The following is a 56283-nucleotide window of genomic DNA, read 5'->3' as shown; positions in this document are numbered from 1 at the left end:
CGCTCGAGTGCCAGACCCAGGAAGTTTGCGAACGATGACGTCATATAGGCGAACGCCATGTACGCCACGACGGCCCGTTTCCAGCCCTGGATCTGCCGCAACGCTGCGAGTCCGCCGACGTTGGCGACCCGTTCAGTACGGCCCACCCTGACGAACAGCGTCAGCGCAACGAGCAGCAGTATCGAGATCGCTGCCTCGCCCAGCCAGAGCGGCCGCCAGATCGCGTCGCTGCCAGCCACGTTGCGCATCGCCGCAGTTGCCAGGGGAACGCCGATGAATGCTGCGCCCATGGTGCCGGTGAGCACGCCGAGCGCGGCGCCTCGCCGAGCCGCAGGCACTCCCTCGCTGGCGATGACTGGAGCGGTGAGCCAGATACCCCCGCCGCCGAGGCCCGCCAGTGCAGTTCCGATCACCACAGCGAACGGAGACGACGCCGTTCCCACCACGACGAGGCCGATCGTCGACGTGACGATGCCGGCTCGCAGAAGCGTGAACGGTTCGACACGGCCCGCGCTGAACGTGACGATCACCACACCCGTGAAGTAGGCGCCCATGTTCGTCGAGCCGAGCGCGCCGACCAGCGTGTCGCTCAGCCCGAGTTCGGGGGCCATAGCGGGGAGCAGTACCCCGATGGTGGCCCGACCGAAGATGTGCGACACCACCCCGGAGAAGGCCACGAGCACGACGCGGCCCCAGCGCACGCGGTCGAAGTCGACCCCGTCGCTGGCCGCATCAGCAACCGCCGCCGGGTCCAGCGTCGCCACGGCATCGCCCAGTCCTGCCGCGGCGGGCGTGACCCCGAAGGCGTCGGGCAAGCGGCCCATCTGCAGAGTGGCTGGGGTCAGTGCCCCGGCGTGAACCTGATGGGCAGAACCGTCGGACCCCAGATCCCGTTCGAGAGCGGCTTCCACTCGACGTTGCCGGCGAGCTGAAGGTTTGGCATGCGGCGTGCGATGGCCTTGAATGCCTCCTGCAGCTCTGCCCGGGCCAAGAAGGCCCCCAAGCAGTGATGGATGCCGCTGCCGAAGGTCATGTGCGGGATGCCTGAACGGCGCGTGATATCGAAGTCTGTGGGCTCGACGAACTTCTCGCCGTCGTAATTGGCGCCCACAAGGCTCGGGAAGATGAAGGTGTTGGCCGGGAACTCGATGTCGCGGTAGGTGATCGGCTCGCTGGCGTAACGGGCCGTGCCGCGTATCGCGCCGAGATACCGCATGACTTCTTCGACGGCTCCCGGCGCCAACGATGGATCGTCCGCCAGGACTCGGAACTGTTCAGGGTGCTGTGTGAACAGCGCTACCGCGCACGCGAGCTGGTTGCGAGTCGTGTCAGTGCCCGCGAGCAGAAGTGAGTTGGCGAGCGACAACAACTCCTCCGTCGACAGCCGATCGCCTGCTTCGGACACGGCGATGAGGTCGGACAGCAGGTCGTCACGCGGCGCCGCCCGGCGCTCGGCGATGAGCGCCGTCATGTAGGCCTCCATCTCGTCCTGCGCAGCGACGATGGCCGGACCGTCCCGGTGGAGGTTGCCGTTGAAGATGCGGAAGATGTCCGTCGCCAAGCGTCCGAACAGCTTCCAGTCCTCGCGAGGAGCACCCAGCATCTCGCAGATGATCGGAATCGGATACGGCTCGCACACCTCGCTGACGAACTCGGCCTCTCCCCGTGCGCAGATCGGATCGAGCAACTCGTCGATGACCTCGGCCATGAACGGTCGCAGTCGCTCGGCTGATTTCGGTGTGAAGGCGGGTCCGACGAGGCGACGGATCCTGTGGTGTTCGTCACCCTCCATCGCCAAGATGTTTCGACCGGAACGCCGCTTGAAGTCCGGGTTGTCGTAGCCCTGCATCTCCGCGATCAGCCCAATAGCCGAGTACCAACGGTCGTCGCGCAGCATGGCGGTTGCGTCGTCGTAGCGAGTGATGACGTAGCCGAGTGGCGTCCGTGCAATCCAGTTGTGGTCTTCGAGCAGATCCACCAGCAGCCGCCGCTGTTCCTCCCATGTCACCGGATCGAGGTCCAGTTCGGGCATCTCCACATCGGCAACTGGTACGGCCATGGGCGCACCCTAACCAGCCCTGCACTGGCCTCGGCTCGGGCACGCTGGGGGGCGCAGCCGTAACATTCGCACGATGAATGACGCAGGCACACCGGGCAATGGCACATCGGGTAATGGGGAATCAGGCAATGGCACGGTCTCAGCTGAACGACACGGCAGCGTGCTGCTGGTCCAGGCGGACGATGGCAAGGCGAACGCGTTCTCGGTGTCGATGCTGGCGGCGCTGGACGCGCAAATCGATGCAGCCGAGGCCGATGACGGCATCGGTGCGGTGGTCATCGCCGGCAACCAACGGGCTTTCTTTGCGGGGTTCGACCTCAACGTGATCCGCGGCGGCGACCGTGGCGCGATGACCGAGCTGGTGTCAGCAGGTGGCGCAATGGTGCGGCGGGCCTACGGCTCATCGGTACCCGTGGTGGCCGCATGCACCGGCCACGCCGTTGCAGCGGGAGCGTTGCTGCTGCTGGGTTGCGACTATCGCGTCGGCCCCGATGCGCCCGTGCGGATCGGGCTGAACGAAGTGGCAATAGCGCTGACGCTGCCGGACTGGGCCATGGCGATTTCCAAGGAGCGCCTGTCCAAGCGTCACCTGCAGCGCTGTGTGGCGAACGCCCGGCTCTTGGACGGCGTGGGTGCGGCAGAAGCCGGCTTCCTCGACGAGGCGGTGGCACCGGATGCGGTCATCGAGCGGGCGCTCGATGTAGCTGCGGAGCTGGCCGACACGCTCGACCCCCGTGCCTACGCCGGCACGGTGCGGGCACTGCGAGGCGACGTGCTTGCTGAGATGGACGCATCTGTCGAACGAGACCGCGCCTCGGCGGCATGAGAGACCGATGAAGGTCGGCGAATAGGGGCACTGCGATGAAAGCAATCGTCTTCTCGGAGCACGGCGACATCGATGTGCTGTCGTATCGCGACATCGACACGCCCGAGTTGCAACCCGGCGAAGTGCGGATCGCGGTGCGGGCCTGCTCGCTGAACTACCACGACGTATTCACACGCCGGGGAATGCCAGGGATCAGGGTGCCGTTGCCGGGCATCCCGGGCTGTGACGCCGCAGGGCAGGTTGCCGAGCTCGGTCCAGGTGTCGAGGGATGGTCGGTGGGCGACCGGGTGCTCGCAGACCCGGTCCATTGGGATCGCGGGAGCGGCAAGTTCTCCATGATCGGCGACACCCTGTGGGGCGCCTATGCCGAGTACGTCACCGTGAGCGAAAGCCAGCTGATCTCGCTGCCCGACGACGTTTCTTACGAGGATGCTTCGTGCCTGCCGGTCGCGTACGGCACCGCCCACCGGATGATGATCACCCGCGGCGAGGTCGGCCCCGACGACACTGTGCTGATCCTGGGCGCCAGTGGGGGAGTGGGCACCAGCGCGTTGCTGATCTCCAAGTTGCTCGGTGCGAAAGTGATCGCTGCGGCGGGCACCGACGAGAAGTGCCAGCGCCTCGCCGACCTGGGGGCCGACGAGACGATCAATTACTCCGAGGTCGACATTGCCCGCTACTGCCGAGAACAGACCGGCGGCCTGTTCGGCGGGGGCGGCTACGACGTGGTGGTCAATTTCACTGGCGGCGACACCTGGGCCCGTTCGTTGCGATGCGTGCGGCAGGGCGGGCGTGTCCTGACCTGCGGCGCTACCGCTGGCTACAACCCGCCGACTGACCTGCGGTTCATCTGGACCGCCGAGATGGACATCCGAGGTTCCAACGGGTGGAAGCGCGACGACCTCGATGAGCTGCTACGGATGGTGCAGTCGCGCGAGCTTGTACCAGTGATCGATTCCCTGGTGCCACTGCCCGACGGCGTTGCGGCTCACCAGGCCATGGAGGAGCGACGCTTCTTCGGCAAGATCGTCATCACTGCTGACGCGCCGGTCTGAACGTCGCTGCAATGAGCCCCCACGGGACGGCGACGGCTGCCGACGGGGATGGTCGCAAGTACCTGCGTGACAACGCCGCCCGAGTCCTCGGCCTATGAGCGCACCGCCTCCGTCCGACGCCACGTCGAACGCAGCTGCGTACCGAACACTGTTCGTCACGTCGCTCGTTGGCTTCATGGTGGCGCTCGAGATCACCGTCATCGCGCTGGCTCGTGATGAGATCGCTCAAGCATTCCCAGACGCGTCAGCGGCCTCGCTGTCGTGGGTCATCACCGCCTACAACATCGGCGTCGCGTCGGTGCTGCTGCCAGCAGGCTGGATGGCTGATCGATTCGGCCGAAGAAGGATGTTCCTGTGGGGGCTGGCAATCTTCGCCGTCGGATCGCTGCTGTCAGGACTCGCGATTTCCGCTGAGCTGCTGATAGCGGCTCGCGTGCTGCAGTCCCTGGGAGGGGCGCTGCAGTTCCCGTCTGGCCTGGCACTGCTGCTGACGGCGTTTCCGATCGAGCGACGGCAGATGGCCATCGGCGTCTGGGGCGCCATGGGCGGGCTGGCAGCGGCGCTTGGCCCTTCAGTGGGCGCGCTGCTCGTCGACGCCCTGGGCTGGCGGTCGGTGTTCCTCATCAACGTGCCGGTGGCGCTGATGGCAATGCTGCTCGGACCGACCTGGCTGGCCGAGAGCAGAGGCGAAGGGGTGGCGCGGCGTGTCGACCTCGTGGGTGTGCCCCTGGCCTCGATCGGCGTCGGCGCGTTCGTGCTGGCCATCGTTCAGGTATCTGACTGGGGTTGGACCGCTTTCGGGACGCTCGCCTCGTTGACGGTGGGCGCCGTATTGCTGGGCTTGTTCATTGCGCGCTCGCATCGCCACCCAGCGCCGCTGTTCGACCTGGGCTTGTTCCGGCTCCGCAGCTATCTCGTCGGCAATCTCGGCACCGTCGCCTTCGCGACGGCCTTCTTCGCGTGGCTGATCGTGCTTCCCGAGTTCCTTCAGCGCAGCTGGGGCTGGTCGGTGCTGAAGTCGGGATTCGCCATGGCGCCCGGGCCGATGGTGTCCTCAATGCTTGCCCCGATCGCTGGCCGGTTCGCCGATCGGTTCGGGTCGCGCCCGCTCTTGGTCGCAGGCGGGTTGTTGGGCGTGACCGCAGCCGCGATGCACTTGGCGTGGACCGGTACAGAACCCAGCTACGTCACGGGCATGCTGATTCCCGGAGTGGTCGTGGGCTTGTGCGCCGCCTGCGGTTTTGCGCCGCTGGTCGGAGCGGCGATGCGCGACGTGCTCCCCCCTCGATATGCGATGGCTGGCGCAGGCCGCACGACGATCTTCCAACTCTCGGTGGCTCTTGGCGTCGCCGCTGCGATCGGCATTGTCGGCCGACCTGCATCGCCTGACGAGTTCCTCGGCGGGATGCGCTGGGTGTGGCTGTTGGCGCTGGTTCTGTTTGCCACCCAAGCGCTGCTGTTCGCGACGGCGTACCCCCGGCGCGATGGCGCCCCCATCGCCCGGGCACGCGCAAACTGACTGAGCGGGACAGCTACACCGAGTAGGCGAAGTCGCGCAGGGCGGCGGCGGTAGATGCGTACACGTTGGGCATTGCGCCGCGGAAGATGACGTCGCCCGCGTGGCAGGTGCCGTTGATGGTGCGAGCCGTTGCGGTGTTCCCCGCAGCGGTCAGCTTGCGGTAGTACGTCAGTCCCTCATCGCGCAGCGGATCGAGCTCGTTCACGGAAATGACGTGCGGGGGCATGCCCTCCAGCTCCTCGACGCTGACGTGCACTGGCCACGCGAGCGGATTTGTCGCATTCTCGCCGGTGGGGTCGTACACCTTCGCGAGGGCGCCCATGTTCTCGCAGCCCAGGAAGTACTGGTCGTTCTCGTGCAGCGATGGCAGGTCGGCGGGCGGGTTCGCGTACATGCCCGAGATGTACGGGCACTGAGCGAACACGCCGTCGATGATCTCGAGATAGCCGTCGCGCTTGGCCTTGAGTGTCGTGGCCAGCGTCAGGTTCCCGCCGCCAGACTCGCCCGAAACGGTGATCGTGGAAATGCCCAAGTCGCCCTTGTTGGCCGCGACCCACTGCAACGCAGTGCTGCAGTCGTTGAGGCCGGCCGGGAACGGGTGGTTGCCAAGCGCACCGCCGCCGTTGCGGTATTCGACGCCCACGGCCACGAGGCCAATGGAGGCGAGCTCATCCCTCCAGCGACCGAAGTTGGCGTCGGCTGCTGTGAGGATCACCATGCCGCCGCCGTGAATGTGGAAGATGGCCGGCAGCGGCCCTTCGACTCCGGCGGGACGGTGGATGTACAGGCTGATCTCGTTGCCGTCAGGCCCGGTAATGGTGACGTCGTTGCGCTCGATGCCCTCGATCGGCGGCAGGCCTTGGTAGAGCACGTCGAACATCATCTGGAAGCCCGGCTCGGCCTCGTCGCAGTAGGCGTAGAGGTCCTCGATGGGCGTGTCGGCGTTGACCGGCGTCGGTTCGCCGTGGCCGTCGAGGCCGAGCTCCGTCATCACGGCAACCATTCGGCGATCTGCTCGCGGGTCGGTCCCCAGCGTCATGTCTGGGTCGCCGAGCCGTCCCGGTCGATGTACTTGCGTCGCGCCCATGAGCGGTCCCCTCTCTGCCAGGTGGCCCGGTGCACCCCGGGTTGGCGCAGACAGTAGCCCTAGGGCCTGTCGCCACGCGTCGCGTCTAGGCGAGCAATTGCCTGGCTGCTTCTCGGGCCTCATCGAGGCTTGCGACAACGTGCTCGTCAGGGATTTGGCGCAGCACGTTCAGCGATTCGAGCGTGGCGGCAGGCTTGCCGTCGAGGGCCATGACGATGCAGGTCGCATCCGCGGCCTCTGCCGTGTCGATGAGCTGCTCGATCACCAGGGCGGCGCTGTCGTCGATGTAGTCGGTCTCGGAGAAGTCCAAGATCACGACTTCGTGGCCGACGATGTCGTCGCCGATGGTGCGGATGAGCTTGCTCGAGGATGCGACGGTGAAGCTGCCACGCAGCTTCACGATGCCAACACGTGCGGAGTAGGGGCCGATGCCGTGGATGTCAGGCATCTGGTCGTGGAGAAAGATCTGGTCGAGCAGCGGCACCGACACGACGCTGTCGAGCTGCAGCCGTTCCAGTTGGCGGGCGCCGATCATGCCGGCCACGATCAGCCCGACCGCCACCGCTGTGACCAAGTCGACCAAGACAGTGATGCTCAGCGTCGTGAGCATGATCAAGAGGTGCTCTCGCTGGACGCGCCCGACGCGCGCCAGAAACCGCCAGTCGATGATCTGCCAGCCGAGCACGGCGAGCATGCCCGCCAAGGCGGCATGGGGAACGAATTCGAGGTAGCGCGCAAGCCCCAGCACGATTGCCAGCAGCGCCAGAACGCGCACAACCACCGAGACACGCGTCGTTGCCCCGACGCGGATATTCAGCACTGTCGTGACGAACGTCATGTGCCCCGGGAGCCCACCGATGAGCCCGGCCGCGACATTGCCGACTCCGAGGCTCATCAAGCCACGGTTGGCGTCCTGCTGGGTGCGGGTCTGAGCGTCGACGGCGAGCGAGGACAGCAGGCCGCGCACGGTGCTGAGCAAGGCAATAGTCAGTGCCGGTACCAACGAACTTGCCAGGAATTCGAGCGACAAGACCGGCTGCTGGAGCTCGGGCAGGCCTGTGGGGACATCAACGATGGTGGGCACGTCGCCCAGCCAGATGACGCTGAGCAACGTGCCGCAGATGAGGCCTGCAACCGTCGAGGGAACAGCGCGCCGCAGTCTGCGCGGCCACGCAATCGCGATGACGAGCGTGACGACAGCGATCGCCAACGCACTGGCGTTCAGGTCGCCCAGCGCGTCGGGCCACTCCCGGATCGCCGTGAGGGGCTTGGTGATCTTCACCGTTGCGCCCGCGAACGTCTGCACCATCGAGACGACGATCATCACGCCGACGCCGGAAGTGAACCCCGCAATCACCGAGTAGGGCGTGTAGGAGACATAGCTGCCGATGCGAAGAGCACCCATCAGCACCTGGATCAAGCCAGCCAGTATCACGACCGTGAACGCCTCGGCTGCGCTGTCGGCGTGTGTGGCGATGACTGCTGCCATCGCCACCGCCATCACGCTGCTGACGCTCGCGATCTGCGGTCGGGCGCGTTCGAAGATGCCTACGAACAGTCCGACGGCGATCGCTCCATAGATGCCGCTGGCTGGCCCAAGTCCTGACACGACACCGAACGTCGCCGCGGGTGTGATCGAGACAGCCGCGGTTGCCAGACCGCCGCTGACATCACCTCGAAGCGACTGCAGGTCGTAGCGCATTTCGGAGTTGCCCGACCCCTCCCGATCGCCGACCGGAACGACGCTATTCGACGGGGTGGACCCGTTATTCGTCTGCCGCGATGACCACGAGCAGTTCGCCGTTGTCGACCTGATCGCCGACAGCAGCGCGCACCTCGCTCACTTCGCCGTCGGCCGGTGCAGTGATCTGGTGCTCCATCTTCATGGCTTCCATCACCACCAGCACCTGGCCAGCGCTCACCCGATCTCCTTCGGAGACGTTGACCATCAGCACCTTGCCGGGCATCGGCGCGACCAGCCCGCCCTCGACAGCCTCGGCGTGCGGGTCGGGGAATCGAGAGCGCTCCCGCAATGTCGCCGAACCGGTGAGCGGCCCAGTGACGTACCAGTCGTGACCGCGACGGCTGATCTGCCAGGTGCCTCGCATCCCGCCGCCAGACTCATTGAGCGCAGTGACGTCGAGTTCGGCATCGAATTGCTCGGCGGGGGGTGCGTCGGTCACCTCGCCAGCCAAGTCGTCCACGATCGGGTGGATCTGGATCGAGTGGGGCCGTACGACGAACTCGCTGGAGTCCGGCAGGCCCCCCTCGCCGTCCCCGCCGCCGCTGTCCCCGTCGGCCTCGCCGTCGTTCGATTGGGGTTCGCCATCTTCTGGTGGCGCATACGGAGCGTCGACTCGCAGCGGCGCGACGCGCAGCCGATAGCTGCCGTCGCGCTGGCGCCGGTAGGCCACGCTCACATCCACCTCGCCCGCGGCCGGATCGAGAGCCGTGAGCGGCAGCACCTCGTCGGGCATGACGCTGTTGCGATATCCCGACGTCATGAAGCCCAGCGCAGTCGCCAGCTCACGATTTCGGGCCTGCGACACCAGTGCCACGGCCGACGCCGCTGCATGCAAGAACAGGCCGCGGTAGGGCGGCGAGTCGGTGGCAAGTCCCGTTCGGTCGATGAAATCGGTAGTGGTGTCGCCGGCGAGAAACTCGTCGCTGCGCAGCACCGCCGAGAGGAAATCGCGATTGGTGACAACACCGCCCAACCGGGTGCGGTCGAGCGCCGATGCCAGTCCCAGCGCAGCCTCGGTACGCGTCGGCGCCGCCATGACCACCTTGGCGAGCATCGGATCGAACTCTGTCCCGACCACCGAACCCATCTCGATGCCTGAATCGAAGCGCGCCTGCGGCTCGCTTGCCGGCGCCCAGAGCTCGACAGTGCCGGTTGCGGGCAGGAATCCGTTGGCGGGATCCTCCGCGTACAGGCGGGCCTCGACGGCATGGCCTGCGATCGCCAAGTCAGCCTGCGCGTAGCCCAGAGGCTCCCCGGCAGCGATTCGGATCTGCTCACGCACCAGGTCGAGACCGGTGATCTCCTCGGTGACAGGATGCTCGACTTGCAGGCGGGTGTTGACCTCGAGGAACCAGAACTCGGCGTCGTCGCCGCTGCCTTCCAGCAGGAACTCCACGGTCCCAGCCGAGTGGTAGCCAATCGTGTTGACGGCAGCGACCGCAGCAGCACCCATGCGCTCACGCAGCGCCGGTGTCACCGCCGGCGACGGTGCCTCTTCGATGACTTTCTGATGCCGCCGCTGGATCGAGCACTCCCGCTCGAAGCAGTGCACGACGTTCCCGTGTGTGTCACCCAGCACCTGGATCTCGACGTGGCGCGGCGCTGGCAGGTACCGCTCCAGGAAGACCGTGTCGTCGCCGAACGCACCGGCCGCTTCCCGGCGTGCCGCCGCCACAGCATCCGCGAGCGAGCTCGCCGAGTCCACGATGCGCATGCCCTTGCCGCCGCCCCCAGCCGAAGCCTTGACCAGCAGGGGATAGCCGACCTCAGCCGCCGCAGCAGCCAGGTCGTCTGGGGACATGGCTTCGCTCACCGGGACAGACGGCAGCGTCGGGACGTTCGCGGCGACCATTGTCTCCTTGGCGGCCAGCTTGTCGCCCATCGCCGCTATGGCCGCGGGGGGCGGCCCCACCCAGATCAGCCCAGCGTCGATGACAGCCGTGGCGAATTCGGCATTCTCCGACAGGAAGCCGTAGCCCGGATGCACGGCATCGGCGCCGCTGCGCTGGGCGGCAGCGATCACCTTGTCGATGGACAGGTACGACTCTGCTGCGGTCCGCCCGCCAAGCGGCACTGACAGGTCAGCGTCGGTGACAAACGGCGCTTCGGCGTCGCCGTCGGAATACACGGCGACGGTCGAGATGCCCATGGCGCTCGCGGTGCGGAAGACGCGGCGAACGATCTCGCCCCGGTTGGCAACGAGCAGCCGCCGCAGCGGGCGTTGCTGTGTTCGAGTGTTCTCGCTCATCGCACGCCTCCGTTGCACCCGGAAGACCCGTGTTGATGCGGCGTCTTCGGTTGGTGTCGTTGCCTGCTCATCCCAGCCGCCTCTACATCCGGAAGACGCCGAAGCCGTCGGCGCCCTTCACTTCGTTGTTGTGGCACGCCGACAGCGACATCGCCACGACATCGCGGGTGTCGCGCGGGTCGATGACGCCGTCGTCGGTGACTCGCCCGCTGGCGTAGGCGGAGAGGGATTTCAACTCGTGGAAGTGCTCGACCTGCTCGGTGATCTTGCGGTCGGCTTCGGAATCGAACTCGATTCCGCGCCGCATGGCTTGGCCGCGCCGCACGATCGACATGACGCCGGCGATCTGCTTCGGTCCCATGATGGCGATCTTGGCGGTCGGCCACAGGTACGTGAAGCGGGTATTGAACGCCCGACCCGACATGCCGTAGTTCCCTGCCCCGTAGCTGTTGCCGAGGATCACGGTGATGTGCGGCACCATCGAGTTGGACACGGCGTTGATCATCTTCGAGCCGTTCTTGACGATGCCGCCCTGCTCGAAGTCCTTGCCCACCATGTAGCCGGTGATGTTCTGCAGGAACAGCAGCGGGATGTCCTGCTGGTTGCAGAGCTGGATGAACTGGGTGGCCTTCTCGGAGCTGTCGCTGAACAGCGGCCCGTTGTTGCCGATGATGCCGACGGGGAAGCCGTGTACGGAGGCCCAACCGCAGATGAGCGTGGCGCCGTACCGCGACTTGAACTCCTCGAAGCGGGAGCCGTCCGTGATGCGGGCGATGACCTCGCGGCAATCGATCATGGCTTGGAGGTCCCGCGGCATCAGCCCGAGCAGCTCTTCGGGATCGTGGACCGGCGGGTCGGCTGGCATGGTCGGGCCGGGACCCAGCTTGCGCCAGTTGAGGTGCGAGACCACTTCCCGGCAGATACGCAAGGCGTCCGCTTCGTCCTCGGCGAGGTAGTCGGCCAAGCCCGAGATCTCGGCGTGCATCTGCGCTCCGCCCAGCGTCTCGTCGTCGGAGTCCTCGCCGGTCGCCATCTTCACCAGCGGCGGCCCGCCCAAGAAGACCTTGGACTGGTTGCGGATGAAGATGTTGTAGTCACTCATCCCGGGTTGGTAGGCGCCGCCGGCAGTGGAGCTGCCGAATACCACAGAGATCGACGGAATCTTCAGCTTCGACAGCTCGGTCACGTCGTAGAACAGCCGGCCGGATTCCGCGAAGTGACTCTCTTGCTCGCGCATCTGGCGTTCGGGATCGTCGTTGCCTCGCAGATCGCCGCCGGCCGATTCGACGAACTGGATGTACGGCATCCGGTTGTCGCGGGAGATCTCGATCGCTCGCATGATCTTGCGGCCGGCGAACACCGTAATGGCGCCGCCAAGCACCGTCGGATCGTTGCCTTCGATCATGCACTCGACGCCGTTCACGACACCGATGCCCATCACCAGCCCGCCGCCGACTGCGTAGTTAGAGCAGTAACCGGCCAGCGAGCTGATCTCGTAGAACGGCGAGTCACGGTCGACCAGCATCGAGACGCGCTCGCGGACCGGCATCTTGTCCCGGCTGCGCATGCGGGCCATCGCCCGCGGCCCACCACCCGCCGCGGCCTGCTGCTGCAATTCGTCAAGCTCGACGAGCTGTTCGCGCATGTCGTCGCAGTTCTTGGCGAACCACTCAGCAGACGTGTCGATGTGGGATCGCAGTACCGGCATATGACTCCCGCTAGGTGGTTTTGCGTTCGCCGCGCGTCCGGCCCCCGACGCAATCGCAGATGCGAACGTGCGAAGTTTGCTTGACGCAGCCCGCGATTGCCTACCTGTCGCTGTACGGCTGGACCGTCCAGGCGAAGGGTTGCCGCGATTGGCGGTCCCACCACTCGCGCACTTCGGGCCTCCAATCTGGATTCACTCGCCGAGCGACTACAACCACCAATGGCACGACGGCACCGGCATTTCTGAGAGCGTAAGCCGCCGACTGTGATCGGGCACCGGTGGTGAACACGTCGTCGAGAAGCAGAATTCGACGACCTGTCACGGCAGAAGCTGGCTCGAACGCTTGGGCATTGGGTTTCCTGTGCCCGATTTCGCCCGACCCGCGCTTGAGGTGGTGCGCCAGAGGACCGCATGCGTGAGCGCTGAATTCCGCGAGTGCTGTCTCGAGCGGGTGAGGCGGTTCCCGGTCAGATGACGGCACGACGCACACTGAATCCCATCCACCGAAGTGGTCCTCGAGTTGTATTCGGCTATTGCCGAAAAACGTCTCTACGAGCGCCGCGATTTCCTGACTGAGTTGACGACGCAATTCGGCGTCATCGCTGTCCTTGTAGTAGCGGAGCCGGTCTCGCATCGGAGACGGCTTGCAGTACAGGGAAACCGGCACGACTTCGCTTGCCGAGCCGAGTCTGTCGCGGCACACATAGCAGCTTCCGCACACCTGCTCGGCCTCGTAGCGGTGGCCCCGGCACACTGGGCACACGTCGGAGCCGCTAGCCGGAACTGCCACACAATCGTCTTCAAGCGCCTCGGCAAGCGCCGCGAGGACCGGATTCATCTCGTGCTCAAGCGTCAGCCGTGTTTCGCCAGAGCAAGAATTTCTGAGGCTGAGCCGACGAGATGCACTCCGTCGTGCTTCGCCGAGAGGGTCCTTGCCCAGTCGCTCTTGCACAGCAGCGGCCCCCACAAGAGCACGGGCCGGCTGAACGCCAGGGCGAACTCCATTTCGATGCGCGTGCCGCTCGATTCCTCGGCATCAATGATCACGCTGGCGTCGCTGAGCCCTGCGATCACTGCATTACGAGTCGGAAAGCTCGTCTTCGAGGGTTCGAGACCAGGCGGGAATTGCGAGACCACGGCGCCTTGTTGGCTGAGTTGTCCAGCTAGCCCAGCATTCTCGGGCGGGAACACAACATCGATGCCGGTGCCGACGACGGCGACGGACCGTCCGCCTGCTGCAAGTGCTCCAGAGTGCGCGGCAGTGTCAACGCCACGAGCGAGTCCCGAGACAACCGTCGCTCCCGCGCTGGCGAGCGCGGCACCCACCTCACGGGCTGTCGTCGTCGCCTGTTCGCTCGCCGCGCGACTTCCCACAACGGCGAGAGAACGTGCGCCGTCGAGCGCTCCGCGGACGAAGAGCATCGCTGGCGCTTGCCCCGTCTTCAACAGCTGGGCTGGATAGTCGGGAGTATCGCTCAGCAGGATCCTGAGGTCCGGCCAACGATGGACGAGTGATTTGATCTCCGCGCGCCAAGCACGCTGGCGCGTCGGAGAGGGGATCAATTCGAGCGAACTGCGCGATTGATCGGCAGTGATCCAGCCGTCGTCGCATTTCGTCAACTCCGCGTGGGCCAGCAGCAGCGCAGCCTCGTCAAGGAGTAGCTGACTTGTCGGCGAACCGCGTCGCTCAACCGACGCCGCAGCCGCCGCGGCTTCAATCACACTTGACATGTTCTCACGTTGACCCTTCCAAATAGAGCGCCTGCGCGGATAGCCGAGCGGCGGAGTGAGCGCATTCGACGTCTGCGCCGTCACGGAGCTGCAAGAAGAGGTTGCGCGGCACCGGCAACCCACCCAAGCGGTAGCTATTGAAGTCGGCATCGATCCGGGACCACTCGTCGAGCGACGCGCCGCCGAACTTGGCGACGGGTATGACCCCAAGGCCGTGTTCGTTGGCTAGTGCAATTTCTTGACTCACCCCAGGGCCGCCGCCTACGGCGAGAATGGCGCGTACGTTCGCAAACGCAACGGTACGCAGCTCGCCGCCGGTCGAACCTTCGAACACAATGCTGCCGCGTCTCTGACTCGGCTCACTGAGCGGTTCGAGTTTGCTCCGGCGTAGCAGTGTGAACCGCTCCGCCTCATAGTCGCCCTGCGCCTGCAAGTGACTGAGGACTTCATAACCGGCTTGAGCGCCGAACTTGCCTGCGGCGCTCAGACTGATCTCGTGCTCGGCGAGGGACCTGCCAAGCAGGCTTGCAAACGCGGCGAGTGTCTCGTCGAGTTCGATCGAAGGGTAAGTGTCACCGGATTCTTCAGGCTTGGGACCGGCGGGCGAGCCGGAAATGAAGAGGCGAGTCGGTCGGCATCGCACAACGAGTTGCCGCATGAGCGGCTCGATCGCAGCGTGATCGTCGACCACAGCCACCCGAATACCGACTTCTTGGAGGTCACGCAGTCGGTGGCCAAAGAGCGCCGTGCGCTGGTCGGGTCTTCTCATCAGCGCGAAGTGCGGCCTGAGGGCGCGACCTCGCATGCGCCGCACGAGGCGAAAGATCTGTTCGAAATTGGGATCTTCGAAGCTGAATCCCAGAAACAAGAAACTCTTGGTCAAGAAGGTCGCTTGTAGCAGCGACCAGAAGCGCTGGTGCGTGTCGGGGTACCGGACGAATTGGTCACGCGCCAGCACGAGCGGTTGTGCTGGCGTCGATGCGCAGCCGTGCATCTTGTAAATGCGCTTCAACGATGCCGTGGTGTCGTCGATGAAGTCGTCGTCGCTGACCAAACAGCGGACCCCGTCGCCGCATGCCCGCTCGATCAGGCTGTCGAAGTTGGTTGTCCAGATTTCTGGCAATGGCAGAGCAGCAAGGAGTTCGTGGGTTCGACGCGGCGCCGGCTCGCCAATTCTGACGAGTTCACCTCGGCAACGATCTTGTAGCGCATCCTCACCGTGGATGTTGACGTAATACTGGGCGAGAAGCGTGAGATCGACCGCATCGTCGAGTTCGAGACGCTCGCGTACTGGTTCGAGCAAACCCGACCAGTCTGGGAAGCCAGCATCACGTGAGAGGCCCGCTCCTATGAGCAGGGTCGCGGCGTGTCTCTCTACGCACCGTCCAAATTCTGCGATCAACTCGCTGGGCTCCATATCGGTCGGGACGTTACATCGGCAGCTGCCGATGTCTCCCTGGGATTCTGGGGCCGTGCTCGCGACAGGGCGTGCAGGGGACGGCGTGTGCGCACAAGTGAGCGGAGCAGACGGGAATCTTGGCGACCTACCCTCGTCGCCGTGTCTCGCCAGAGCGCCTTCATCGAAGATCGAATTGCGTCATACGCGGCAGCGCACTCGCTGCAGCCGACGGCGGTCCAGCGGGAGCTGATTGCCGAGACGGCAACGCTTGGGCGGGTTGCGGGCATGCAGATCAGCCCGCTGCAGGGGGCGTTCATGAGCGTGCTGACGACGGCGTTGCGCCCCCGGCTCGCTGTCGAGGTGGGCACGTTCACGGGCTACTCAGCACTCTGCGTTGCGAGTGCGCTCGAACCGGGTGCCGAACTCATCTGCTGCGATGTGTCCGAGGAATGGACCTCGGTTGCCCGCCGTTACTGGGAGCGAGCAGGTGTGGCTGATCGCATCGACCTGCGCATCGGGCCGGCGCTGGACACGCTGCGGGGCCTGCCGGCCGAACCCCAGATCGACTTGGCGTTCATTGACGCCGACAAGTCCAGCTACATCGACTACTACAAGGAGATCTTCGGGCGGCTCTCGCCGGGCGGGGTGATTCTCGTGGACAACGTGCTATGGGGCGGAACGGTTGCCAATCCCGCCCGAGACGACGATGGCACCGAAGCCATGCGGGCATTCAACGACCGCGTCGCAGCGGACGACCGGGCGCGCAGCGTGATGCTCCCCATCGGCGACGGCCTGACGATGATCACGCGCCGCCAATAACATCCCCGCCGTGCGTGACTCGGCCGCTTGGCCCATCGAGACCCACATCCTCCACCGTCGCGACGCCGACCGGACCTACCAGTTGTGGGTGGCGCTGCCGATGGGTTACCGGGCAGACGCTTCCCGGCCGTACCCGCTCGTTGTCTGTTGCGACGCGCCATGGACCTTCGGCACCGCAGTGGACACGACCCGGATCCTGTCGATGTCCCGGGAGACGCCCCGCTGCGTGGTCGCGGGCATCGCGCACGACACCACCGACATGCGCGAGATGCTCGACTTGCGGGCAATCGACTACACGGTGACGCCGGCCGAGGCCCCGCCGATGACCGGCATCCGGGCGCCTGCCGCTGAGACGGGTGGGGCCGAACCGTTTCGACAGTGGCTCACCAGCGACGTGATGCCGCTGCTGCGAGACCGGTACCACGTCGGCGAGACCACCTACGTCGGCCACTCGTTCACGGCGCTGTTCGGGCTTCACGTGCTCTTCAACTCTCCGGACATGTTTGCTCGCTACCTGCTTGCGAGCCCGTCGGTGTGGTGGGACTACGAGGTCATGTTCCGCCTCGAAGCCGAGCACGCTGCTGCTGGCGGCGATCCGGATGTCAAGGTGTTCATGTCGATGGGGGAGAACGAGACCGACGAGTACTCGCCCCAAGCCAAGTTCTGGGACCAGTTCTCGGCCCGCGGGTACCGCAACATCGACCTCACCTGGCACGTCTTCCCCGGAGAGAACCACAACACCGTGGTCGGCCCGGCTGTCAGCCGCGGCCTTCGAGCGCTGTACGCCGACTGATCGCTGCTTCGAAGTTCCAGCTCCCGAGCGGCATCCCGAACTGCGGTAACCCGGCGTCGTTCCGCGCCGATTACGGGGGTGGGGCAGAATGGACGCACTGGGGCAACGGGGAGGCCGTGACATGGCCATGACGCAGACACGCAAGGGACTTGGACCGCTGGCATCAAACGGGACAGTGCCGGTGTACGACGCTGATGCGCACATCGCAGAGCCGCCGTCGGTGTGGCAGGAATACGCCGATCCGAAGTTCCGCGACCGGATCATGCAGTGCCGGATCCTGGACGACGGCACCGACGCCGCGTTCGCCGAAGGAAAGAAGCTGCGCAACGGCATCGCGCCGGCGTGCATCCCGCATGCGTACGGCACCAAGGTCACCTGGAACGACATCGTGCCGGGCAGCTACGACCCAGCAGCACGCCTGTCGGTCATGGACGACGAAGGTCTCGACGCGGCGCTCATGTTCCCGTCGCTCATGCTGATCTCAGGCGACATCAACGACGCCGAGGTCGCCGTCGAGAACGCCCGTGCCTACAACCGCTGGATGACCGACTTCGTGTCGGAAGATCCGAACCGTCTCTTTGGCGTGGGCGTGTGCCCGCTGCAGTCCGTAGACGGCGCCGTGGCGGTCATTGAAGAGGTCGCGAACGCCGGTCTGACGGGGATTACGTTCCGCCCGGAGCGCTACGGCGGGCTGGAGCTGTTCTCCCCCGACATGGACCGAGTGTGGTCCGCAGCCGAGCATCACGACCTGACGGTCGCTATTCACGGCAGCTTCGGCTCGGGGATGCCGAGCTTCGCCAAGACCCGCTACGAAAACCAGTTCTACGTCCACATGGTGTGCCATCCGTTCGAGCAGATGGCCTCGGTGATGGAGATGGTGGCCTCGGGCGTCCTCGACGACCATCCCCTGCTGCGGGTCGGCTTCTTCGAGTCGGGCCTGGGCTGGCTGCCGTACTGGCTGGACCGTCTCGATGAGCACAAAGAAGCCATGGGCCACCTGGTGCCACGGTTGAAGCGTGACCCCACCGAGATTTTCTCCGAGCAGTGCTTCGTGACCATGGAGGCCGGCGAGGGCGAGGCCTTCGAGCAGGTCGCGGCGATGGGCCTCGCGCACACCGTCGTATGGGGCTCGGACTACCCGCACTACGACTGCACGTTCCCCGGCGCTCTGGCCGAGCTGAACGAAACATTCGAAGGCTTCGACGACGAAGTGAGCAGCCTGCGCAACGAAGTCGTCTACACCAACGCACGCCGCTTCATGGGCCTCTCGTAGCCCCTTGTCGGACGACCTCACCGCGGAGCTGCCCCCGGTCAAGCCGTGGGAGCAGCGCGCAAATGGCGTGCTGCCACTTGCCGGTGGGTACAGGCGGTACTTCGACACCTTGGCTTGGATTCTGCAGCAGTGCCGCGATGACCGGCTGGATCAAAATGAACTACAGCAGCGCTACATGGCGGCTTACTCGCTGGATGCCTATGTGGCGTTAGTTCAGATCCAGGGGCTGCAGAAGTACGGCCTCTTAGAGAAGACTCCAGACCGCATCGCCCTCACCTCGCCCAGCGCTCGCTGGCTAGAAACGCGGCGCGCGGACTTCGTCGTCGGAACCATGCACGCGAACCTGAGGCTCGTCGGTGAGTTGATTCACGAGGTGCGACTACCGCGAACACGAAAGTCACTACTCAAGACTGCCAACGACAGATACGGCTTCGGATGGCAGAAGGACTCGCAGATCGCGTACCGACTCGGATGGTTGAGGTCCGCTGGCTTCGCACAGCAACAGCCCGGCAATACGTACCAGGCAACATCAGCGGGGCTGGAGTTCTTGGAACGCATCGAGTTGTATCGACCGACGACAGAGTCTGCTCCAGCACTCGGTGATCCGCCGCCCGGGTCCGTAGCCGGGACAACGCACGACGACGCACAAGAAGACGGCGAGTTCGGCGCGAATGGAGCACGAGGCGAGAAACCCACTGCGCTCAACACGAAGTTGCATCGTTCCACCCATGATCTAGGTGCCGAGATTGGTGATCGGCTGGTGTCTCTGTCGTGCGATGGCTCCAAGCACCAGGAATTTGAGTTCGCTGTGCGCGATGCCTTCGCGCACTTGGGATTCAGTGCTGAGCACATGAGCGGCCCTGGGCAAACCGACGTGCTGCTCACGGGGATCCAACCCCCCGAAGCTCGAAGAGCGGATTCCCCGACATCGTGGAGCTACATGGTGGCGGTTGATGCGAAAGCTGCGACGAATGGCAAGCTCGCCGACCTTCAAGTCACATGGCCAGCACTGGCACTGCACCGGGAGAAGCATGCGGCTGCGTTCTCGATGCTTGTCGGACCGAGCCCACGTCCTCGACTCTTGCAGTTCGCGGCTGGAGCCTCGGTGGCCGTTCTGAGTGCCGATCAGCTTGCGGGCTTGTGCCGCGATCACGCTCGAGTGCCATTGCCTGCAGCCGACTACTTCTGGCTGTTTGCAGATGCCGAAGGTGAGCCACGAGGGGGCGCCGTCGATCTCAGCCCCATCGCCGCTGCGCGCGCTCAGGCTGTCGTACGTCGGGACCTGCTCGCGCAAGTTGTCGAGGCCGTCAGTGACATAGCGGCGGACTTTGGCCCAGCGAATCAACAGCTGGTGCGATTCTCGCTTACAACGAAGGCTTCGCTGGGCGGTGATGCGCTCAGCGCCGAGGTTGCGGCGGCATTGGATTTCCTCGGCAGTTCGTGGCTACGAGCGCTAGTGCGTGCCGATCCTGGGACTGCCGATCCTCACTACGTGCCGACGGCGCCTAGACGGGTCGTGGCGGCACGCTTGCGGTGGCTGGCGGACGCCTTTGATGAGCATGAGGGAGACACAAGTCTCCATCCCGGGTCTGGCTCAACTCACTAGGCGGTTTGATCGCAAGCCGTTCGACGGGCTGGTCGGTGATCTCCGCGATGAGTTCGAACACCTTGTCGACGTGCAGGATGGTGAGCCCCGCAAGTTCTGCCAACGCTGCGAGCAAGAGATGCGGGATCGACGGCGCACGATGATGACCAGATCGCGGTCCCGCCGCGGCCGGGGGCGGTTCGCCGGTGCCAGCGTGAAGCACTGTCATACTATGAAAAAGTATGTAATATAATTGTAATGGTCTGATTGGATCGAGAACGTGTGTTTGTGACACCCTCCCAATAGAGTGAACACATGTTCTCTCATGTGGAGCAGGCGCTCGGCCACCTCACCACTGCTCTTGACGGCATCGAGGCCGCGCCCAGCGACCAACTGCGCCGCACCCTGTCGCTGTCCAAGCAGCTGCGCAGCCGCGTCGAGCTGCTCGAAACCAAAGCCGCCGCGCTGGTCGCCCGCCGCGAGAACCACGGCGACGGCGGCGCAGGGCTGCTGAGCGAGCACAGCGGCCTGTCGCGCTCCGACGCTGCGCGCAACGTGCGTACCGGCGCCGAGCTTACCTCGATCCCCGACGCGGACGCGGGTGTCGCGGCGGGCCAGATCAGCCTGGAGAACGCGGCCAGGCTCGCTCGCGCAGCGCGCAAGACCAGCCCTGGCGCAGTGCAACACGACCCTGGGCTGATCGGGCTCGCCAAGACCCTGCCAGCCGACGAGTTCGCCCACGCTGCTCGCCGCTGGGAAGCCCAGCACCAAGACGCCGCCGATCTCGCGGCGCAGCATCGCCGCAACCGACGCAACCGACACGTGCGCTTTTGGAACGGCGACGACGGGTCGGTGCAGATGCGCGGCACCTTCGACGCCGAAACAGGCGCCCGCATCCAGCAGCGGCTGCGCCGACAAGCCGAACAACACCGCCAAGCCGACCGCCGCCGAGCCCAGCACCCCAACCGAATCGCTGGCCGCGACAACAACGACAACGGCAACAGCAGCAAAGGCAGCGGCGGCGGTGCTGCTGGGCCCGCGATAGAGCAGCGCACCACAGACCAGCGCATGGCCGACGCGCTCGACACGCTCCTGGCCGCCGGCGCAGCCGCACAATCCGCCAGCACAACAGCACAATCCGCTGGCACAACAGCACAACAGGGCGTTCGCACACCGCCAGCACAAACCGCTCGGCTCGCTGCTGTGCAGGCGCCGCCGCCTGGAACACCACAAGGCGTTCGCACACCCCCAGCACAGGCCGGACCAGCCGACCAGCGACCCGACACGAACCTCCCGCCGCAGCCAGACCTGCTGAGACCGCCCGACACTGACAGCCCACGACCGGGCCGAAACGGCGATGCCGAAGGGATCGGTCAGTCCGAGCCGACGCTCTCAGCAGTGGTGCCGCCGGCCGTTGGGCGCAAGGCCGCCGCGGAGATCATCGTGCGCGCCGACTTGGCCGCTTTGACTGATCAGCCCGGTGGGTTCGCGGAGATCTGCGGTGTCGGCCCGATCCCGCCTGGCACCCTCGCACGGCTCGCGTGCAACTCCGACGTGTGGGTGGAGATCTTCGGCGACACGCTCACCCCGCTATTCGAGACCGTCGCACGGCGCGCGCCCACCGCAGCGCAACGCCGCGCCTTGGTCGCCCGAGACGGGACCTGCATCGGCTGCGGCGCGCTGCCGCTCGAATGCGAAGCGCACCATGTCATCCCGTGGAAAAGCGGCGGCAAGACACATGTCGACAATCTCGTGCTGGTGTGCTGGTCCTGCCACGACCGCATACACGACCACAACTGGCACGTATTTCTGCGCGACGGCCGCTATCGGCTCATGCCCCCCGACCCTGCACAGCCACCGAACCCCGCCCGCTCATGCAAACCCAAACACCGCGCCCCACACCAGTCAGCACCCGCCAACACCTCACAACTGCTGTCACTGCCCCCAGTCGCACCGCCCGCTGTGACCGCCGCCACACCACACAAACCACCGACCGCCACGACGCCGCACGAGACGCAGCCAGCAGCCTGAACACCGTCCGCAGGGTCCGCCGCCTCGCCGCAGCAGCCGCCCCATACCCACGCCAAAGCGCGAAACGCCCGACAACTCCCGCACCGAACACGCGCTGCCCTGTATTGCATCAGCATCGAGCGCGTCCCCAACACGCGAACTACCTGGCCAATCGATCGACAGACTCTTCGGCGGTGATTCGCTGTGACAGCATGACTGCTACCATGCAGTCATGCAGCAGATCACTTGGCGAGCAGACGATGAGCTCGTCGCTCGGATAAAGATCAGTGCCCAGGATCAGCGCATCTCGATGAACGAGTACCTCACCCGGATAGCGCAGGCGGCAACTGACCCCTCACTCTCATCGAATGCAATCGAGGAGATCAGATCGCGCCTCAGACTCGCTGGCCTTCTCTCTGACTTTGAAGCTCGCGACATTGTGCGACCCGATGACGACGCGGTTGCCGCCGCCCGCCAACGAGCCGGTCAGGGAACACCGCTGTCTGAACTGGTTCGCGCCAATCGGTGACGGCATTCCTCGATTCATCCGCTCTCGTCAAGCGCTACGCCAACGAGCCGGAAAGCGACCTGGTGCAAGCCGTCTCGGAGCCGGTGATCGCCAGCGACCTGGCTGCTGTCGAGGTCCCTGCCGCGTTATGGCGCAAGCATCGCGTCGGTGAAATCTCCGCAACCGACGCTCAGATCTTGTGCCTGCGATTCCTGACTGACATCTCCGCATCCACCCGAGAAAGCGACACCGTTCTCATCGAGGTAGGCGAAGACATCCTTCGCTCAGCAATCGACCTCGTAGCCCGTCACCCGCTTCGTGCCTACGACGCTGTGCAGCTTGCCTCGGCGCTGGCCGCATCTCGCCTCATCGGCAGATGTCCATTCGGTTGCTTTGATGAGCAGCTCACCGATGCCGCCGTGGCCGAAGGTCTCATGCTCCTGTGGTGAGTGCGCACGAAATCGCAATCTCCCACAGGCGCAGCACCGATGATCGCGGGCGGGTGCGGTAGACAATGGCGCCATGGGACAGACGATCGAATTGACAGCTTCTGATGGTGTGACGTTCAGTGCTTACCGGGCTGAGCCTGAGGGCGCGCCGAAGGGCGGCGTCGTGGTGGTGCAGGAGATCTTCGGTGTCAACGGCCACATTCGCGGCGTGGCCGACGGGTATGCAGCGGACGGCTATCTGGCGGTGGCGCCGGCGCTGTTCGACCGGGTGCGCTCGGGAGTCGAGTTGGGCTACAACGCCGAAGGCATCGACGTGGGCCGCAAGATCGCCTTCGACGACCTGACGATGGAACAGGTCATGGCCGATGTTTCGGCCGCAGCGGCTTGCGCCTCCGAAGGCGGCAAGGTCGGCGTCGTCGGGTACTGCTGGGGCGGGACGGTCTGCTACGTGGCAGCGGCCCGTCTGTCCGACCAGATCGCGGCGGCCTCCGGTTACTACGGCGGCCAGATCATTCCGCACCTCGAAGAGCGGCCCGCCGCGCCGCTGCTGCTGCACTTCGGCTCGGAAGATCACGGCATCCCGCTGGAGAACGTGAACGCCATCGCTGAGCGCTGGCCCCACGTCGCCGTTCACATCTATGACGGCGCAGACCACGGCTTCAACTGCGACGCCCGCGCCAGCTTCCACCCTGATGCCGCCGGCACCGCCAAACAGCGCACGCTTGCTCACTTTGCTGAGCACCTGAGCTAACCGAACTGCGCATCGGCGCTTCCGATGATCCAGCGGGCGTGACCGTGCGCCGCGACCAACGCCTGAGAGGATGACGCCGATGCGCGGCGTGGCGCCAGGACTGGCGATTGCAGCAGCGGTGGCGTTGGCCATCTCGGCGTGCAGTGCCGCCGATGTCGAGCGCGCTGAGACCACCCTGCCCCCGCCGGCAATGACGACCACCGCTGTCGTCGTCCCGTCCACGACGGCGGCGCCCCCGCTGACCACGGCACTGCCGGTGCCAACCACGACGGTCGCCGAGCCGGAAGAGTCCACCACGTCGACCACAACGCTGCCAGCGGTCCCCGAAGACGAGTCAACCGCAGTGCCGCCACCCGGCGCCGGCGCAGGCGACAGCTTCTACCCGTGGCTCGGCAACAGCGGCTATGACGTCACCCACTACGACCTCTCGCTCGATGTGGATCCCGTCGCCAACACGATCGACGGCCTGACAACTGTTCACGCCGTAGCGACTGAGGATCTCACGACGATCTACTTCGATCTCTCCGGCCTCGAGGTGAGCACGGTGAAGGTCGACGGCGTCCCAGTCGGCTTCGCCCGCGAGCGGGTCGAGCTGATTGTCCAGCCGACGGAGTCAATCCCCGCCGGCGCAAGCTTCACGGTCGAAGTGGCCTATGCGGGCACACCCGAACGAATCAGAGATCCTGGTGTGCCGTTCGTTCGCATCGGCTGGTTCGGCGTCAACGGCGTGGTCTTCACCTCCAACGAGCCGTCGGGCTCGATGACGTGGTTCCCGTCAAACAATCACCCCACTGACAAAGCGACCTTTACCATCCGCATTACCGTGCCGGAACACCTGACGGCAGCTTCGAACGGGCTTCTCGTTGACGAGATCGTGCTCAACGACCGTCGTACCGCGACCTGGCAGATGGACGATCTGATGGCGCCGTACTTGGCAGCGGTGTATGTCGGCGAATTTGAGCGCCACGCCCAAGCGTCCCGCGATGACCTGCTCATCCGGGATTACATCCCGGGATCGCTGTCCGAGCTTGAGAGGCAAGCGACGCTCGAGGCGCTGTCGATCACACCTGGAGCCATCGAGTACTTCGAGGGGTTGCTCGGCCCCTACCCGTTCGATGCCTACGGCACGATCGTGATGCCGTTCACCCTGGGCTTCGCCATGGAGAACCAGACGCTCTCGCTGCATGGCACCCAGACGCTCGGCTCGCAGATCATCGCCCACGAGTTGGCGCACCAGTGGTTCGGCAATTCGGTGACCGTGGCTGATTGGAGCGACATCTGGCTGCATGAGGGCTTCGCTCACTACCTGAGCTTCCTGTACCTAGCTGAGGTGCAAGGCGAGGATCTGGAGGCTCTCATGGCTCGAGAGCTGGAGACGGCGACGTTTGCGGGAGCAGCACCGCCCGGCGGCATCACGGTGGCGCAGCTGTTCGACTTCAACGCGGTGTATCGGAGGGCGATGCTGACGCTGCATGCCCTGCACCGCCGCGTCGGCGACGACGTGTTCTTCGACATCTTGCGACGCCACTACGAATCGTCAGCTGGGGGCACGACCAACACCGCCGAGTTCTTGGCCGTCGTGGAAGAACTGGCCGGTGCAGGAGCCGTGGAACTGGTCGAGATGTGGCTCTACGACACCGAAGTGCCGTCGACCCTGGGCGACTCCCCGCCCGTCAGCGAGATAACAGAATGACGCCGCGGTCTACCTCTGGGCCGCCCGCGATTGCGCTTCTCTGGGGCATGATGGGCCCTTTATGACATAGTTAGCAAGTTCTTGTCAGCAACTGACAACTATGTCATAACCACTAACCGGGCGGGCCCGGCAGCGTGTAGTAGGTACCTCGCCGCTGACCATGTCGCACCAGCTGGCCGGTAGATACAAGCCGACTCAGAAAGCGCAGAGCTTGTAGGCGGTCCACGGTCAACCGCTCACGCACCGCTGTGTTCGTGAGCGGGCCTTCTTGAGCAAGAGCGAGAACCAACGTGTCGATCTCGTCGTCGGACAGTCGCAATCCTGCCGGCGCGCCGAGTTCGTCGCTGGCGACATACGTCGCGCCGCCGCGCTGGCCGAGCTGAGTCAGCAACCTCGCGTCCCGCAAGCGCTGAAGTGCCTGACGCGCTTGCACGCTGTCGACGCCGAGGATGTCACGCACGACTGAATTGGTGAGCTCAACGCCCCGTGCTGCGTGAACCAGGACCAATCGGTCGGCCCCAGCGAGCGATCCCCGCTGTTCGAGTTCGGCTACCCATGCCCGCTCGAGCGGTGTCACCGCACCGACCGTGCGAAGGGTGACCGATACCGAGTCGCCGTTGTCGAGGAACTCCGGCGGTTCCAGGAGATGTTCGGCCATCTCGTCTTGCATGACGTCCACACCGCGACCGGCGTCCTCGGCCAGTCCATAGCGTCGGAGCGTGTCAATGACGGCCAAATTCCGGGCGGCGTACTGTTCCCGGATATTCGCGACCGTGACTGGCTCCGGCAAACCGCCTGGAGAGGTCACGACCACCCGATCATCGTGAAGCTCGATGCGGACCGCGGTGCCATTCGCTTCATAGGAGCGATGCGCGACTGCGTTCGCGATTGCCTCTCGCAGGACGACTTCGGGCAGGCGTGGCAGATCGTGGCGCAGCGTGCCAATCACGACGTAGTCGATGCCGACTTCATCCAAGACGGCCGAGGTAGCTGCTTCGAGCTGGTCGGCGATCGGTCCCATGATTTCGATGCGTCGATCCGGCTCGGTCGCCTCGCCTCGATAGCGGAAGATCTCGATGTAGGCCTTTCCCAGCACGGCGTGGGGTTCAGGCAGCAGGTGTAACGCCCCGGCGACCGTGAGTCTGGGCTCGGGACCTTCGAGTGCGACCAGACCGTGCTCGATCATCCGCTCCGTTCTGCCGTCGGTGTGCCAACCCCACGCCGAAGCCAACTGGTCAACGAGTTCGGGGGCGGCGCTGCTCAGCGGAATTCCCGTCGGTGTGGTGTCGAAGCGCCCCAGAGAGCGCCGACTGACGAGCCGGATCAGATCTTCGCCGAGCAACGCACGGTTCGAAGCCCCGAAGCGATCGAGGACGCTGCCGTCGGAGAGCTGAGCGAAGCCTTCGGTACGGTTTGCGATCGAAACCACTACGACCGGCTTGTCATCGACTGCGATTTGGCGGACTTCGTAGCGACCCGGGTTGACCACCCCTCCGAACACGTTGTTGTTGAGCTGCGCGCTGCCTTTCGAGGTGAGCACGAAGCCTTTCACCGTGCCGTCGTCGCTAGCGCCGAGCAGAATCACGCCGCCGTCGGTGTTCGAGAACGCCACGATCGCGCGGCGCAACTCCTTGACCGACAGCCCCTCTTTGAATTCGACGTGCTCGCTTTCTGCCGGAAATGCGGCACGAAGATCCTCGGCAGTCATCACCATCGGAACAGGCGCGTCATGACGAGGATGAAAAAGCGGATATGACATACTTATCTCTTGCAGTCAGCTATACGACAAATATGTCATAAGTGTACAATGGTTTGCATGGTTCGTACGGGTGAAGACCAGTCGTGTGCTCGTCCGCTGACGGCTCAGCCGCTCAGCAGAATCACGCCGCGGTCTACTGCTGGGCCGCCTTCGGCGTTCAGCACTTCGAAACGGGCTGCTTCGGCGGCATCTCCGAGGCCGGTCACTGGTGTCAGGTCGTGAATCCGGACCGTGATCGTCGACGGCATGAGCACCATGGCGCGGAAGCGGCAGACGATGCGGCGAACCCGGTTCGGATCCCCGTCGGCAACCGCGTCGACGACGGCCGAGACGCCGAGAGCCAGGGTGGCGGTGCCATGCAGGATGATGCCGGGCAGCCCGGCCTTGCGCGCGACGGCGGCGTCGGTGTGGATCGGATTCCAGATGCGAGCGCACTCCGTGTAGGCATGTGCCGCTCCGTGAGCCACGGGCGTCGGAAGCTCAATGAGAGGCTCGGCTGGCAGATCGCTGAAATCCGGCTCTGCGGGCGCGTCAGGGTCGGGGCGATCGGGGCCGACGGTTTCGACGCCGAGGTAGATGCCGCCCTGATACGTCGTTGCGATCGGGTCGCCGTTGGCGTCGACGGTGTCGAGCCGCATCGTCTGAAACGTGCCCGGCTTGCGTTGCTCCATGCCGGAGTAGGTGAGGCTGGTCGTCAGCCGGTCGCCCGGTCGCACCAGGCGGTGCACGGTCAAGTCGTGCGTGGCATGCACCGAGCGCCGGATCTCGTCGAGGCTGATGCCCCAGCGGGCCGAAACGTCACGGCCTGCCACGATGGCCGGCCACTCGGGACACACCGCGAACATCGGGTGCGCCACGACGCCGTCGTCAGAAAGCGTGTCGAAATAGCAATCGTGGGTGTCGTCCAGCGACGCTGAGTAGGCCATCGTCCAGCGGGCGTCCACATCATGGGTGACCGGCCCGATCACCTCGCCCACCATGTCTGTCGGTACTGGCATGCTGTCAAACCCCCGCTGTTCGCGGGCACGAGCGTAGTGATGCCGCGAGGCCCCGCCGACTGGCGGTCGGCGGGTTCGTCGGTCTCAGTAACCGCAGGGCGGGCGCCGGACGGCGGTGAGCACCTTCAGCATGCGCCGGCACAGCTCGCTTGGCTGCGACGGGCGGGTGCAGACGGTGTGTCCGTCGATCCGACGCCGACGTGCGATCCGTTGCCGACGGATCTCGGCGTGATCGGGGATCGTCAGTCGGGTCATGACTTCACTGTAAGTCTGACCGCAGAAAAAGTGTTCGCGGTATTCGCCATTTCTTGCATACCTTTCTTGCGCGGTCCCCATGTCGTCGCGCGGTGCCTTCGAAACGCCAGAATCACTGTGTGGCGAGACGGGCGAACAGATGGAGATTGCGCGGCCCAGGAGGTTTGCTGGCCGCCGACGGCACGGCCGGCTATCGGGCGTGGCGGGCGGCGCGCGGGCTCATTCGCATCGTGCTGTACCGAATGTTCCGGGTGCGCGCCACAGGGCAGGAGCGCCTGCGAGCGAACGGCCCATTGATTTACGCGCCCGTCCACCGCAGCCACCTCGACGGCCCACTCGTCGGGAGCCTCACCCATCATCAAGTTCGCTACCTGGGCAAAGAGGAGCTCTTCCATCCCAAGCCGCTCGGCTGGTTCATGCGCTCGATCGGGACGTTCCCAGTGCGGCGCGGCGAGGCCGACCTCGACGCAATGCGTGCAGCGCTGCAATTGCTGCGAGACGGCGCGGCGATGCTGGTCTTTCCTGAAGGGACGCGACAGCCCTCCGATGACATCGGCCCCATCTTCGATGGCACTGCGTGGCTGGCGGCCAAGTCGGGGGCTCCAGTGCTGCCTGTGGGAGTCGCCGGCACACGCGAGGCCATGCCCAGCGGCGCGAAGTTCCCCAAGAGGACACAGGTGGCGATCGTGGTGGGCGAACCCCTGGCACCGCCGAGCGGGCCAGACGGGGGGCGCGCCCGGCGACCTGACATGACTGCGTGGACAGCGACGTTGCGGGACGCGCTGGAGGACTGCCAGCGGAGTGCACGAGCGCTGGCGAACGAGCCCGGCCGTGGGCGCACGCCGATGCGCGATCTTGTGCCGTGATCGCACCCGATCACCGTTCGCCGGTGTGGCCGAAGCCCGAACCCGGAGCGCTGGCTGGCATCCGCATCTGCGACTTCACCGGGCAGCTTGCGGGCGCTGGCGCCACCAAGATCCTGGCGGCCCTCGGTGCGGAGGTGATCCGCATTGAAGACCCCGTGCGGCAGGGCCGTTGGGACATCCTGCGGGGCACCCAGCCGTTCGTGGGCGAGCACCGCGGCATCGAAGCCGGGGGCTCGTTCAACAATCACAGCGCCGGAAAGCTGGGTATTACGCTCAACTTGCGAGACGACCGGGCGAAGGAGCTGCTCGCTGAACTCGTCGCGGTCAGCGACGCGGTCACCGAGAATTTCGCAGCCGGTGTGATGGACCGCCTCGGCTTCGGCTACGAGGCGCTGTGTGCCATCAAGCCCGACATCGTCTACGTCTCGAACAGCGGCTTCGGTGCGAATGGTCCCTATGCCAGCTTCCGGTCGTGGGGCCCGATTGCCCAGGCGGTATCCGGCCTGACATTCCAGTCCGGCCTGCCCGATCTGCCGCCTGCCGGCTGGGGCTATTCGTTCATGGATCACACCGGCGCCTACTACATGGCGATTGCGATCGGCATGGCGCTGTTTCATCGTCGGCGCACCGGCGAGGGCCAGTGGGTGGACCTGGCCTGCATCGAGGCGGCGGGAACCCTTCACGGCGCAGCATCGCTGGACTTCTCCGTGAATGGCCGGCCAGCGCGTCGGCCCGAGATGCCCAACAGCAACCGTTCGCAGTCGCCGGCGATGGCGCCCCACGGCATCTTTGCGTGCAACGGCGACGACGAGTGGGCGGCGATCGCCGTCCGCAACGACGAGGACTGGCAGCGACTTGCCGATGCCGTCGACGAGCCGTGGACCGCCGACGAGCGATGGACTCGCCTCGCCGGCCGATTGGCGCAGGAGAACGAGCTGGAGCGCCTGGTTGGGGAGTGGACGGCGACGCGGGTCAGGCACGATGTCTCGCAGCACCTCATTGCCGCGGGCGTACCCGCGGCACCGGTGCTGCGCCCCAGCGAACGCATCGACGGCGATCCGCGTACCACGGACTGGGGGCTGTGGGTCACGGTGCCGCACCGGGAGGTGGGCGACACCCGTGTCGAGGGCCTGCCGGTTCGCCTGTCCGAGACTGATTGGGCGATCGGCCGCGCCGCGCCCTGTCTGGGCGAGGACAACCGTTACGTGTTCGGCGAGGTGCTGGGCCGCAGAGATGCTGAGCTAGCTGCGCTGGCCGCAGAGGGCGTCATCTAATGGCCTGGGCTGTCGGTACACGCCCGCTTGACGGCCTCCGGGTCATCGAGCTGACGTCGGAGCGATGTGCGCTCGCGGGCAAGCTGCTTGCCGACATGGGCGCCGATGTGATCGTCGTGGAGCCGCCCGGCGGGTCGCCGATGCGCGCCTACGAGCCATTTGCAGGCGACAGTCCGGATCCCGAGAGTGCCCTGTGGTGGTGGCACTACAACACTTCCAAGCGGTCGGTGGTTCTCGACCTCGACTCCGCCGACGGTGCAACCGACTTCAGAGGCCTCGCCGCAACAGCGGACGTGGTGCTCGAAGCGGAGCCGCTGGAGCGCCTCGATGCCCTCGGTCTGGATTGGGACCAGCTCGGCGCCGCCGCCTCGCAAGCGCCGAATGAGCGGTTGATCTGGGTCTCGATCACTCACAACGGGCGCGAGCGACCTGACCCGCCGGCCACTGATCTCACTGTGCTGGCCGAAGGGGGTCCCGCGTGGTCGTGCGGCTATGACGACCACACGATCCCTCCTGTTCGAGGCGGTGGGAATCAGGGCCTGCAGATGGCGTGCCACTACGCCGTCGCGACGCTGGTGGCCGCGCTGTTATGGCGGGAAGACTCGGGCCGCGGCCAGCTCATCGATGTGTCCATGCTCGCCGCCGCGAACGTGACCTGTGAGTTCGCGACCTACTTCTGGCTGAACCAGCAGGTCGATGTGCAGCGCCAGACCGGCCGTCACGCGCTCCCGCAGATCTCCGAGCCCACGCAGGTTCGTTGCGCGGACGGGCGCTGGCTGAACACCGGGGTGCCGCCTCGGCGCGGACCGGAATTTGCTGCGCTGGCTGAGTGGGTTGCCGAGCTGGACTTGACTGACCAGTGCCCCTACACCGAACTGCTGAAGCTGGGCGAGGCCTACGAGCTGATCGACATCTTGCACCTCGACGCAGATCCGCTCGGCGCCGAGGTGTTCGGCGCCGGGCGCGACACCATCAACTTCCTGGCCGAGCGGCTCGGGGCGCACGAGCTCTTCGTCGGCTTGCAGGCGAAAGGCCTCGCCTGCGGCATCGTCTACTCACCCGAGGAGATGCTCGCCGACGAACACTTCGTGGCCCGCGGCTTCCCTGTCGAGATTGATCACGACGGCACCCCTGTCACGTACCCGGGCGCGCCCTACCAGTTCTCGGCGACGCCGTGGCGCGCGACGCGGGCGCCTCGCCTCGGCGAGCACCAAGATCTTCTCACCGACTGAGCGCTGCAATGCAGCGCCCAGCCTCAGCTACTCGTCGGGGTTGTGGAAGCGGGCCGCCTTGGCGAGCTCTCGCACTTCGGCGCGCTCGTCGGGAGTCAGGCACTCGAAGTCGGGGGCGTGCAGCTTGTCGGTCAGCGACTCGATCTCGTCGCGCGCATCGGCGAGGTGGCTGACGTCGGGATACGGCCGCTCCCAACCGAAGAACTCGGCGTTCCACTCGCCCGCGGGGCCTGACAGGATCGCCTCAAGCGGCCCCATGCCCAGCGCCTGAACCGCGACGGCGTGTCGACCGAAGCGCAGCTCCCGCATGATCTGGGCCATGAAGAACGCACGGGCTGGCCCGGGTTCGCCGGGCCGTGGCAGGTCTCGCCAGCCGACGAATGTCGGAGCGCCCTGGGGAACGGCGGACTCCACGACCGGTTCGAGCAACTCGCCGAGACGTTCAGCGCCCTCCATGCCTGCCAGCCGCTTCTCGCCATATTCGGCGCAGATGTCGGCCCAGATCAGCGCTCCGTCGGACGGCTTCATGACCGCCCGTCCTTGCGCCACCATCGAACGCATCTTCTCCGGCGCCCAGAAGAACGCTGCACCGATGACATTGTCGACAGGGCATTCGCCCAACACGCCCAGCCGGCCGGTCGCATACGCCCCCATGCCCTCTGCCATGCCGCGTTGGGCAGCCTTTTCCAGCGTGGACGGGTCCATCAACCAGTCCATCGCCAGCATTCCCACTGAGCCGCGCATGCTGCGCGCAACCGCTGCCGTCTCCATGACGAAGTTCTCCTGGTTCGATTCGGTCTGACGCTAATCGCGCGGCCCTCGATCGTGCATCGATCACTCCCTCCTGTTCCTGCACGGCTGCGGTTGCTTGAGAATCTGCGTAACATTCGATTTTGGCCGCAACGCACGCGGCTATGAGCAGGGGGCACGTCATGCACGTCGGTTACTCGGCCGTCTTCCAGAACCCAGAGAACGCACTCCCGGACCGAGAGGTTTGGGACCAGGAGATCCGCATGGTCTCCGAAGCCGAGGATCTCGGCTTCGACTCGATCTGGACGGTGGAGCATCACTTCACCGACTACACGATGTGCCCCGATCCAGTGCAGTTCCTGACCTGGGTTGCGGGCAAGACGAACCTGCAACTCGGCACCGCCGTCATCGTGCTGCCCTGGCACGACCCGATGCGCGTCGCCGAGCAGGTGACCATGCTCGACAACCTCTCCGACGGCCGTCTCATCCTCGGCATCGGGCGCGGCCTGGCCCGCGTCGAGTACGAGGGCTTCCGTGTCGACATGAACACCAGCCGGGAGCGCTTCCTGGAGTACGCCAAGATGCTCATCGAAGGCCTCGAGCAGGGCTACGTGGAGCACGACGGCGAATTCGTGACCCAGCCTCGCCGCGAGATTCGCCCCAAGCCCGAGCATTCCTTCAAGGGCCGCACCTACGCCGCTGCTGTGTCGCCCGAAGGCATGCCGCTCATGGCGCAGCTGGGCATCGGGCTGCTGGTGATCCCCCAGAAGCCTTGGGAGATTGTCGAGTCTGACTTCGCCGCCTATCACGGCGAGTGGGCCAGGCACCACACCGCGCCGCCCCCGCCCCCGCTGTCGGGCGGGTTCTGCTGGGTCGACACCAACGCGGAACGTGCCGAGGAGAAGGCGATGGAGCACATCGGCAACTACTACGGCACGGTGATGAAGCACTACGAGTTCGGTCCCAAGCGGCCGCACGAAGGCGTCAAGGGCTACGAGTTCTACGAGGGCATCTCGAGGTACATCGACCGCCACGGCGCCCGCGGCGCAGCCGAGGACTTCACCCGGTTGATGCCATACGGCACGCCCGACCAGGTGCTCGAGAAGCTCCAAGTCATCAGGGAAAAGATCGACATGGCGGCGTTCTTCCCGAACCTCTGCTTCGCCGGTATGAACTGGACGGAGGCGCGCCGTAACCGCGACCTGTTCGCCGCCGAGGTGCTTCCCGTGCTCAAGGAGTGGGACGCTCCGCCGGTGGGCCTCGCCGCCACCGAGTTGGTAGCTGCGGCCGCATAGCAGTCCGAGATGTGCGCAGCCGTCGGCGCCGGTTCCTGCGCACAAGCGCTCGATGCGGGATTGGTCGGGCGAGCGGGTTCGAGGTGATTACGTTGGAATGCGCAGTGCCATTGGCGTTACAGGAGCCTGCGATTCCGTAGACGAAGACTGGGGCATGTACTGCGCCCGTTGCAATACGGCGGCAGCTTGGCTATGACGTGCAGCGGCTATGAGCCAAGTCCCTGAGACTCCAGAAAGTCGATGGTGAGCGTCGCAGTGATCTCTGGGTCTTCGACCTGCAAGAAGTGCGTGAGATCAGGAACGAAGTCATAACCGACGGTTATGAGCTCGGACATGTCCACGGTCGGCAGAAACGAGAATGGCACAGTCGGATCGCCGCCGATCACTTTCACTGGTATCGGCAGGCGGCCGATGATGCCCGGAAGTTGCATCGTGAACCCGAAGGTCCACTGGGAAAGCGCAGTCTCGTGTTCGGGTGGGCAGCGCAGTCGCCAGCCCTCGGCGTCTTCCACCAGGGTCGAGCGGGCGAAGAGTTCGAGTGTGGTTGGCGGCACGAGTTGAAACGCAGGGTTTCGGGCGAGGCTCTCTGCGAGCTGGTGGGGATGATCGAATCGCTCGCGACGCTGACTGGCGGCGCGCGCCATGAATTGGCCGATGGCTTCGATGTCGTCTGGAGCACCGTCCGTCGGTCTAACGGGGGGATCGAAGAGCACGAGCGCGGCGAAATCCGGCTCTTGGGCTGCGTGATGCAGCGCCACGACGCTGGCGAGCGAGTGATGTACACCGACAGTCGGCTTCTCTCCGAAGGCCGATTGCGCGGTCCTGAACACGGACTGGCTGTCTCGGACCAGCGTGGGTACATTCAGCGTCTCGAGCGGGCCGAGGCTGCTGTATCCGTGGCTGCGCATGTCGTATGCGATGATCTCGTACCGGATTGCGAGCTGAGACCAGAACGGCAGGTATGCGTCGGCCGCGAGGCCGCAGCCGTGACCCAGCAGCACCCGGCATCGACTCGCCAGGTTGCCGTGCCTGCGCACGCTCAACATCACGTCGTCGTCGACTGTCACATCGATGACAGCGTGTGGTTCAGGCACAACCCAGTCAGACACGGCCGACGGATCCCCTGAGACGCATTTCGGTAGCTGCACAGCCGCTGGCGAGGGCGTCGCGGGGCTAAGACACGCCGCGGCGACGCTTCACGGTGAGGTGCCGTAAGCGCCAGCCGTCAGTCGTGGATACGACGAGGCCGCGGAACGACGTGGTGCCGACCCGACCGCCGCCGATCAGCGCCAGCAATCGGAAGTGGAGCACCGCGCCTTCGGGCGTTTCGTCGACGTACACGTTGGTCATTGTGTGCGTTCGCACGTGCTCGACATCGTTGGCGACGAACTCCCGTATCGCCTCGAGACCTTCGAGGCGGGGTCCTTCGAGATCGGTCAGGTCGAATGCAGCATCATCGACGAACACAGTCCCGAGGCGGTCCCAATCCCGGTCGTCGAAGATGTCGCCGTAGCGGCCAGGAAGTTCGTGCAGTGCGAGTCGGTCACCGAGATTCATACAAGTCACGATAGATAGTCCTGACTGACGCGCTGACCGCTGGCGTCACCGCCGTCGGCCAGTGGCCGCCGAGGACAACTCCGATACAGGCCTAGTCGAATGCCTCGGCGGCGGCGAGTTCGGCAATGTGATCGGGCGATGAAGTGAATGGACGATTCCGCTTGGGAGAAGTCGGGGTAGCGGCCTTACCCGTGCGCCGCTGATGATCGATCGCTGCCAGCAGGCGCGCCGCAACAGCGACCTGTTTGCCACCGAGGTGCTTCCCGTGCTCAAGGAATGGGACGCCCCGCCGGTTGGCCTGGCTGCCACCGAGCTGACTTCCGCTGCCGCCGCCTGAGCGGCTTCGCTGCGGGCCACAACGCTGCTGCGTGTTGCAACTCGTTGATTCGGTGGATGATTCAAAGCTTGTCGGCTCAAGAGCAACGCAGCTCTACGAGTTGGAAATCACCTTGGAGGGTGCCCATGTCGATATCGATCGACGCGTCTTAGTGCCCGGCGAGGCCACGCTGGGTGACCTTCACGCTGTCATCCAGCTAGCCATGGGCTGGGCGGACTGCCACCTGCACGCATTCCGCGAAGGCGACGGCACCAGCTACGGAGACTCGAGCATCGGCGGCCATGGAGTGTGCCCGCCCGAGGACTGCGGCGGCGTCTGGGGCTACGCCGGGCTGGTTCAGAGGGCTGGGGCGGGCTCCGGGCTCGGTGTCCACTGTTCGAGTGGGGCGACTTCGCTGATCATGTGCAGGCCCACAGCGGCGAGCGCTCGTTCGATCTCGCTGGGCGAGGCGGGGCGGAAGATGTCGGTGAGACGACGAGCACGTGAGGGGCGCATGCCGATGCGGCGCGCCAGTTCGATTGCCGTGACGCCCTCAGCTCGCATGGCCTCATAGAGGGCGAACTGTGCTGCGACTGGCGCTGACACTGCGACGAGCACCTGACCGGGCTCGGACTCGCCCGGCTCCGGCAGGGATTCGTTGTTGTCGATGCAGAAGCTCAGCGCCGTCTCGAGACAGTCCCGAAGGTGGCCGTTCACTTCCTGCACCGACCAGCCGCCGGTGATAGCGGGTGGCACGTCAGGAAAAGTTGCGACGTAGGCCTCGCGACCCGTGGTCTCGGCCTCCTCGTCATCCAGCACTACCTCGCATGGGTAGGAGTGCCTCATTGATCAGAACTCCACCTTGTCGATGCCAAGCTGCCGGAGCATGGCCCGCAGCTTGCCGGGCTGCAGTTCAACCTTGGACAACGTTGTTGCCCTGTCGCCGAGCCAGACCCTGGCGTGGCTGCCCTTGCCGCGGTCTGGCTGGACCACGACAAATATGCCACGCTTGCGAGCGTAGCGGCGGAGTCGGCGCAGGAACTCCCGGTCGGTCACGGCTCGTCATGCCAGTCCGGTGGTCGTCGCGCGGCAAGTGAATTTCAGTTGGCGGGAACTATCGGCGCTGATCGGCCATGATGTTCGCCGCTGCGCCGTCCGAGCGCGGCGGACGGGGGCTCCCAGATGAGATTCGGCCTGATTTCCGCGAACTTGATGGGCAACGTTGACGGCGCTGCTGCACACGAGACCGCCCAGACCGCGGAAGAAGTCGGTTTCGATTCGTTGTGGGCGATCGAGCATGTGGTGGTGCCGAAGTCGTACAGCTCCACCTATCCCTACGACGAGGGCGGCCGGCTGTTCAAGGGCGCAAGCCAGATCGACCATTCGGACCCGCTCATCTGGCTGGCGTACGCCGCCGCCGTGACGTCACGTATCCGGCTGGCGACGGGCATTCTCATCCTGCCCCAGCGCAATCCGCTGATCCTGGCCAAGGAGATCGCCTCGCTGGACCGTTTGTGCGGCGGTCGTTTCGACTTCGGCATCGGCGTCGGATGGCTGAGAGAGGAATTCGAGGCGCTCGGCGTGCCCTTTGACCGCCGCGGTGCCCGAACCGACGAGTACATCGCCGCGCTGCGGGTGCTGTGGACGGAGGAGGAGGCTGAGTTCCACGGCGAGTTCGTGGACTTCGACCCTGTCTACTCCCAGCCCAAGCCGATCCAGCAGCCGGTGCCGATCCTGGTCGGTGGTCACAGTGACCGCGCAGCCCGGCGCGCCGGCGAGCTCGGCGATGTCTTCTTTCCGGCCGAACGGCCAGCCGAGGTGCTCGCGGAATTGTTCGACTCAGCCCGCAGGTACGCCGAGGCTGCGGGACGCGATCCGGCTGAGATCGAGATGTGGACGACGGGCGGAACCGACCGGGCCCATCTGGACCAGCTCGTCGCGCTCGGGGTCGACCAGATGATGGTGCCAGGACGCCGCCCTGCCCAGCTCGGCGAGACGTACGGGCAGATCCTCGCTGATTACGCGGATGCGTAAGTTGTCCGAGGCATCCATGACTTGTTCAACACCTGAGGAGGAGAGCGATGCCTGAGTACGGCGACGGCGACGCGATCAGCCACGAGCAACGGGTTGCCGAGATGCAGGCTCGAGCCGAGGTGATCCGTCGTGACATGGGCGGTGCGTCGAAGGTCCGCGCCATGGCAGCGGAAGGCGACCGGACGGTCCGCGAGCACATCGACGCTTTCGTCGACGAAGGCAGCTTCCGCGAGATCGGCACCTTCAGCCGCTCCCTCCGCCCCGAGATGCGCGACATCACCCCGGGTGATGGCAAGGTCGGTGGACACGGCAACGTCGACGGGCACCCAGTGGCCGTCTTCGGCGACGACATCACGGTGCTGCGTGGCTCGAGTTCGATCGTCGGCACCCGCAAAGAGAGCCGCCTGTTCGACCGTGCGCTCGCCATGGGCATTCCGATCGTTCATTTCGGCGAGACCGGCGGCGGCCGGATTCCCGACCTGATGGGCTCGGAGGGCATCTCCGAACCAGGCGCCATGTTCGAGATGGCCCGCCGGCGGCATCGGGTGCCGATGGCCACCATGATCTGTGGTCAGTCCTTCGGCGGTTCGTCGTTTGTGTCGGCCCTGAGCGACTACGTCGTCATGGTGCGTGGCTCGTGCCTTGCGGTCACTTCGCCGAAGGTCTTCGAGATCGCGACTGGCGAGGTCATCTCGTTCGAAGACGTCGGCGGAGTTGACGTGCACGCCCGAAAGACGGGCCAGATCGACCTCGGCGTCGACACCGACGAGGAGGGTTACGCAGCGATCCGCCGGTGGTTGTCGTTCATGCCGTCGAACGCCTGGGAGCCGGCACCCCGAGCCGAACCCCGCGGTGGCGACGAGTCCGATCCTGAACTCGCCCGGATGGTGCCCGCCCGGCGCACGCGCGGCTACGACATGCGACGCGTCGTCGCCCGCATCTGCGATCCCGAGTCGGTCCTGGAACTCCAGCCCAACTACGCACGCAACGTCGTGTGCGCGCTGGCGCGGCTCGACGGGTACCCCGTCGGCGTCATAGCGAACAATCCGATGTTCCAGGCCGGAACGCTGGACCCGCAGGCCTGCCACAAGATCATCCGCATGGCCACCGTGTGCGACTCGTTCAACATCCCGATGATCTTCCTCGTGGATGTCCCCGGATTCATGGTCGGCAAGCGCGTCGAGCACGACCTGATGCTCCATTGGGGCATGCGCATGATGCACGCTCTGCAGAACGCGTCCACGCCGACGCTGACGGTCTGCCTTCGCAAGGCGTTCGGCTTGGCATGGCAGGCAATGAATGGTTCACGGATGCCGAGCCATGGCATCTACTGCTGGCCGGGTGCCGAGATCGGCTTCATGGATCCCGAAGTCGGCGTGAACGTAGCATTCGGCTCGAAATTGGATCGGATGACCGATCTCGACGAACGCGAAGCCGAACGCCTGAAGCTGGTTGCCGAGGTAGCCGAAGCCACCAATCCCTTCGACGCGGCCGGCACCATGCGCATCGACGAGATGATCGACCCGGCCGACACCCGCCGCGTGCTCATCTCGGACCTTCGGATGCTGGCCAACCGGCCGGTGCCGCCACCCGAACAGCGACCGCTCAGCTACTGGCCAAGTTGCTGAGATTGGGCAGTTCGTGCACGCAATGTGGGCACAGCTTGATGCATTGAGATGCAGATGCCAAAGATCGGGCTGTGATAGACAACGGCTCAATTGACTTGGGATTATGTCCGTTGTTACTTGATGCCTTGCGACTCGGCTGCGCGTTGGGCCGGTACCGCTGGCCCTGTCCGCGCCGGTTCCTTTTGCTAACGGGGAGTTCTGTGCCGTGATCGATCTCGAAGGCGTCACCAAGCACTACGAAGTCGGCCCCGTATTGGTCACCGCGCTCGATGGCATCGACCTGCATGTCGACGCCGGCGAGTTCGTCGTGGTGCTCGGACCCTCCGGGAGCGGCAAGACCACCACGCTCAACATCATCGGCGCACTGGACACGGCGTCATCGGGAACGGTGAATGTCGGCGGCCGTGATCTCACGGCGTCCAGCCGGAGCGAGCTCTTCGCGCTGCGGCGCGAGACGGTGAGCTTCATCTTCCAGAGCTTCAATCTCTTCCCCGGCTTGACCGCGACCGAGAACGTCGAGTTCGGGATGGACGTATCCGGCAAGAGCGGATCGGCCGACCCCACCGAGATTCTTGGGTCCGTCGGGCTCGGCCACCGCCTCGGGCACTTCCCGCATGAGTTATCGGGCGGCGAGCAGCAGCGCGTAGCGATTGCGCGCGCGTTGGCCACCGGCAACCCAGTGCTGCTCGCCGACGAGCCCACGGGCGAGCTGGACTTCAAGACCGGTGCCCAGATTCTCGAATTGCTCGCCGAGCAAGCCAACAACGACAGGGCAGTGCTTGTGGTGACGCACAATCGCGAGATCTCACGGATGGCCGACCGCGTCGTCGAGATGAGCAGCGGGCTCATCATCAGCGATGGTCCGCCTGAGGGCGGGAAGACTCCGCTGTCCGAGCTGCACTGGTAGGTCTCGAACGTGTGGTTTCTCCGGCTGCGGTGGTCCCTGCGGGACGCGCGAAAGCGTTGGATCCAGATCGTTGGAATTGCCTTCACGATCGCCATTGGCATCGGCAGCTACGCCGGTCTCAGCAGCGTCACCGAGTGGCGGTACGCGTCCACCGACAAGAGCATCGAGCTCACCAATATGTTCGACCTGCGGGCGACGGTCGGCGGGGGCGGAGATGTACCCGTTGGCTCGCTCGCACAGATTGCCAGCGAAATCGACGGCATCGACGAGTACAACGAACGCCTCTTCCTTGGCACCCAGGTTGAGACCACCGCCGATGGCGAAGAGCTACTGGTGCACGGGCGCATCGTCGGCGTCGACACTTCAGGCGGAGGGCCAAGCGTCAACGGCGTCGAGGTCATCGAAGGCGACGGTTTGCCTCCATCGGGCGCCGACACGCCCCGAGTTCTGCTCGGACGTAACTTTGCATCGTTCTGGGATCTGCCGACACACGGCAGCCTCACTGTCGGAGGCGATGTACGCGTCGACTACGTCGGCCACGCCGCATCACCGGAGTACTTCGACATCCTCGAGGGCAACGGTTCGCTCGGCCAGTCCAACTTGGCTGTGCTGTTCGCCCAGCTAGCCGACGCGCAGGACATCTCCGGAAGGCCCGGCGCAGTCAACGACCTCGTGATGACGCTGGAGCCAGGTGCCGACTCTGACGCAGTGTCGCAGCAGCTCATCGACGCGGCCGCTATTCATTTGGACGGGATTCTGCTGGAAACGATCACCCGCGAGGAGTGGCCGTCGTACATCGCACTGCTCGGATCGCCGGAGGTCGATCAGAGCATCTACGACGTCATGTCGCTCTTGCTCTTCGTCGGCGCTGCCTTCGCAACGCTGAACTTCTCGGCGCGGATGGTGCAAGCGCAGCGGCGAGAGATGGGCGCGGCGATGGCGCTGGGTGAATCTCCCCGATCAATCGCCATCCGACCCCTGCTTATCGGCTTGCAGATTGGTGTTCTAGGCGTCATTCTCGGGATCGGCGTCGCCTTCGCGCTGGCCTTCCAAACAGCGGGGATCATTCAACAGAGGGTCATATTGCCGCTGTTTGAGATGCCCTTCCAGTGGGTTTTCTTTGCGAGAGCCGCGGCGATTGGCTTCGTGGTGCCAATGCTGGCCGTGCTCGTGCCCGTTCTACGCGCCGTACGGGTCCAACCGGTCGAGGCGATACGCCCGGGCCATCTGGCATCACGCGGAGGGGGTCTGTCACCCATCCTCAGCCGCCTGCCGTTGCCCGGTCGCAGTCTGGAGCGGATGCCCATAAGGAACCTGATGAGGGCACCCCGCCGCACCTTCATCACCTTGCTGACGTTCACAACGAGCTTGGCGATCATGTTCAGCATGGTGGGTCTGAACACTTCGTTTTCCACCACCTTCGACGAAGGCAATCGAGAGTTGCAGGGAGATGAACCCGAGCGCTTCATGGTGCAACTCGACTCGTTCTACCCAGTCGATTCTGCGCGAGTGCAAGACGTGCTCAGCGATTCAACGGTGCAACTCGGCGAGACCGGGCTGAGGCTTGGGGCGAGTGTCATCGCCGAGGCACCTGCCGAGAACATTGACGAGCAAACCCGGCTCGATCTTTCCGTCCGGTTCGTCGACTTCGGCAGCAACGTGTGGACACCGTCCGTGTCGGAGGGAGAGCTGCAACCGGGGGTGCCGGGCATCGTGCTCGCCGACAAGGCTGCGCGGGACTTCGGCGTCGGAGTCGGCGACGACGTCATCGTCACCCATCCTGAGATCGTCGACGGGACGTTCGCCTATGGCACGCATACGCTGCCCGTCCTCGCCACACACCCGCATCCGCTGCGAGTCAACTCCTACATGGACCTCTCGACCGCAGCCGATTGGGGCTTCGGAGGACTCGCGAATATCGTGACCGGCGTGCCAGCGGATGGCAGCAATCTGAACGACGCGAAGCGCTCGCTCTTCGGCACCGGTACAGGTGTGGCACTGGTGCAGGGGATGAGCGAGTCGTTCAAGTCGCTGCAGGACGCACTAGATCAATCGAGGAGCGTGCTCATCCTCACACGGATCTTCGTGATCCTCTTGGTCATGCTGATTGCCTTCAACACGGCGAATATCAACGTAGACGAACGGGCTCGGGACCATGCGACGATGTTCGCTTACGGCATTCCCGTGCGAAGGGTGATCGCGAACCTCTCGATAGAGGGCTTGCTGCTAGGTGTGGTGGCGGTCGTACTCGGCGCCCTGTTCGGCTACGCGCTGCTGCTGTGGATGGCGTTGTTCTTGATGCCGACCTCCATTCCTGAAGTGGGCATGCTGGTGTCAGTCCGCTGGTGGGAGATGGCGGCCTATTTCCTTGCGGCGCTGGTTGCGATAGCAGTGGCGCCGATGTTCTCGGGCCGCAAGCTCAAGAAGATGTTCATCCCGGGCCAGCTGCGGGTGATGGAGTAGGGCCGAGCTGCTGCGGATCGAGCTTCGTGCTAACCGTTCGGCAGGCTACTTACCCACTCTTGAGCACCGTCCCATAGACGCCGCGCTGTGTCGCTGTCCTGGGTCTCTTCCGAAGCTCGCGAGACGGCACAGGTCTCGTAGTACTCGCCCCCTCGCAACGGGATCATCGTTGCGCACGCGATCGTCGTTTGAGCCCCCTGGAGCGGACTGAGGAAGAACGGGGCCTGTAGCGGACTGGTCAACCGATTCATCATCCTCAATACCGGTTGCTGGCCTAGGCCCGCATTCGTGAGATTGCTGCGAACGTCGCCAGGGTGAACTGCGGCGGTTTGGAGCCCGTATTGGTCCGCAAAGCGACGCTGCAGCTCAAGAGCGAGATGCACGAGAGCGAGCTTTGACTGTGCATACGCATCCCACGAGTTATATGGCAGGGGCGGCTCGGAGAAGAAGCGCGCGTTGCTGCCCTTCTCGTGCACGACTGACGAAGTGATGATGATGCGGGCATCGCCCGTTCGCTCACCTGCACTCTGCAACCGGGGCAACAGCAGGCTGGTCAGGTGAAATGTGCCGAGGAAATTTACTCGCCAGTGAACTTCGGTGCCGTCGCCCGCAAGGATCGGCGTCTTGGCGCGCTTGGCGATGTCGCTGAATATGCCGGCGTTGTTGACGAGGATGTCTAATTCGTCCCCGTGATGCTCCCGGTGCCACTGCGCGAAGGCGGCGACGCTCAGGGGATCAGCCAGGTCAACGGGCTGTGCGACCAGCCGGCCCTGATCGACGCCGTCGGCGCGGAGCTCGTCACACAACTTGCTCTGCAAGGTGTCGGTTTCGCCCAGTGAAGTGACGACGACGTCGGCGCCCCATGCGGCGAGGGCCTTCGCTACGTAGTAGCCGATCGAGTTCGCGGCGCCGCCAGTGACGACGGCGCTTCGACCTGACAGATCAACCTGGTCCGCCATCGGCTTTGGTGCCGTCAGTCGACGGTACGCCTCCGCGAATACGTTCGCATTCTTGCCGGACATGGTGTGTCTCCCGCTGCGGTCGATCAGGCGGCCGTGACTGGAATCAGGTGGTGGGTCCCCGCAGTCCGTGCTTGATCTTAGGGACCTCTGCGTGCTGCTCAATTGGCCTCACGGCGAGCAGCATCCCGATCATTGTCGCGGTGTCCGCGACGGTCACGCTTGTCGCCCGCGGGTGGAGGTGTGCAGACCCACGGCTGGTTCGGTAGCGCCGCGGGATCGAAGACTGCGGCAATTGCAGCCAGGTCCTGGGTGGACGTGGCGGGTTTCAGCCCGAGGCTTGCCAAGAGAAGATTCGTGACATCGAGCGGGGTCTCGCCGAGCGCCCGCCAGTCCGCCAGAGTCACGGCGCCATCCCGCTTCGCGAGGCGCCAACCTTGCGGACCCAGCACCAATGGAACGTGCGCGTACGACGGGGATTCGACGCCGAGCAGTGCTGCGAGGTGCACCTGGCGTGGCGTGGAAGTCAGCAGATCGTCGCCCCGGACAACCTGGTTGATGCCTTGGGCTGCGTCGTCCACCACGACCGCCAGGTTGTACGCCGGGGTGCCGTCCCCCCGCTGGAGCACGAAGTCGTCGACGATGCCGGTGTACGAGCCGAGCTGCAGATCGGTGACCGTGAGCTCGGCGTGGCCCGAGTCGCTGGCGTCGACGCGTAATCGCAGGGCCGGGGGACGGCCGTCGCTGCGACGCCGTTCGCGTTCGCCGCGGGTGAATTGCCTGCAGGTGCCAGGGTATGCGCCCTCGGGCGACAGTCCGTGCGGTGCTGCTACAGCCTCGGTGATCTCGCGTCGCGTGCAGAAGCACTCGTAGGTGAGTCCTCGTCGGATCAAGTCCGAGATGGCATCGCGATACAGCTCCATCCGGTCGCTCTGGCGCACAGGCTCGCCGTCCCAGTCCAGTCCCAGCGCGGCAACGTCGCGCAGCTGCGAGTCGTAGAACTGCGGCCGCACGGCACCGTCGAGATCTTCGAACCGCCACAGCAGCCGCCCCCCGTCCGAGCGAGCGAACAGCCACGCCAGCAGTGCGGTGCGCAGGTTTCCGAGGTGCAGATCGCCGGTCGGGCTCGGCGCCCAACGGCCCGTTGTCGGGTCTTCGCTCAAGTGTTGCCTTCGGCGAGTGCCTTGATGCCCTCGACGCACCGCTTCATGTTCGCCAAGTGCTCGCTCTGGCGCCGCGAGACGATGCGCGGCTCTTTGTCAGGCATCGCTTCGATCGCGGCGCTGAGGCCAGATGGGCCGGGTCCGAGGCGGACCGTGTGGCGCAGCCGCGAGCGCTGACCATGCAGATGGTCGATCTCGTAGCGCCAGCGGGCGCCGGCGACATCCTCGGTCTCGCCAGTGGCCCAGCCGAAGAGGACGTTCGGCTCGTACTCGGTGATGGTGAGATCGATGTTCCACTCGCCGATGGCGGGATGCTGGTTGTGCCCGATGAACTTGGCGCCGAGGGCGGGACCGTCGTAGCCGGGGGCCCACTCGGCTCGCACGAACTCTTCGGAGAAATTCGCGCCCACATTGATGTCGCTGACGATTTCCCAGAGACGTTCGGGCGATGCGTCGATATCCAGTTCGAACGTGGCACCGGGCCCCTCACCGATGGCGCGAGCCGTCGCTTCGTTCCCCCGCTGCTCCCAGGTGCGGCCCCAGCCGTCGACGTAGGCGATCTCGTTGGCGCGACGGCGCGGGATGGCCCCGAAGTCCGTGCCCTTCGCGAACGCCAGCGGCAGCAGCGCGACCGGGGTGACCCCGTCAGGAATGCCCAGCAGCTCGCGCAGCTCGTCTTCCTTGTTGAGGATCGCAGTGGTCCACGCGGTCGCCATGCCACGTGCACGGGCCGCGAGGCAGAAGCTCCACGCCGACTGCAGCACGGAGTCGAAGAGTCCGGGCTTGCCGCTGTCGTCGTGCACACCCCACACGCAGGGAATGACGATGACCGGAACCTCCGCGAGGTGCTCCGCGAGATGGGAGGCAGATTTCATCACCTGTTCCATCGGATGGCCGGTGCCCGCTGTGGCATCGCGGCCTTGGCGCATGAATGCGCCGACAACCGAGTCGTACATCTCGCCGATTGCCTGCCGCTGGGCGGGGTCGCGGATCAGCAGCCAGCGCCGGCTTGCCTGGTTGCCGCCGCCAGGACCCTGCTCGGCGATGTCGATGCAGTCGAGCACGAGGTCCTGGGGGATCTCTCGCTCCAAGTCGAGACGGAGCCGCACGGAGCGGGTAGTCGACAGCACGCCGTCTACCGACACGAGGTCAACCCCGGCGGTGTCGTAGCGGGCGGGCACATGGGGGTTCAGCTCTGGTGTCGGCATGGCCGTCATTATTACCTGCCTATCGTTGCGATACCGAGTCAAATTCCCGGGGTACCGACTATTGGGCCATCTTGATTGACCGTCGTCGTACGATCAGAGACGTGGCACGGCTGCCGTACCTGAACTCGCGTCTGCAGGGCTACCAGTCGACGATCTTCGCCGAGATGTCTGCATTGGCGGTGCGGACCGGGGCCATCAATCTCGGCCAGGGCTTCCCCGACACCGACGGACCGATCGAAGTACTCGAAGCCGCGGTGAAGGCGATTCGCAGCGGCACCGCGAATCAGTACCCGCCGGGCATCGGCATCGGGGAGCTGCGACATGCGGTTGCGCGGCATCAGAAGCGGTTCTGGGGGATGGAGGTCGACCCCGACAGCGAGGTGCTCATCACGGCGGGCGCGAGCGAGGCGCTGGCCGCGAGCATCCTGGCGCTGACTGAGGTGGGCGACGATGTGCTCACCTTCGAGCCCTGGTACGACCTGTACGGCGCAGTCATCTCCATGGCGGGAGCGGTGCGCAAGGTGGTGACCCTGCGGCCGCCCGACTACGGATTCGATCCTGACGAGCTGGCGGCGGCGGTGACGGCGCGCACCCGGCTGCTGGTGCTCAACAGCCCGCACAACCCGACCGGCAAGGTGTTCAGCCGGGCGGAGCTGGAAGCCATCGCATCGGTGGCCGTCGAGCGAGATCTCATCGTTGTCACCGACGAGGTGTACGAGCACCTCACCTTCGACGGCGAGCACATCCCGATCGCGACGCTGCCGGGTATGGCTGACCGCACGGTCACCATCTCGAGCGGTGGCAAGACCTTCGCCGTGACGGGCTGGAAGATCGGCTGGGTCTGCGCACGCCCGGAGCTGGTTGCGGCGGTGCGCACGGCCAAGCAGTGGCTCACCTACGTGAGCGGCGGTCCGTTCCAGCACGCGATCGCTGTAGGGCTGGACCTCGGCGATGACTACTTCAAGGCCCAGGCCGATGAGTTGCGTGCCAAGCGGGACCGGCTGTCCGCTGGCCTGTGCTCGACCGGTCTCGAAGTCTTCGAGCCGTCCGGCACCTACTTCATCACGGCGGACATCCGCTCGATCGGGCACGACGACGGCGTCGAATTCTGCTGGAATTTGCCGGAGCGGATCGGCGTGGCGGCAGTGCCGAACGTGGTCATGTACGACAATGTCGACGAGGGCCGCCACCTCGTGCGCTTCGCGTTCTGCAAGCAGCACGACGTCCTCGACGCGGCAATCGAACGCCTCCGCTCGCTCTGACCGACCTGCACGATGGGTGTCTCGGTGTGGCACTGCAAGCTGGCCGCGACCGTGTCGAATGGCGGCACCGCTCCGAGCTGCTTTGGCTGCGGGCGATCGTCGGCAACCGCGCCGGTACAGTCGAAAATGTGAACCGTCGCGACGCCGTGCTCGAGACTCATCGGGTAGCGATCCGCATCGCCGCGGAACGCGCCAAGGCGCGGTCGATATCGCTTATTGGCTCGGTGGCCCGAGACGAGGACACGGACCGGAGCGACTACGACTTCCTCGTCGAATTCGCCGTCGACGCTGACCTATTCGACATTGCAGGCCTGCAAGTGGACTTGACGGAATTGCTCGGCCAGCATGTCGACGTTGTTGATTCTTCGGCAGTGCGTGAGAGCCACCGGGGAATGTTCGAGGACGCAATACTTCTGTGACTCGCAGCGACGCCGAGCGTGTCCACGACATTCTCGATGCGTGCAACAAGCTGGTCGAGATTGCGGCGCTTGGCCGCGCGGAATTCGACCGAAGCTGGATTCTCCAGAGCACCGCTGAGAGACAGCTTGAGATCATCGGCGAAGCGATGGTGTGGCACTCCAGTCGTCATGACTGTGTCTTGCGACCGCTGGGATCCGCCGATGACGAGCAGCAACCACGGGAGCCGGCGTCTCGCGCCGTTCGTATAGCGCATGCAGGACGCAGTCCTTGACGACAACTTCGATTGCCTCCGCTCGCTCTGACCTGATGCGCGGCCCTACTATGCGCGGCGGCTTGGCAACTGCTGATTCGCTCGCGAATCTCACCCGCGCCGGTCAAGGAGGTCTTGGGCAATCGTGGTTGCAGAGAACGATTGGAATGATCCCCGCAACGAGTTTCCCGCCGTCTTGTTCCGGCTCAGCCATCGGACGAAGAAGAAATACCGGAGCGGATATCGCGAAGGCGACGAGCAAGGCGACTGGCCGCAGAAGGCCGTCAACTCAATGCGCGGCTGGTGGGAGATGCCGGGGAACGACGTACAAGCCCTGAACGATCGAGTTGCCCTGGATGTGGAGTACGCGGTTGCGTTCCACGAAGGGATTGTCCAAGCAGTGGTGCAAGTCGACGGCTGGCATTGGGTTGCCGGCCTCAAAGGAGACGCTCACCACCGGTTGCCCGTAAATGAGTTCCTGCGCAGCGGTCACGACGACGGGTACAGGTCCGGTCCACTTGAGGATGAGCGATGGCGCGAGCTCGAAGAGGCGGGTCAACGCGTTCGCTGGGCTTTCGGTGCTGCTCGGGCACCTGACGAAGTGCAGGATGCGTGGCTTGGCACCGGGATCACCGGCATGCGACGAGACACCTTGGTGTCAGTTTGGCCCTATTCGCTCGTCGACGACGAACGCGACCTCGTTGAGCGATCGCTTCGGATCCTGGGGGCAGAACTGCAATCCTGCTTTCTTGCGGAATCTGGAGAACGCAGTGCGCAGTGGCTCCGAGACGCGGCGATGAGGGCAGCGGATCACCCTCTCCTGATGCCGGAACTCTCACATGACCCCAAACTTTGGCTGCGCTTCGTCATCATGAACTGGTCCAAGGTCAAGCACTGCTTTCCGAGTCTTCGCGAATCCGCCTTTCGAGAGAAGCCGTTTGACAAGTTGCGCGACTTCCGAAATGACTGGGCGCACTTCGCATATCGTCAGCAGATTTCCGAACGCGAGGTCGAGTGTCTCCAACTCATGACCTCGCTCTTCCGAGACCTCAACGCGAGCGGTGCCGAGAAGGTCGTGGACTTCATTCGTCGAGTGCTGGAGACGCACGTAGGGCGTCGGGAGGCTGGTGGAGCAGCTTGAGCCGCTTGGCCGCGAGCCTTGTCGTGTTGTGCTGCTGTGAGGGTGGTTGTTATCAGGAGGGCTTGCTGGGCGAGTCGTAGCGCTGCTGGGCTTCTGCCTCGGGCACGCCCAGAAGTTCGCCGATGCGCTGCCATGAGACGCCGTCGGCGCGGGCGGCAGCCACCTTGGTTCGAAGCAGATCGTCAGGACTCTTGGGGTCGCCGGCGGCACAGCGGAGCCACCAGTCTGAGATTGGGCGGCGAACGGCCCGCTCGACATCGAAGCCTTCGAAGCGTCGCGCGACTTCGTCCCAATCGCCATTGTCGATGAGCTCGTCGATGGTGGGCCTCATCATCGAGCACCATTCCAGGGATGCCGCAGGAATCTCGGCCGTGCTGGCATTGCGTGGACAATTTCTGGGATCGGCTCCAGACGCCGAACGCCGAGTTCAATGGGTCGACCCGAGCGATCCCCTCCGATGATCATGGTCATGTCCTCAATCTCATGTGCATCAAAGGCGTTTCGATAAGCGTGAAGGATGTCGGCGTCGCTGATGCCGTGCTTGCGGGCGGCGGGTCGAATATGGGGTTCCACCTCACGCTACCTGTCGGCGCGAATCTGACAGCGACATCGACGATGAGCTGGCGGAGTCGGAGACACCCGCAGTCTCTACAACAGCCAATAGCTCCTTTCAAGTTATTTTATGAATTTTCAATACTTGAGTTGGCGCGTGGGGGTGGGAACAGGGCAACCGCGATTGCTGATCCAATCATGCCGCCGCCGGTGGACAGCACGAGATCGGCGACGGTGTCGTCGTAGGTGAGGTCCAGTCCGCCGCCCGCGCCGGTTTCAGCCACGATCCACTCGGCGGCTTCCCAGCCCACAATGGCGAGCGCTCCCAGGCTGGCGCCGAGCAGCCAAGCATCGGCGCGGGACAGGCTGGCCCCTCCGCGGCGGTAGCGCCATGCATGGAACGCACCGACGAGCAGGATCCAGTTGAGCGTGTGCAGCACGTCATCGGTGGCTTCGAACGTGTCATACACGTAGGCCAGGTTGCCGAGCGTGTCGATGAGGAACGGGGCCACAATCAGCACATCCGCGGTTGCGGGGTAGGGCCGGAATCGTCCGCGCCACGCCAACGGCACCACCACCGCTGACAGCATGAACAGCGGGAAGCGGAACAGCATTCCTTTGCCCTCGAGATGGTCGAGCGGCACGACGATCGCCACCACGAAACACATCGCCAGTGCGACCTTGAACGCCATCGCCACGACGACCGCGCGACGGCGACTGTCCAGCGCCGAAACGCCGGAGCTTGGGCCTGTCGCTTCGGTCACAGTGCTGCGGCCCGGCTCACGAGCGAGCCCGCAGGGGAGCGATGACGCCCTCGGCGAACTCGTTGAGCATGGCCAGCTCCTCGTCCTGTTCGAAGTAGCCGACGTGGTGCCACAGGAAGAACTCGGTGACGCCGAACTCCTCGTGCAACGAGGCGACGTGGTCGAGTTCCTCCTCCCGGCTACCACGCCACACGCGTCCCATCGGCACGACATAGGGGGGTGCGTTGTAGGCCCAGTTGAACAGCTCTTCAAAGCCGGCATACAGGTCGGCGGCCTCAGCGGGCGTGCGGCCCATCGTGAGGTGACCGCCGATCGCCAGCGCATCTGCCGCCGTGGTCTCACGCCCCGAGTTGTGGGCTTCTTCGAGATAGATGCCGAGCGCTGTGCCAATGAAGCTCTGCCGCTCGGGTGCGACGAAGCTGACCATCTTCCCGCCCTCGCGCGCCCAGAACTTTGACGTCTCCATGCTGTAGCTGAACGGTGCGTACACCGGCGGGTGCGGCTGCTGCAGCGGCCGGGGAACAATGCCGATCTCCCTCAGTGTCTTGTTCTCGTCGACCGCAGTCGGATCGAAGTCGTCGGTGGGCGGGAAGTGCCACTCCATCTCGGGCGGGGCCTGCCAGAACTCGCCTTGGATGGATACCTTCTCCTGGGTCCACAGCGACTTGATGAGGTGCCAGTTCTCATACAGCGCCCGGCGGTTGCGCTGGTCCGACTCGGACTTGTCGGATTCGGTGGAGGTGATGCCCAAGTGCTGGCCGAACGTTCCCGTCCAGCGAGGAGTGTTGCCGCGTGAGAACCCCACAAACGTTCGCCCGCCGGTGAAGTGATCGAGCATGGCGATGTTCTCGGCGAGCTGGATCGGATTGACGGCGGTCAGATTCATGCCGAGCTGCCCGACTCGCATGCGCTCGGTGTGCTGGGCGACGAAGTAGTCCCAGAACAGCGGGTTCGTGGTGGTCTCGATGCCTTCCACCTGCATGTGCTGCTCGGTCATGGCGAAGCCGTCATAGCCCACCGACTCCGCGAACTGCATCTGGGTCCGGATGTGGTCCATGAGGGTCTGCCAGCGCTCTGGAATGGATCCGGCGAGGCCGATCTGCTCGCCGCGACGGCGCATGTAGGGCACCACCAGGATGGTGAAGCGGAAGTCGGTCATCGGATTCGGGGATCCTTTCAGCGGGCCGCCTCTTGCAGAAGCGGCCGCACAGACTGCAACACTAGGAAGCCGAGCTCCCAACTCGCCCACCCGGCATCATCCGAGCGCGGAAGGAACCGCCACATGCCCAAGTTCGAACCCATTGCAGGGCGGGGCCTGCACACCATCGAGAATGCCCCGATCCCCGAGATTCGCGCCCTGCAGCTCGAGCGGATGCAGTGGAGCCTGGCGCACGCCTACGCCCACGTACCGGTATATCGGCAGCTGTTCGACCAAGCGAGCGTTCACCCTGCAGACCTGGGCAGCCTCGATGACCTGCAGCGGTTCCCGTTCACGTCAAAGGCGGAGCTGCGTGACAACTACCCCTTCGGGATGTTCGCCGTGCCCCGGGAACAGGTGGTGCGGGTCCACGCCTCGTCTGGCACGACCGGCAAGCCGACGGTCGTCGGCTACACCCAGTCCGACCTGGATATGTGGTCCCACGTGTTCCAGCGCTCGCTGGTGGCCGCCGGTGTGTGGCCCGGCGATGTCGTGCATGTCGCGTACGGCTATGGCCTGTTTACCGGTGGGCTGGGCGCGCACTACGGCGCTGAGCAGTACGGCTGCACGGTGGTGCCGGCGTCGGTCGGCCAGACCGCTCGACAGGTGCAGCTGCTCGTGGATTTCGACGCCGACGTGCTGTGTGCGACGCCGTCGTATGCGCTCGTGGTGGCCGACGAGTTCCGCAAGCAGGGCATCGACCCCGCGTCGACCTCGCTGAGGGTCGGCATCTTCGGCGCGGAGCCGTGGTCGGAGGCGATGCGGGCCGAGCTCGAGGACGCGTTCGGCATCGACGCCGTGGACATCTACGGCCTCTCGGAGGTCATCGGCGGCGGCGTGGCGAACGAGTGCGTCGAGACGAAGGACGGTCCGACGATCTGGGAGGACCATTTCTATCCCGAGATTGTCGATCCCGATTCGGGCGAGGTCTTGGGTGAGGGCGAGACCGGCGAACTGGTGTTCACGTCGCTGACCAAGGTCGCGATGCCGGTGATTCGGTACCGCACTCGCGACATCTGCTCGCTGCAACCTGGCACCGCCCGCTCGATGCGTCGCATGGGACGGGTTGCCGCCCGCAGTGACGACATGCTCATCATTCGCGGCGTCAACGTGTTCCCCAGCCAGTTCGAGGAGCTGGTGTCGGCACACCCCCGGCTCACCGGGCACTTCTTCTTGGAGGTGCACGAGCGCGGGCGCATGGAGGGCATCACGGCCGTGCTTGAGCCGAAGCCTGATGCCACCGATCACGAGACGATCGCCCAGGAGTTCGCCAGTACCGTTCGCCAACGCATCGGCGTCGCCGTCGAGGTCAGGACGGTCGAGCCCGACGGCATTCCCCGCTCAGAAGGCAAGGCCCAGCGAGTCCGGGACCTCCGAGGCTGAGCACCGTCGGCAGGGAGACCCGGCCAATCCCTCGTCGCTCGCTCACTCCTTTGGGCGGTCCGATTCCGTCCTACAGCGGCTCGGTGCCCTCGCTGAGAATGTCCAGGTACTCGGTGTACGCAAAGAGCCGGTTTCGCCGCTGACCGGTGAGTTCTTGAGCGATGCCCATGGCACACAAACGTTCGAGAGCGTGCGTTGCGGTCGTTACGGCGAAGCCGGCAAGTTCAGCCGCGGTGGCGATGTCGAGCACAGGCCGCGCCGTGAGAGCATCGTGGATGTGAGCCGTTGAACCGCTGAGCCGGCCGAGGTCGTGGAAGCGGGCGCGATCGGCATCAAAGGTCGTCCGCAGTCGCCTTGCTGCGTCTGTGGCGTCATCCGCTGCCACGGTGACCGCATCCATGAAGAACAGCAGCCACTGCTCCCAGTCGCCGTGCTGCCGAACTCCATCAAGAAGCTCGTAGTACTGATGACGATGCCGCTTGAAGTGCAAGCTGACGTAGAGCAGCGGCGTACGCAGAACCCCTGCGTTGTGCAGCGCCAACACGATGAGCATGCGTCCGATGCGTCCATTGCCATCGAGGAAGGGATGGATGGTTTCGAACTGCACGTGAGCGAGTCCCGAGCGAACCAGCGCAGGGAACCCATCAGTGCTGTCGTGCAGGAAGGATTCAAGGCGTGACATCGATTCGCCGAGAAGGTGCGGCGGCGGTGGCACGAACCGCGCGGTGCCCGGACGTGAGCCGCCGATCCAATTCTGCGATGTACGAAAATCTCCTGGCAGCTTCTCGGCACCGCGTCCACTCCGCAGCACGATGGCATGGGCGTCGCGCAGCAGACGGTTGCACAGCGGCAAGCCCGTAGGACTGGCCATCTGCTCGAACGCCATGTTCACGGCAACGACGTAGTTGGATGTCTCGGCAATGTCGTCGAGGGGCACGTCTGGCGTCGCGCCGAGTTCGTGAACTAACAGATCTGACAGCGTCGACTGGGTGCCCTCAATCTGGGAGGACAGCACCGCCTCCTTGCGGACGCACGAATACAAGAGCAGGTCGGTGTTGGGCAATACGTGCGCTGCCCCATCGAGCCGTCCCAGCGCTAGGGCTGCGCGCTCAGTCGCTGCGGTCAGTTCTGTGCTGGTGATGAGTGCGGCAGGTGGCGGCAGCGGGTCCGGCACGAACGCCCGATATTCCTCCTCGCCGGTGCGGATGGTCTCATAGCGGCCAGTCGGTGCCTTCACAGGAACTCCAGGGTCTTGGACAGACATGCGACATCATGATCATATAGAAATATATAGAAATTATAGACAATTATTGAAATAGTACAGACATGTAATACAGTTAGCAAGCTGAGGGCAAAGGACCGAGATCCGCGGGGCGGAGATTCGATGCTTGATAGTTCTTATTCTAATTTATGGCTGAAACGAGAATAACGTTAGAGCTTATTCCAGTGAAGTGGAATAGGAATTCCGCTTGTTCCAGATTTGACTTGAAATGAAATCAACGGCGCTGTCGACGGTCGGAGCGCGGCCGTGCAGCGCTCTGCAATCTGCGTGAGCGTTGCGCGGCCGCTACGGTGCGGGCCGCGAGCGGTTTCGGCACGGTGCGACACGTCGAAGGAGACAGCCATGAGTTTTGTGGAGATGCGGCGCTACCGGCTGAAGGTGGGCGCACCCGACCGCTGGGTCAAGGAGTACTTCGAGAAGGGCTACGAGGCACAGCGCAAGTACCTCGGCGAGCCGGTCGCTACTACACGACCGAGTTCGGCGGCATCAACGAGATCATCCACATGTGGCGCTACGACTCGCTCGAGGAGCGGGCCCAGAAGCGCAAAGCGCTCTTCGAAGACGCCCAGTGGCTGGAGTTCGTGAAGGAGATCGCGCCGCTGGTCGAGACGCAGGAAAACGCCATCCTGCGCGACATCTTCGAGACCTGAGCCGCTGGGAGCCGGCTGCCAGTTGTTGAAGCGGGGTCTGCGCGCAGCGCATCGGCTCAAGCCGACCTGCGGAGCTGGTTGTACGAACGGGCTGAATAGACACGGGAGCACACATTCATGCCGAACACGATGATGGACACCTGGGCGGCCGGGGGTGAGACATTGGGCACCTGGCTCTCGATGGCCTCCAGCCATTCAGCCGAGATCGCCGGACGAGCCGGCTTCGACTATGTCTGCGTGGACATGCAGCACGGTGTCGCCGACTACCAGGTCGCGGTCGAGATGATGCAGGCCATCGAGATGAGCGGCGGCACGCCCATCGTGCGCGTGCCGTGGAATGAGCCTGGCATCATCGGCCGAGTGCTCGATGCCGGCGCACGGGGTGTCGTCGTCCCGATGGTGAACTCGGTTGCCGAAGCGCACGCTGCAGTGACGGCGTGCAAGTACCCGCCGCTCGGTGCTCGCAGCTTCGGCCCGGTGCTCGTGGCCGCACGGGCCGCAGCGGGGGAGAACTACTTCGACGTCGCGAACGCCACCACGGCCTGCATTCCCATGATCGAGACCCGCCAGGCGGTCGAGGCGCTCGATGAGATCCTGGCGATCGACGGCGTCGATGCCATCTACGTCGGCCCCGCCGACCTGTCGATCAGCTACGGCTACGGCCCCGGCTACACCGACGACCATGCCGACTACAAGGCCGCGCTCGAGCACATAGCGGAGCGCTGCGCCGCGCACGGGGTGGTGGCCGGCATCCATTCGACGGCGGCGCTGTCGGCTGATCGCCGCGGCAAGGGCTTCCGCATGCAGACCGTCGCGGGAGATGCGATGGCGCTTGGGCGCGGCATGGCCCGCGACCTGCGCACGGCCCGCGAGTCCGGCGTCGCGGAAGCAGCCAGCGGAGCCGACGCCAAGATCTACTGAACCTTGCAGCGCCCCGAGGCGGCGACCGTCGTCAGGCCGTAGGCGGGGCCGATTCGTCGTCTTCGAGATCCACTGATTCGTCGCGATGAACGAGTTCCTTGGCTCGCTGAGCCGCCGAGCCGATTGAGGCGCTTGTCGCGGCAACGCCACGCGTTGCCAAGCGACCAGTCCCAGTCGCGCCGCTCGCCGCCGCGAGGCTGGCTGCTGCTGCTTGGTCGGCGGTCAGTCGGCCGACAGCCGATGCTGAGCCCGCAACGAACTTGCCCGCGCTCGCCGTGCTGCCCGCGACGGCGCGGCCGCTGTCGGCAGCGGGACCCCCGATGGCATCGCCAATGGCAATGGCTTGCTGGGAGACTTGGCGGGCCACTGTGGCCGCATCTTCCTTGACGAATTTGCTGATCGCATCCAGCAGCGTGACGTCCTTGGTGGCAGTGTGGGCGAGCACCCCCACAGTGATTCCCACCAGCATCGCGACGCCGGCGGGGCCGCCTGCGACGCCGACGAGCGCTACGGCGCCCAAACTGGATCCCGTCGTAAGT

52 protein-coding genes and 2 pseudogenes (2 of these 54 only partly in view) are annotated in these 56283 nt (G+C 65.0%); 28 read left to right on the top strand and 26 right to left on the bottom strand.

Going from position 1 to position 56283, the window contains the following annotated elements:
- Positions 1-824, bottom strand: the 5' portion of a protein-coding gene (locus tag ACOQPH_RS12485; RefSeq protein ID WP_420621705.1) for an MFS transporter. The gene continues 490 nt to the left of window position 1, outside the view; the window shows 824 of its 1314 coding nt (coding positions 1-824); its start codon is at positions 822-824; its stop codon lies beyond the left edge, outside the window.
- Positions 825-841: 17 nt separating this feature from the next.
- Positions 842-2059 (bottom strand): cytochrome P450, encoded by a 1218-nt coding sequence (locus ACOQPH_RS12480; protein WP_420621704.1) that lies wholly within the window; start codon positions 2057-2059, stop codon positions 842-844.
- Positions 2060-2132: 73 nt separating this feature from the next.
- On the opposite strand from ACOQPH_RS12480, the gene ACOQPH_RS12475 reads away from it, so the two are divergent.
- The 3 genes from ACOQPH_RS12475 to ACOQPH_RS12465 all read left to right on the top strand — a co-directional run bounded on the left by ACOQPH_RS12475 (position 2133) and on the right by ACOQPH_RS12465 (position 5459).
- Positions 2133-2885: a crotonase/enoyl-CoA hydratase family protein gene (locus ACOQPH_RS12475; protein WP_420621703.1), complete on the top strand. Its 753-nt coding sequence runs from the start codon at positions 2133-2135 to the stop codon at positions 2883-2885.
- A gap of 35 nt (positions 2886-2920) precedes the next feature.
- Positions 2921-3940: a zinc-binding dehydrogenase gene (locus tag ACOQPH_RS12470; protein WP_420621702.1), complete on the top strand. Its 1020-nt coding sequence runs from the start codon at positions 2921-2923 to the stop codon at positions 3938-3940.
- Between the two features lie 94 nt (positions 3941-4034).
- Positions 4035-5459 carry a DHA2 family efflux MFS transporter permease subunit gene (locus ACOQPH_RS12465; RefSeq protein ID WP_420621701.1) on the top strand — a complete coding sequence of 475 codons (1425 nt, stop codon included), beginning with the start codon at positions 4035-4037 and terminating at the stop codon, positions 5457-5459.
- A gap of 13 nt (positions 5460-5472) precedes the next feature.
- Here ACOQPH_RS12465 and ACOQPH_RS12460 read toward each other — a convergent pair whose 3' ends face one another.
- From ACOQPH_RS12460 to ACOQPH_RS12430, 7 genes are all read right to left on the bottom strand, one after another.
- Entirely contained in the window at positions 5473-6546 is a 1074-nt protein-coding gene (locus ACOQPH_RS12460; RefSeq protein WP_420621700.1) for an alpha/beta hydrolase fold domain-containing protein, read from the bottom strand.
- A gap of 85 nt (positions 6547-6631) precedes the next feature.
- Positions 6632-8248, bottom strand: coding sequence for a SulP family inorganic anion transporter (locus ACOQPH_RS12455; RefSeq protein WP_420621699.1), 1617 nt, complete (start codon positions 8246-8248; stop codon positions 6632-6634).
- Between the two features lie 64 nt (positions 8249-8312).
- The gene (locus ACOQPH_RS12450; RefSeq protein ID WP_420621698.1) at positions 8313-10538 is read right to left on the bottom strand and encodes an acetyl/propionyl/methylcrotonyl-CoA carboxylase subunit alpha; all 2226 of its coding nucleotides are present in this window, start codon (positions 10536-10538) and stop codon (positions 8313-8315) included.
- 82 nt (positions 10539-10620) lie between these two features.
- Positions 10621-12246: an acyl-CoA carboxylase subunit beta gene (locus tag ACOQPH_RS12445; RefSeq protein ID WP_420621697.1), complete on the bottom strand. Its 1626-nt coding sequence runs from the start codon at positions 12244-12246 to the stop codon at positions 10621-10623.
- A gap of 100 nt (positions 12247-12346) precedes the next feature.
- Positions 12347-13084: a hypothetical protein gene (locus ACOQPH_RS12440; RefSeq protein ID WP_420621696.1), complete on the bottom strand. Its 738-nt coding sequence runs from the start codon at positions 13082-13084 to the stop codon at positions 12347-12349.
- A 14-nt stretch (positions 13085-13098) separates the two neighbouring features.
- The gene (locus tag ACOQPH_RS12435) at positions 13099-13977 is read right to left on the bottom strand and encodes a DNA-processing protein DprA (protein WP_420621695.1); all 879 of its coding nucleotides are present in this window, start codon (positions 13975-13977) and stop codon (positions 13099-13101) included.
- A 4-nt stretch (positions 13978-13981) separates the two neighbouring features.
- Positions 13982-15280: an SIR2 family protein gene (locus ACOQPH_RS12430; RefSeq protein WP_420621694.1), complete on the bottom strand. Its 1299-nt coding sequence runs from the start codon at positions 15278-15280 to the stop codon at positions 13982-13984.
- Positions 15281-15535: 255 nt separating this feature from the next.
- Between ACOQPH_RS12430 and ACOQPH_RS12425 the strand changes: the two genes are divergently transcribed.
- From ACOQPH_RS12425 to ACOQPH_RS12410, 4 genes are all read left to right on the top strand, one after another.
- Complete coding sequence (locus tag ACOQPH_RS12425; protein ID WP_420621693.1) at positions 15536-16195, top strand: O-methyltransferase; 660 nt, start codon at positions 15536-15538, stop codon at positions 16193-16195.
- A 10-nt stretch (positions 16196-16205) separates the two neighbouring features.
- The gene (locus tag ACOQPH_RS12420; RefSeq protein WP_420621692.1) at positions 16206-16988 is read left to right on the top strand and encodes an alpha/beta hydrolase; all 783 of its coding nucleotides are present in this window, start codon (positions 16206-16208) and stop codon (positions 16986-16988) included.
- Between the two features lie 88 nt (positions 16989-17076).
- Positions 17077-18261: an amidohydrolase family protein gene (locus ACOQPH_RS12415; protein ID WP_420621691.1), complete on the top strand. Its 1185-nt coding sequence runs from the start codon at positions 17077-17079 to the stop codon at positions 18259-18261.
- Positions 18262-18265: 4 nt separating this feature from the next.
- Positions 18266-19867, top strand: coding sequence for a hypothetical protein (locus ACOQPH_RS12410; protein ID WP_420621690.1), 1602 nt, complete (start codon positions 18266-18268; stop codon positions 19865-19867).
- On the opposite strand, the pseudogene ACOQPH_RS12405 reads toward ACOQPH_RS12410, so the two are convergent.
- Positions 19863-20015, bottom strand: a pseudogene (locus ACOQPH_RS12405) (VapC toxin family PIN domain ribonuclease); the annotation flags it as partial. The gene ACOQPH_RS12410 and the pseudogene ACOQPH_RS12405 sit on opposite strands and share 5 nt — an antisense overlap.
- Positions 20016-20161: 146 nt before the next feature.
- On the opposite strand from ACOQPH_RS12405, the gene ACOQPH_RS12400 reads away from it, so the two are divergent.
- The 5 genes from ACOQPH_RS12400 to ACOQPH_RS12380 all read left to right on the top strand — a co-directional run bounded on the left by ACOQPH_RS12400 (position 20162) and on the right by ACOQPH_RS12380 (position 25257).
- Complete coding sequence (locus ACOQPH_RS12400; protein ID WP_420621689.1) at positions 20162-21877, top strand: HNH endonuclease signature motif containing protein; 1716 nt, start codon at positions 20162-20164, stop codon at positions 21875-21877.
- 211 nt (positions 21878-22088) lie between these two features.
- Positions 22089-22385, top strand: coding sequence for a transcriptional regulator (locus ACOQPH_RS12395; protein WP_420621688.1), 297 nt, complete (start codon positions 22089-22091; stop codon positions 22383-22385).
- On the top strand, positions 22382-22813 hold the full coding sequence (locus ACOQPH_RS12390; RefSeq protein WP_420621687.1) for a type II toxin-antitoxin system VapC family toxin: 432 nt from the start codon (positions 22382-22384) through the stop codon (positions 22811-22813). Before ACOQPH_RS12395 ends, ACOQPH_RS12390 begins: the two co-directional genes overlap by 4 nt.
- A gap of 73 nt (positions 22814-22886) precedes the next feature.
- A complete protein-coding gene (locus tag ACOQPH_RS12385; protein WP_420621686.1) occupies positions 22887-23564 on the top strand; it encodes a dienelactone hydrolase family protein in 678 nt (225 codons plus the stop codon).
- Between the two features lie 79 nt (positions 23565-23643).
- Positions 23644-25257: a M1 family aminopeptidase gene (locus ACOQPH_RS12380; protein WP_420621685.1), complete on the top strand. Its 1614-nt coding sequence runs from the start codon at positions 23644-23646 to the stop codon at positions 25255-25257.
- A 112-nt stretch (positions 25258-25369) separates the two neighbouring features.
- Here ACOQPH_RS12380 and ACOQPH_RS12375 read toward each other — a convergent pair whose 3' ends face one another.
- From ACOQPH_RS12375 to ACOQPH_RS12365, 3 genes are all read right to left on the bottom strand, one after another.
- Positions 25370-26971: an ATP-binding protein gene (locus ACOQPH_RS12375; RefSeq protein WP_420621684.1), complete on the bottom strand. Its 1602-nt coding sequence runs from the start codon at positions 26969-26971 to the stop codon at positions 25370-25372.
- Positions 26972-27120: 149 nt separating this feature from the next.
- Complete coding sequence (locus ACOQPH_RS12370) at positions 27121-28014, bottom strand: MaoC/PaaZ C-terminal domain-containing protein (protein ID WP_420621683.1); 894 nt, start codon at positions 28012-28014, stop codon at positions 27121-27123.
- An 84-nt stretch (positions 28015-28098) separates the two neighbouring features.
- Positions 28099-28269, bottom strand: a complete 171-nt coding sequence (locus ACOQPH_RS12365) for a hypothetical protein (RefSeq protein ID WP_420621682.1) — start codon at positions 28267-28269, stop codon at positions 28099-28101.
- Positions 28270-28388: 119 nt separating this feature from the next.
- On the opposite strand from ACOQPH_RS12365, the gene ACOQPH_RS12360 reads away from it, so the two are divergent.
- From ACOQPH_RS12360 to ACOQPH_RS12350, 3 genes are read left to right on the top strand one after another with little or no spacing between them, the layout of a single operon-like run.
- The gene (locus ACOQPH_RS12360; RefSeq protein WP_420621681.1) at positions 28389-29135 is read left to right on the top strand and encodes a lysophospholipid acyltransferase family protein; all 747 of its coding nucleotides are present in this window, start codon (positions 28389-28391) and stop codon (positions 29133-29135) included.
- Positions 29136-29158: 23 nt separating this feature from the next.
- Positions 29159-30409 (top strand): CaiB/BaiF CoA transferase family protein, encoded by a 1251-nt coding sequence (locus tag ACOQPH_RS12355; protein WP_420621680.1) that lies wholly within the window; start codon positions 29159-29161, stop codon positions 30407-30409.
- The gene (locus ACOQPH_RS12350) at positions 30409-31641 is read left to right on the top strand and encodes a CaiB/BaiF CoA transferase family protein (RefSeq protein ID WP_420621679.1); all 1233 of its coding nucleotides are present in this window, start codon (positions 30409-30411) and stop codon (positions 31639-31641) included. Before ACOQPH_RS12355 ends, ACOQPH_RS12350 begins: the two co-directional genes overlap by 1 nt.
- Before the next feature lie 27 nt (positions 31642-31668).
- On the opposite strand, the gene ACOQPH_RS12345 is transcribed toward ACOQPH_RS12350, so the two are convergent.
- Complete coding sequence (locus ACOQPH_RS12345) at positions 31669-32412, bottom strand: helix-turn-helix domain-containing protein (RefSeq protein ID WP_420621678.1); 744 nt, start codon at positions 32410-32412, stop codon at positions 31669-31671.
- 143 nt (positions 32413-32555) lie between these two features.
- Here ACOQPH_RS12345 and ACOQPH_RS12340 point away from each other — a divergent pair, with 143 nt between their 5' ends.
- On the top strand, positions 32556-33686 hold the full coding sequence (locus tag ACOQPH_RS12340; RefSeq protein WP_420621677.1) for an LLM class flavin-dependent oxidoreductase: 1131 nt from the start codon (positions 32556-32558) through the stop codon (positions 33684-33686).
- Positions 33687-33892: 206 nt separating this feature from the next.
- Here ACOQPH_RS12340 and ACOQPH_RS12335 read toward each other — a convergent pair whose 3' ends face one another.
- Together ACOQPH_RS12335 and ACOQPH_RS12330 are read right to left on the bottom strand one after the other, a co-directional pair.
- Positions 33893-34795: an alpha/beta fold hydrolase gene (locus tag ACOQPH_RS12335; protein ID WP_420621676.1), complete on the bottom strand. Its 903-nt coding sequence runs from the start codon at positions 34793-34795 to the stop codon at positions 33893-33895.
- A 64-nt stretch (positions 34796-34859) separates the two neighbouring features.
- On the bottom strand, positions 34860-35243 hold the full coding sequence (locus tag ACOQPH_RS12330) for a nuclear transport factor 2 family protein (protein WP_420621675.1): 384 nt from the start codon (positions 35241-35243) through the stop codon (positions 34860-34862).
- 202 nt (positions 35244-35445) lie between these two features.
- Between ACOQPH_RS12330 and ACOQPH_RS12325 the strand changes: the two genes are divergently transcribed.
- Together ACOQPH_RS12325 and ACOQPH_RS12320 are read left to right on the top strand one after the other, a co-directional pair.
- Positions 35446-35580 (top strand): hypothetical protein, encoded by a 135-nt coding sequence (locus tag ACOQPH_RS12325; RefSeq protein WP_420621674.1) that lies wholly within the window; start codon positions 35446-35448, stop codon positions 35578-35580.
- A gap of 31 nt (positions 35581-35611) precedes the next feature.
- Positions 35612-35782 (top strand): annotated as a pseudogene (locus ACOQPH_RS12320) (IS1096 element passenger TnpR family protein); the annotation flags it as partial.
- 134 nt (positions 35783-35916) lie between these two features.
- Here the strand turns inward: ACOQPH_RS12320 and ACOQPH_RS12315 are convergent.
- A complete protein-coding gene (locus ACOQPH_RS12315; RefSeq protein WP_420624390.1) occupies positions 35917-36405 on the bottom strand; it encodes a type II toxin-antitoxin system HicB family antitoxin in 489 nt (162 codons plus the stop codon).
- Between the two features lie 3 nt (positions 36406-36408).
- Complete coding sequence (locus ACOQPH_RS12310) at positions 36409-36615, bottom strand: type II toxin-antitoxin system HicA family toxin (protein ID WP_420621673.1); 207 nt, start codon at positions 36613-36615, stop codon at positions 36409-36411.
- A 126-nt stretch (positions 36616-36741) separates the two neighbouring features.
- Between ACOQPH_RS12310 and ACOQPH_RS12305 the strand changes: the two genes are divergently transcribed.
- From ACOQPH_RS12305 to ACOQPH_RS12290, 4 genes are all read left to right on the top strand, one after another.
- Entirely contained in the window at positions 36742-37593 is an 852-nt protein-coding gene (locus ACOQPH_RS12305) for an LLM class F420-dependent oxidoreductase (protein WP_420621672.1), read from the top strand.
- Positions 37594-37640: 47 nt separating this feature from the next.
- Positions 37641-39221 carry an acyl-CoA carboxylase subunit beta gene (locus ACOQPH_RS12300; protein ID WP_420621671.1) on the top strand — a complete coding sequence of 527 codons (1581 nt, stop codon included), beginning with the start codon at positions 37641-37643 and terminating at the stop codon, positions 39219-39221.
- A gap of 205 nt (positions 39222-39426) precedes the next feature.
- Positions 39427-40128 (top strand): ABC transporter ATP-binding protein, encoded by a 702-nt coding sequence (locus ACOQPH_RS12295; RefSeq protein ID WP_420621670.1) that lies wholly within the window; start codon positions 39427-39429, stop codon positions 40126-40128.
- 9 nt (positions 40129-40137) lie between these two features.
- Positions 40138-42591, top strand: coding sequence for an FtsX-like permease family protein (locus ACOQPH_RS12290; protein WP_420621669.1), 2454 nt, complete (start codon positions 40138-40140; stop codon positions 42589-42591).
- A 29-nt stretch (positions 42592-42620) separates the two neighbouring features.
- Here the strand turns inward: ACOQPH_RS12290 and ACOQPH_RS12285 are convergent, their stop codons facing one another.
- The 3 genes from ACOQPH_RS12285 to ACOQPH_RS12275 form a co-directional block, all read right to left on the bottom strand.
- Positions 42621-43613: an SDR family NAD(P)-dependent oxidoreductase gene (locus tag ACOQPH_RS12285; protein WP_420621668.1), complete on the bottom strand. Its 993-nt coding sequence runs from the start codon at positions 43611-43613 to the stop codon at positions 42621-42623.
- 98 nt (positions 43614-43711) lie between these two features.
- On the bottom strand, positions 43712-44713 hold the full coding sequence (gene gluQRS / locus ACOQPH_RS12280) for a tRNA glutamyl-Q(34) synthetase GluQRS (protein WP_420621667.1): 1002 nt from the start codon (positions 44711-44713) through the stop codon (positions 43712-43714).
- Positions 44710-45921 carry a nitroreductase family protein gene (locus ACOQPH_RS12275; protein WP_420621666.1) on the bottom strand — a complete coding sequence of 404 codons (1212 nt, stop codon included), beginning with the start codon at positions 45919-45921 and terminating at the stop codon, positions 44710-44712. Before ACOQPH_RS12275 ends, gluQRS begins: the two co-directional genes overlap by 4 nt.
- A gap of 164 nt (positions 45922-46085) precedes the next feature.
- Between ACOQPH_RS12275 and ACOQPH_RS12270 the strand changes: the two genes are divergently transcribed.
- The 3 genes from ACOQPH_RS12270 to ACOQPH_RS12260 all read left to right on the top strand — a co-directional run bounded on the left by ACOQPH_RS12270 (position 46086) and on the right by ACOQPH_RS12260 (position 48994).
- On the top strand, positions 46086-47183 hold the full coding sequence (locus tag ACOQPH_RS12270) for a pyridoxal phosphate-dependent aminotransferase (RefSeq protein WP_420624352.1): 1098 nt from the start codon (positions 46086-46088) through the stop codon (positions 47181-47183).
- A gap of 128 nt (positions 47184-47311) precedes the next feature.
- On the top strand, positions 47312-47602 hold the full coding sequence (locus ACOQPH_RS12265) for a nucleotidyltransferase family protein (RefSeq protein WP_420621665.1): 291 nt from the start codon (positions 47312-47314) through the stop codon (positions 47600-47602).
- 396 nt (positions 47603-47998) lie between these two features.
- Positions 47999-48994, top strand: coding sequence for a hypothetical protein (locus tag ACOQPH_RS12260; RefSeq protein ID WP_420621664.1), 996 nt, complete (start codon positions 47999-48001; stop codon positions 48992-48994).
- A 52-nt stretch (positions 48995-49046) separates the two neighbouring features.
- On the opposite strand, the gene ACOQPH_RS12255 is transcribed toward ACOQPH_RS12260, so the two are convergent.
- The 3 genes from ACOQPH_RS12255 to ACOQPH_RS12245 all read right to left on the bottom strand — a co-directional run bounded on the left by ACOQPH_RS12255 (position 49047) and on the right by ACOQPH_RS12245 (position 51469).
- Complete coding sequence (locus ACOQPH_RS12255; protein ID WP_420621663.1) at positions 49047-49328, bottom strand: hypothetical protein; 282 nt, start codon at positions 49326-49328, stop codon at positions 49047-49049.
- Positions 49329-49674: 346 nt separating this feature from the next.
- Positions 49675-50310, bottom strand: a complete 636-nt coding sequence (locus ACOQPH_RS12250; protein ID WP_420621662.1) for a hypothetical protein — start codon at positions 50308-50310, stop codon at positions 49675-49677.
- 16 nt (positions 50311-50326) lie between these two features.
- Positions 50327-51469 (bottom strand): LLM class flavin-dependent oxidoreductase, encoded by a 1143-nt coding sequence (locus ACOQPH_RS12245; RefSeq protein ID WP_420621661.1) that lies wholly within the window; start codon positions 51467-51469, stop codon positions 50327-50329.
- Between the two features lie 123 nt (positions 51470-51592).
- Here ACOQPH_RS12245 and ACOQPH_RS12240 point away from each other — a divergent pair, with 123 nt between their 5' ends.
- A complete protein-coding gene (locus tag ACOQPH_RS12240) occupies positions 51593-52891 on the top strand; it encodes an AMP-binding protein (RefSeq protein WP_420621660.1) in 1299 nt (432 codons plus the stop codon).
- A 70-nt stretch (positions 52892-52961) separates the two neighbouring features.
- On the opposite strand, the gene ACOQPH_RS12235 is transcribed toward ACOQPH_RS12240, so the two are convergent.
- A complete protein-coding gene (locus tag ACOQPH_RS12235) occupies positions 52962-54128 on the bottom strand; it encodes a Fic family protein (RefSeq protein WP_420621659.1) in 1167 nt (388 codons plus the stop codon).
- A 362-nt stretch (positions 54129-54490) separates the two neighbouring features.
- Here ACOQPH_RS12235 and ACOQPH_RS12230 point away from each other — a divergent pair, with 362 nt between their 5' ends.
- Together ACOQPH_RS12230 and ACOQPH_RS12225 are read left to right on the top strand one after the other, a co-directional pair.
- The gene (locus ACOQPH_RS12230; protein WP_420621658.1) at positions 54491-54823 is read left to right on the top strand and encodes an NIPSNAP family protein; all 333 of its coding nucleotides are present in this window, start codon (positions 54491-54493) and stop codon (positions 54821-54823) included.
- Positions 54824-54940: 117 nt separating this feature from the next.
- Positions 54941-55744 carry an HpcH/HpaI aldolase family protein gene (locus ACOQPH_RS12225; protein ID WP_420621657.1) on the top strand — a complete coding sequence of 268 codons (804 nt, stop codon included), beginning with the start codon at positions 54941-54943 and terminating at the stop codon, positions 55742-55744.
- Positions 55745-55775: 31 nt separating this feature from the next.
- On the opposite strand, the gene ACOQPH_RS12220 is transcribed toward ACOQPH_RS12225, so the two are convergent.
- A protein-coding gene (locus ACOQPH_RS12220; protein WP_420621656.1) for a hypothetical protein crosses the window boundary here: on the bottom strand, positions 55776-56283 show its end. The gene runs 1040 nt beyond the window's last position; the window shows 508 of its 1548 coding nt (coding positions 1041-1548); its start codon lies beyond the right edge, outside the window; the stop codon is at positions 55776-55778.

It is taken from the genome of Candidatus Poriferisodalis sp. (assembly GCF_965221945.1).
In the GTDB taxonomy this organism is placed as follows: Bacteria; Actinomycetota; Acidimicrobiia; order Acidimicrobiales; family Poriferisodalaceae; genus Poriferisodalis.
The sequence above is the reverse complement of the archived record's forward strand: the minus strand, read 5'-3'. Positions and strand labels throughout refer to the sequence as shown.

What these genes read in the sequence shown, in the direction of transcription:
- ACOQPH_RS12480 (WP_420621704.1), bottom strand. Translation starts at nt 2,059, where the DNA reads ATGGCCGTACCAGTTGCCGATGTGGAGATGCCCGAACTGGACCTCGAT.
- ACOQPH_RS12470 (WP_420621702.1), top strand. Translation starts at nt 2,921, where the DNA reads ATGAAAGCAATCGTCTTCTCGGAGCACGGCGACATCGATGTGCTGTCG.
- ACOQPH_RS12275 (WP_420621666.1), bottom strand. Translation starts at nt 45,921, where the DNA reads ATGCCGACACCAGAGCTGAACCCCCATGTGCCCGCCCGCTACGACACC.
- ACOQPH_RS12400 (WP_420621689.1), top strand. Translation starts at nt 20,162, where the DNA reads ATGTTCTCTCATGTGGAGCAGGCGCTCGGCCACCTCACCACTGCTCTT.
- ACOQPH_RS12380 (WP_420621685.1), top strand. Translation starts at nt 23,644, where the DNA reads ATGCGCGGCGTGGCGCCAGGACTGGCGATTGCAGCAGCGGTGGCGTTG.
- ACOQPH_RS12270 (WP_420624352.1), top strand. Translation starts at nt 46,086, where the DNA reads ATGTCTGCATTGGCGGTGCGGACCGGGGCCATCAATCTCGGCCAGGGC.
- ACOQPH_RS12350 (WP_420621679.1), top strand. Translation starts at nt 30,409, where the DNA reads ATGGCCTGGGCTGTCGGTACACGCCCGCTTGACGGCCTCCGGGTCATC.
- ACOQPH_RS12435 (WP_420621695.1), bottom strand. Translation starts at nt 13,977, where the DNA reads ATGTCAAGTGTGATTGAAGCCGCGGCGGCTGCGGCGTCGGTTGAGCGA.
- ACOQPH_RS12340 (WP_420621677.1), top strand. Translation starts at nt 32,556, where the DNA reads ATGAGCAGGGGGCACGTCATGCACGTCGGTTACTCGGCCGTCTTCCAG.
- ACOQPH_RS12255 (WP_420621663.1), bottom strand. Translation starts at nt 49,328, where the DNA reads ATGATGAGGCCCACCATCGACGAGCTCATCGACAATGGCGATTGGGAC.
- ACOQPH_RS12245 (WP_420621661.1), bottom strand. Translation starts at nt 51,469, where the DNA reads ATGACCGACTTCCGCTTCACCATCCTGGTGGTGCCCTACATGCGCCGT.
- ACOQPH_RS12300 (WP_420621671.1), top strand. Translation starts at nt 37,641, where the DNA reads ATGCCTGAGTACGGCGACGGCGACGCGATCAGCCACGAGCAACGGGTT.
- ACOQPH_RS12455 (WP_420621699.1), bottom strand. Translation starts at nt 8,248, where the DNA reads ATGCGCTACGACCTGCAGTCGCTTCGAGGTGATGTCAGCGGCGGTCTG.
- ACOQPH_RS12440 (WP_420621696.1), bottom strand. Translation starts at nt 13,084, where the DNA reads ATGAATCCGGTCCTCGCGGCGCTTGCCGAGGCGCTTGAAGACGATTGT.
- ACOQPH_RS12450 (WP_420621698.1), bottom strand. Translation starts at nt 10,538, where the DNA reads ATGAGCGAGAACACTCGAACACAGCAACGCCCGCTGCGGCGGCTGCTC.
- ACOQPH_RS12465 (WP_420621701.1), top strand. Translation starts at nt 4,035, where the DNA reads ATGAGCGCACCGCCTCCGTCCGACGCCACGTCGAACGCAGCTGCGTAC.
- ACOQPH_RS12285 (WP_420621668.1), bottom strand. Translation starts at nt 43,613, where the DNA reads ATGTCCGGCAAGAATGCGAACGTATTCGCGGAGGCGTACCGTCGACTG.
- ACOQPH_RS12365 (WP_420621682.1), bottom strand. Translation starts at nt 28,269, where the DNA reads ATGACCCGACTGACGATCCCCGATCACGCCGAGATCCGTCGGCAACGG.
- ACOQPH_RS12305 (WP_420621672.1), top strand. Translation starts at nt 36,742, where the DNA reads ATGAGATTCGGCCTGATTTCCGCGAACTTGATGGGCAACGTTGACGGC.
- ACOQPH_RS12370 (WP_420621683.1), bottom strand. Translation starts at nt 28,014, where the DNA reads ATGCCAGTACCGACAGACATGGTGGGCGAGGTGATCGGGCCGGTCACC.
- ACOQPH_RS12460 (WP_420621700.1), bottom strand. Translation starts at nt 6,546, where the DNA reads ATGGGCGCGACGCAAGTACATCGACCGGGACGGCTCGGCGACCCAGAC.
- ACOQPH_RS12445 (WP_420621697.1), bottom strand. Translation starts at nt 12,246, where the DNA reads ATGCCGGTACTGCGATCCCACATCGACACGTCTGCTGAGTGGTTCGCC.
- ACOQPH_RS12225 (WP_420621657.1), top strand. Translation starts at nt 54,941, where the DNA reads ATGCCGAACACGATGATGGACACCTGGGCGGCCGGGGGTGAGACATTG.
- ACOQPH_RS12395 (WP_420621688.1), top strand. Translation starts at nt 22,089, where the DNA reads ATGCAGCAGATCACTTGGCGAGCAGACGATGAGCTCGTCGCTCGGATA.
- ACOQPH_RS12385 (WP_420621686.1), top strand. Translation starts at nt 22,887, where the DNA reads ATGGGACAGACGATCGAATTGACAGCTTCTGATGGTGTGACGTTCAGT.
- ACOQPH_RS12330 (WP_420621675.1), bottom strand. Translation starts at nt 35,243, where the DNA reads ATGAATCTCGGTGACCGACTCGCACTGCACGAACTTCCTGGCCGCTAC.
- ACOQPH_RS12375 (WP_420621684.1), bottom strand. Translation starts at nt 26,971, where the DNA reads ATGGTGATGACTGCCGAGGATCTTCGTGCCGCATTTCCGGCAGAAAGC.
- ACOQPH_RS12240 (WP_420621660.1), top strand. Translation starts at nt 51,593, where the DNA reads ATGCCCAAGTTCGAACCCATTGCAGGGCGGGGCCTGCACACCATCGAG.
- ACOQPH_RS12345 (WP_420621678.1), bottom strand. Translation starts at nt 32,412, where the DNA reads ATGGAGACGGCAGCGGTTGCGCGCAGCATGCGCGGCTCAGTGGGAATG.
- ACOQPH_RS12315 (WP_420624390.1), bottom strand. Translation starts at nt 36,405, where the DNA reads ATGAGGCACTCCTACCCATGCGAGGTAGTGCTGGATGACGAGGAGGCC.
- ACOQPH_RS12415 (WP_420621691.1), top strand. Translation starts at nt 17,077, where the DNA reads ATGGACGCACTGGGGCAACGGGGAGGCCGTGACATGGCCATGACGCAG.
- ACOQPH_RS12475 (WP_420621703.1), top strand. Translation starts at nt 2,133, where the DNA reads ATGAATGACGCAGGCACACCGGGCAATGGCACATCGGGTAATGGGGAA.
- ACOQPH_RS12325 (WP_420621674.1), top strand. Translation starts at nt 35,446, where the DNA reads ATGATCGATCGCTGCCAGCAGGCGCGCCGCAACAGCGACCTGTTTGCC.